Raw genomic sequence first — 57,671 nt, forward strand, 5'->3', positions numbered from 1 at the left:
ATAGGTTCGAGGTGGAAGCATGGTGACATGTGGAGCTGACGAATACTAATAGATCGAGGACTTAACCATATAATATGTAGCAAATGTTATCTAGTTTTGAAGGAATATATGCCTTCATAGTTTGGTGATGATGGCAGAGAGGTCACACCCGTTCCCATACCGAACACGGAAGTTAAGCTCTCTAGCGCCGATGGTAGTTGGGACCTTGTCCCTGTGAGAGTAGGACGTCGCCAAGCAAAAACCTAAGTCGATTCGACTTAGGTTTTTTTGTGTTTATTTTTACTTATTAAATGTCATAATCCATACATTTAATAATCGTAAAGAGGAAAAAAGAGTAAAAATGAGGCTATTCAAAGTAATAGTAATGATTTTTTGTTTTCTAGGTTTTCCGATTGCTCCTAAAATAATGCCTATGTTAGGAAACGTTATTTCTACCATAAGTATATATTTTAAATAATGAGAAAAAAAGTAGGATGATAGAAATAAGTATTCAATCATTATAGCAATGACTACGATACAAAGGAATAAATATGAAAAGAGTGTAGTTGTTTTTTCATTATTGTCCTTCGTATAAATCAAATAAATATAAACGATATGCTTTATCCCGCTATTTGCCGGACAGTAAGACCCTCACCTCAAAATTTAGCGACAGCAAAGAAGTTAGGTAGGGTTCAGGCTGTCCGTAAAAGCTCGATTGGTGTGAGCTAATAATCAGTGGGGTTGATAGATCTCTAGAAATATATATTCTAATTTCTTATCCTTCTTGCATATAGTTACAATTATTCTTTTGAATATAACTAAAACACGAACGTTATGAGTGACTAATAAAAAAACATTCGATTATTTATTGACATTGTTTATGAAATATTGTTAATATAGCCATAGAAAGAATAATATATAAGACCTCATATAATCGCGGGGATATGGCCTGCAAGTCTCTACCTAACGACCGTTATTCGTTAGACTATGAGGGAAAGTCACTCGGTATTTTTCTATTCACAAGGGATACGTATGCCTGAGTAGAGCACTTTCTCTCATAGTAAAAGAGAAACTGTTCTATTTCAGGCTTTTTTTATTTGAATCGGGGGGATTCTAATATGAAATCACTAGTTGGAGTCATAATGGGAAGCACGTCAGACTGGGAAACAATGAAATATGCTTGTGACATTTTAGATGAATTAAATATACCGTATGAGAAAAAAGTTGTATCCGCTCATCGGACTCCGGATTATATGTTTGAATATGCAGAGACGGCTCGTGAACGTGGATTGAAAGTTATTATTGCTGGAGCTGGTGGAGCAGCGCATTTACCAGGAATGGTTGCTGCGAAGACGAATCTTCCTGTGATCGGAGTTCCAGTTCAATCAAAAGCGTTAAACGGCTTAGATTCATTATTATCTATCGTCCAAATGCCAGGAGGGGTTCCAGTTGCAACTGTTGCAATTGGTAAGGCTGGTTCAACAAATGCTGGTTTACTTGCTGCACAAATACTTGGATCATTCCATGATGACATACATGATGCATTAGAATTGAGAAGAGAAGCAATTGAAAAAGATGTGCGCGAAGGTAGTGAGCTAGTATGACGAGAATCATTTTACCTGGAAAAACAATCGGTATTATTGGAGGCGGCCAGCTAGGAAGAATGATGGCATTGGCAGCTAAGGAGATGGGATATAAAATTGCTGTTTTAGATCCTACAAAACATTCACCATGTGCACAAGTTGCTGATATTGAAATTGTTGCATCATATGACGATTTAAAAGCAATTCAGCATTTAGCAGAGATCAGTGATGTTGTCACATATGAATTTGAGAATATTGATTATAGATGTTTACAATGGCTTGAAAAACATGCTTACTTACCGCAAGGCAGTCAGTTGTTAAGTAAAACGCAAAATCGTTTTACCGAAAAGAATGCAATTGAAAACGCGGGACTACCAGTAGCAACGTATAGATTGGTCCAAACTCAAGAGCAGCTTACTGAAGCAATCACCGAGTTATCATATCCTTCCGTCTTAAAAACAACGACAGGTGGATATGACGGGAAAGGGCAAGTTGTTTTAAGAAGTGAAGCTGACGTTGATAAAGCACGAAAGCTTGCGAATGCAGCAGAATGTATTTTAGAGAAATGGGTGCCTTTTGAAAAAGAAGTATCAGTTATTGTAATTCGTAGTGTAAGTGGTGAAACGAAAGTATTTCCGGTAGCAGAAAATATTCATGTAAATAACATTTTGCATGAATCTATCGTTCCAGCTCGCATTACAGAAGAACTTTCTCAAAAAGCAATTGCTTATGCAAGGGTGCTTGCGGATGAACTAGAACTTGTGGGAACACTAGCGGTAGAGATGTTTGCTACAGCTGATGGTGAGATTTATATTAATGAATTAGCACCAAGACCTCACAATTCAGGACACTATACACAGGATGCATGTGAAACGAGTCAATTTGGTCAACATATTCGAGCGATCTGTAATTTACCTCTTGGAGAAACAAATTTGTTAAAACCAGTTGTCATGGTAAACATTTTAGGCGAACATATAGAAGGGGTCCTAAGACAAGTGAATAGATTAACCGGGTGCTATTTACACTTGTATGGAAAAGAAGAAGCAAAAGCGCAGCGGAAAATGGGGCATGTTAATATTTTAAATGATAATATTGAAGTCGCTCTAGAAAAAGCGAAGAGTTTGCATATTTGGGACCATCAAGAACAACTGTTGGAGGGAAAAAGATGATTAGTCGTTATACACGCCCAGAAATGGGTGCAATTTGGACGGAAGAGAACAAATTTAAAGCGTGGTTAGAGGTTGAGATTTTAGCTTGTGAAGCATGGGCTGAGCTTGGCGATATTCCAAAAGAAGATGTTAAAAAAATTCGTGAGCATGCATCATTTGATATTGATCGTATTTATGAAATTGAAAAAGAGACACGTCATGACGTAGTTGCATTTACTCGTGCTGTATCAGAAACACCAGCATTAGGTGAAGAACGTAAATGGGTTCATTACGGTTTAACATCTACAGACGTAGTAGATACAGCGTTATCTTACATCTTAAAACAAGCGAATGAAATCATATTAAAAGACTTAGAAAACTTTGTAAGCATTTTAGCTAACAAAGCGAAAGAGCATAAATACACGATCATGATGGGAAGAACACATGGTGTTCATGCAGAACCAACAACATTTGGTTTAAAACTTGGTCTTTGGTATGAAGAAATGAAACGTAACGTAGAGCGTTTCAAACAAGCTGCAGATACTGTTCGCGTTGGTAAACTATCTGGTGCGGTTGGTACATACGCGAATATTGATCCATTCGTAGAAAAATTTGTTTGCGAAAACTTAGGATTAGAAGCAGCGCCAATTTCAACACAAACATTGCAACGTGATCGCCATGCTCATTACATGTCAACACTTGCATTAATCGCAACATCTATCGAAAAGATGGCAGTTGAGATTCGTGGTTTACAAAAGAGTGAAACACGCGAAGTGGAAGAAGCTTTCGCAAAAGGTCAAAAAGGTTCTTCTGCAATGCCACATAAACGTAATCCAATTGGATCTGAAAATATGACTGGTTTAGCTCGTGTTATCCGCGGTTATATGATGACAGCTTATGAGAATGTTCCATTATGGCATGAGCGTGATATTTCGCACTCTTCGGCAGAACGCGTAATTTTACCAGATGCTACAATCGCGTTAAATTACATGTTAAATCGCTTTGGTAATATCGTTAAAAACTTAACTGTATACCCAGAGAATATGAAACGCAATATGACAAGAACATACGGCTTAATTTATTCTCAACGAGTAATGCTTACGTTAATCGACAAAGGTATGGTACGTGAAGAAGCTTACGATATCGTACAGCCTAAAGCGATGGAAGCTTGGGAAACACAAGTACAATTTAAAGAACTTGTAGAAGCTGATGAGCGTATCACAAGCAAATTAACACAAGAAGAAATTAATGAATGCTTCAACTATGAGCATCATATGCAACACGTTGATACAATCTTTGAACGCCTTGGATTAAACGAAGCGTAAAATTTCATATGGCACAGAATAGAGTCATTCTGTGCCATTCTTTATAAAAACATTATTCACATTTTTCAAACTACAGGGGGCTTGCGAAATGCAAAAGCTAGAATTGCTGTATGAAGGTAAGGCAAAAAGAATTTATCGTACAGAATCAGCAGATATGGTTTGGGTAGAGTACAAAGATAGTGCGACTGCTTTCAATGGGGAGAAAAAAGAGACGATTACAGGAAAAGGTCGTTTGAACAATGAGATTACAACTTTATTGTTCAGAAAGTTACAAGAAGTAGGAATTAAAACACACTTTGTTGAGAAGTTATCTGATACAGAACAACTTGTTAAAAAAGTGAGTATTATTCCTTTAGAAGTTGTCACTAGAAATGTAATTGCAGGAAGTCTTTCAAAACGATTAGGAATGGAAGAGGGAACTGTACTTGCAGAACCAATCGTAGAATTTTACTTCAAAGATGATGATTTAGGAGATCCGCTTGTAACGGAAGATCATATTCGTGTATTAAACGTTGCATCGCCAGAGCAAGTAAGCGTATTACGAGATATGGCTCTACAAATCAATCAAGTGTTGATTGATCATTTCGCAAGCTGTCGTGTAAGGTTAGTAGATTTTAAATTAGAGTTTGGTGTAACCGATGAAGGAGAAATCATTTTAGCAGATGAAATTTCACCAGATACTTGCCGTTTATGGGATGAAACGAGCAATGAAAAGTTTGATAAAGACGTATTCCGTCGCGGTCTTGGAAATTTAACAGATGCTTATGAAGAGATTTTAAAACGTTTAGGGGGAATTTCACATGTATAAAGTTAAGGTATATGTAACATTAAGAGAAAGCGTATTAGATCCACAAGGAACAGCGGTAAAAGGCGCACTTCATAGTCTTTCATTTACAGAAGTACAAGACGTTCGAATCGGAAAGTACATGGAACTAACAATTGATAAATCAGTATCTGATCTTGATACAAAGGTAAAGGAAATGTGTGAAAAACTATTAGCAAACGTTGTAATGGAAGACTTCCGTTATGAAGTTGAGGAGGTTGTCGCACAGTGAAATTTGCAGTAATAGTATTTCCGGGTTCGAACTGTGATGTCGATATGTTCCATGCAATTAAAGATGAGCTTGGCGAAGAAGTAGATTACGTTTGGCACGATACAGAGAATTTAGATGAATATGATGCAATTTTACTACCAGGTGGATTCTCTTACGGTGACTACTTACGCTGCGGTGCTATTTCTCGCTTTGCGAATGCAATGAAAGCAGTGCAAAAAGCTGCTGAACAAGGAAAGCCGATTTTAGGCGTATGTAATGGATTCCAGATTCTTGTTGAATCAGGATTACTACCAGGAGCATTAATGAGAAACGAAAACTTAAAATTTATGTGCCGCACTGTTCAGTTGCGTGTTGAAAATAATGAAACGATGTTTACATCACAATATGAAAAAGATGAAGTAATCAACATTCCAATCGCACATGGTGAGGGGAATTACTATTGTGATGAAGAAACTCTTAAAAGATTAGAAGAGAATAATCAGATTGCATTCCGTTACGTAGAAAATCCGAACGGTAGCGTATCAGATATTGCTGGTATCGTAAATGAAAAAGGAAACGTACTTGGTATGATGCCGCACCCAGAGCGTGCTGTAGATGAATTACTTGGCGGTGCTGAAGGGTTAAAAGTCTTTCAATCTATCTTAAAACAGTGGAGGGAAACATATGTCGTTAATGCTTGAACCAAATCCAACACAAATTAAAGAAGAGCGTATATATGCGGAAATGGGGCTAACAGACGAAGAGTTTGCCATGGTTGAAAAGATTTTAGGTCGTCTGCCAAATTATACAGAAACAGGATTATTCTCTGTTATGTGGTCTGAACATTGTAGTTATAAAAATTCAAAACCAGTGCTTCGAAAATTCCCAACAACAGGTGAGCGTGTTCTGCAAGGGCCTGGGGAAGGTGCTGGAATTGTAGACATCGGTGATAATCAAGCGGTTGTATTTAAAATGGAAAGCCATAACCATCCTTCAGCTATTGAACCATATCAAGGAGCAGCAACAGGCGTGGGTGGTATTATCCGTGACGTATTCTCTATGGGAGCGCGTCCAGTAGCTCTATTAAACTCACTTCGATTTGGGGAGTTACAATCACCACGTGTGAAATATTTATTCGAAGAAGTAGTAGCAGGGATTGCAGGATACGGTAACTGTATCGGTATTCCGACTGTTGGCGGCGAAGTACAATTTGATCCATGTTATGAAGGAAATCCACTTGTAAATGCAATGTGTGTAGGCTTAATTAACCACGAAGACATTAAAAAAGGGCAGGCACACGGAGCTGGAAATACGGTAATGTACGTAGGAGCATCTACTGGTCGTGACGGTATTCACGGTGCAACATTTGCATCTGAAGAACTATCTGAAAGCTCGGAAGCGAAGCGTCCAGCAGTTCAAGTAGGGGATCCATTTATGGAGAAACTTCTTATTGAAGCTTGCTTAGAACTTATTCAGTCGGACGCACTTGTTGGAATTCAAGATATGGGAGCTGCCGGTTTAACTTCATCTTCTGCAGAAATGGCGAGTAAAGCAGGTATGGGTATTGAAATGTACTTAGATGATGTACCACAGCGTGAAACAGGAATGACTCCATATGAAATGATGCTATCTGAATCACAAGAGCGTATGCTAATCGTTGTGAAAAAAGGTAGAGAACAAGAAATAGTAGATTTATTTGAGAAGTATGGCCTTGCAGCAGTTACGATGGGGAAAGTAACAGAAGATAAAATGCTTCGTTTATTCCATAAAGGTGAAAAGGTAGCGGAAGTGCCAGCAGATGCTTTAGCAGAAGAAGCACCAATTTATTATAAGCCATCAAAAGAAGCGGCATACTTTGCTGAATTCCAAGCAATGAAAATGGAAACGCCAAAAGTAGAAGATTATAAAGAAACGTTATTTGCTTTATTACAGCAACCAACCATTGCAAGTAAAGAGTGGGTTTATGATCAATATGATTATCAAGTACGCACAAGCACAGTTGTTGCACCAGGTTCAGATGCAGCAGTTGTACGTGTACGCGGTACAGAAAAAGGATTAGCGATGACGACAGATTGTAACTCTCGCTATATTTACTTAGATCCAGAAATGGGCGGTAAAATTGCAGTAGCAGAGGCAGCTCGTAATATCGTATGTTCTGGCGGAGAGCCACTTGCAATTACAGATTGCTTAAACTTTGGTAACCCAGAAAAACCAGAGATCTTCTGGCAAATTGAGAAATCAGTAGATGGTATGAGTGAAGCTTGTCGTACATTACAAACGCCAGTTATCGGCGGAAACGTATCGATGTATAACGAGCGTAGTGGGGAAGCGGTATATCCAACACCGACTGTTGGGATGGTCGGTCTTGTACATGACTTAAAACACGTAACAACACAAGAGTTTAAGCAAGCTGGTGATTTAGTTTATGTAATCGGTGAGACGAAAGCTGAGTTTGGTGGAAGTGAATTACAGAAAATGATTCACGGCAAAATTTTCGGTCAATCACCAAGCATCGATTTAGATGTAGAATTAAAACGCCAAAAACAAGTATTAGAAGCAATTCAAGCTGGCCTTATTCAATCAGCACATGATGTTGCTGAAGGTGGTTTAGCAGTTGCAATTTCTGAAAGTGCAATTGGTGCTAACGGCTTAGGTGCTACTGTGAAATTAGTTGGAGAAGCAACAGCTGCATTATTTGCTGAATCACAATCTCGCTTCGTTTTAACTGTAAAACGTGAAAATAAAGAAGCATTCGAGAAAGCGGTAGAAGCAATTCAAGTTGGAGAAGTGACAAATACAAATGAAGTAACAATTCATAATGAAGAGAATGAAGTATTGCTTACAGCAAATGTAGATGAAATGAGAAAGGCTTGGAAAGGGGCAATCCCATGCTTGCTGAAATAAAGGGGTTAAATGAAGAATGTGGCGTCTTTGGAATTTGGGGGCATGAAAATGCGGCACAAGTTTCATACTACGGATTGCACAGTTTACAGCACCGTGGGCAAGAAGGCGCAGGCATTGTCGTAAATAATGGGGAAAAAATCGTCGGTCACAAGGGGTTAGGTTTAATATCGGAAGTGTTTTCAAGAGGTGAGCTAGAAGGATTGAACGGAAAATCAGCAATCGGACACGTACGATACGCGACGGCTGGTGGAAGTGAAGTAGCTAACGTTCAACCATTATTATTCCGTTTTTCTGATCATAGTATGGCATTAGCTCATAACGGAAATTTAATTAATGCAAAAATGCTTCGCCGCGAATTAGAGGCAGAGGGAAGTATTTTTCAAACGAGTTCAGATACAGAAGTACTTTTACATCTTATTAAGCGTAGTACGAAAGATTCTTTAATTGAAAGTGTAAAAGAGGCACTAAATAAAGTGAAAGGTGCGTTTGCATACCTTTTACTAACTGGAAATGAAATGATTGTTGCGCTAGATCCAAATGGGTTCCGTCCTCTTTCAATTGGAAAGATGGGTGATGCTTACGTTGTAGCATCAGAAACATGTGCTTTCGATGTAGTAGGTGCAACATACATTCGTGATGTAGAACCGGGTGAATTACTTATCATCAATGATGAAGGAATTCACGTAGATCGTTTTACAAATGAAGTAGATCATGCAATTTGTAGTATGGAGTACATTTACTTTGCACGTCCGGATTCTAATATTGCAGGTATTAACGTCCATGCAGCACGTAAAAACATGGGGAAACGTTTGGCGGCAGAAGCTCCTATTGAAGCTGATGTTGTTACTGGTGTGCCAGACTCTAGTATTTCAGCAGCAATTGGTTATGCGGAGGCGACAGGTATTCCGTATGAGTTAGGACTAATTAAAAATCGTTACGTTGGACGTACGTTTATTCAACCTTCTCAAGAACTGCGAGAGCAAGGGGTTAAGATGAAACTTTCAGCAGTAAGAGGTGTAGTTGAAGGAAAACGAGTTGTTATGATTGACGATTCTATCGTAAGAGGAACAACAAGTAAACGAATTGTTCGTATGCTTCGCGAGGCTGGAGCGACAGAAGTCCACGTAAGAATTGCGTCACCACCTCTGAAATATCCATGCTTCTATGGCATTGATATTCAAACGAGAAAAGAATTAATTGCAGCAAATCATACAGTAGAAGAAATTCGTGAAATAATCGGTGCAGATTCATTAACATTTTTAAGCGAAGATGGATTAGTAGATGCAATTGGACGTCCATATGAAGGGAAATATGGCGGTCTATGTATGGCTTACTTCAATGGAGACTATCCAACAGCACTTTATGATTATGAGCAAGAGCTTTTAGAAAGTATGAAATAAGAAGAAAAAAGCTTCTACTTCTTTTGAGGTAGAAGCTAGCTTCTTTCTTAAAACGGCCAGCCCTAGATAGGGAGAAATTAAAAGACGAGGTGTAGATAACGATGGCGAATGCATATAAGCAAGCGGGAGTAGATATTGAAGCTGGATATGAAGCGGTATCTCGCATGAAAAAACACGTACAAACAACTATGAGAAAAGAAGTACTAGGCGGTTTAGGCGGTTTTGGAGGTATGTTTGATCTATCAAAATTTGCATTAGAAGAACCTGTATTAGTATCTGGAACAGATGGTGTGGGAACGAAATTGATGCTCGCTTTTATGGCAGATAAACATGACACAATTGGTATTGATGCAGTAGCAATGTGTGTAAATGATATTGTTGTCCAAGGAGCAGAGCCGCTTTTCTTCCTTGATTATATTGCTTGTGGTAAAGCTGAACCTAGTAAAATTGAAAACATCGTCAAAGGTATATCAGAGGGCTGTCGCCAAGCAGGTTGTGCATTAATTGGTGGAGAAACAGCTGAAATGCCAGGAATGTATTCTACAGAAGAGTATGATTTAGCTGGCTTTACAGTTGGAATTGTTGATAAAAAGAAAATTGTAACAGGTGAAAAGATTGAAGCTGGTCACGTATTAATCGGCTTAGCATCTAGTGGTATTCATAGTAACGGTTATTCTTTAGTAAGAAAAGTATTGCTAGAAGATGGAGAACTATCTTTAGATCGTATTTACGGACGCTTAGAACTACCTCTCGGTGAAGAATTATTAAAACCAACGAAAATTTATGTCAAACCTATTTTAGAACTATTGAAGAAATATGAAGTATACGGTATGGCGCATATTACAGGTGGCGGATTCATTGAGAATATTCCACGTATGTTACCAGAAGGAATCGGTGCAGAAATTGAATTAGGATCTTGGCAAATTCAACCGATCTTCAGTTTACTTCAAGAAGTGGGAAAACTAGAAGAGAAAGAAATGTTCAATATTTTTAACATGGGTATTGGTATGGTAGTAGCAGTGAAGGAAGAAGAAGCAAAAGATATTGTTCGTCTTCTTGAAGAGCAAGGGGAAACAGCTCGTATTATTGGACGTACTGTACAAGGGGCTGGCGTTACCTTTAACGGGGGCACAGAACTATGAGTAGATTAGCAGTTTTTGCTTCTGGAAGCGGATCTAACTTTCAATCTCTCGTTAATGCAGTAGAAGAGAAAAGATTGGATGCAGAAATTAGTTTATTAGTATGTGATAAACCAGAAGCACGTGCTGTTGGTCGGGCGCATTATCATCATATTCCATGCTTCGCCTTTTCAGCGAAAGCATATGAGTCAAAAGAAGTGTTTGAAACAGAGATATTAAAGAAGCTAGAAGAATATAAAATTGATTATGTTATTTTAGCTGGATATATGCGTTTAATTGGGCCAACGTTACTAGAAGCATACGGCGGGAAGATTATTAATATTCATCCATCACTACTACCGAGTTTTCCAGGTAAAGATGCTGTTGGTCAAGCGTTAGAAGCAGGTGTGAAAATAACTGGAGTAACAATTCATTATGTAGATGCAGGTATGGATACAGGACCAATTATTGCGCAAGAAGCAGTAGTTGTTTCTGAAGGGGATACGAGAGAAAGCTTACAAAAGAAAATTCAACAAGTTGAACATAAATTATACGTAAATACAGTGAATCAAATTGTTCAATCTGTGAAAGAACCAACTGTTAACTAACATACAACCAGGGGTGAAGGATCAATGAAAAAGCGTGCATTAGTAAGTGTTTCAGATAAAACAGGAGTAGTAGAATTTGTTAAAGGTTTACTAGAACAAGGGATCGAAGTTATATCAACAGGTGGTACGAAAAAATTACTAGAAGAAAATGGCTTACAAGTAATCGGTATTTCTGAAGTAACTGGGTTCCCAGAAATTATGGACGGTCGTGTGAAAACATTACATCCAAATATCCATGGTGGTCTATTAGCAGTTCGCGATAATGAAACACATGTAGCGCAAATGAATGAATTAGGTATTCAACCAATTGACTTTGTTGTTGTTAACTTATACCCATTTAAAGAAACAATCGCTAAGCCTGATGTAACATTTGCTGATGCAATTGAAAATATTGATATCGGTGGCCCGACAATGATTCGCTCTGCAGCGAAAAATCATAAGTTTGTGTCTGTAATTGTAGATCCAGTAGATTATGATGTTGTATTAGTAGAACTGAAAGAGAACGGTGAAGTAACAGATGAAACGAAACGTAAATTAGCAGCGAAGGTATTCCGTCATACAGCAGCATATGATGCGCTAATTTCTAATTACTTAACAGAGCAAATGGGTGAAGAAAGTCCTGAAACATTAACTGTGACATTTGAGAAAAAACAAGACTTACGCTATGGAGAAAATCCACATCAAAAAGCGACTTTCTATAAAGCACCATTCGCAGCAACTTCTTCTGTTGCATATGCGGAACAATTACATGGTAAAGAATTATCTTATAACAATATCAATGATGCAGACGCAGCGCTTAGTATCGTAAAAGAATTTACAGAGCCAGCAGTAGTAGCGGTAAAACATATGAATCCATGTGGTGTTGGAGTAGGTACTGATATTCATGAAGCATATACACGCGCTTATGAAGCGGATCCAGTATCAATCTTTGGAGGAATTATTGCAGCGAATCGTGAAATCGACAAAGCTACAGCTGAAAAGTTACATGAAATTTTCTTAGAAATTATTATTGCACCTTCTTTCTCAAAAGAAGCTTTAGAAGTGTTGCAAGGTAAGAAAAACTTACGTTTACTAACTGTAAATATTGAAAAAGCGACAAGTGCAAGCAAAAAACTAACTTCTGTACAAGGTGGTCTTCTTGTTCAAGAGGAAGATACGTTATCATTAGATGAAAGTACAATTTCAATTCCGACGAAACGTGAACCGTCAGAGCAAGAGTGGAAAGATTTAAAACTAGCTTGGAAAGTTGTAAAACATGTGAAATCAAACGCAATTGTTTTAGCGAATGATAACATGACAGTTGGTGTAGGTGCAGGACAGATGAACCGCGTAGGTTCTGCAAAAATCGCAATTACACAAGCTGGCGAAAAAGCACAAGGTAGCGCACTTGCATCTGATGCTTTCTTCCCAATGCCAGATACAGTAGAAGAAGCAGCAAAAGCTGGTATTACAGCAATTATCCAACCAGGTGGATCAATTCGTGATGAGGATTCTATTAAAGTGGCAGATAAGTATGGGATTGCGATGGTGTTCACTGGCGTACGTCATTTCAAACATTAATAGAGTAATTTTAGAAGAAACAAACTAGGAGCATAGCTTCTAGTTTGTACTTATTTAAATATTGGGGGATGAAATATGAATGTTTTAGTAATCGGCCGCGGTGGGCGTGAGCATGCTTTAGCTTGGAAATTTGCACAGTCTGAAAAGGTAGAAAAAGTGTATGTAGCACCAGGTAATGAAGGTATGCGAGATGTTGCAACACCTGTTGATATTGATGAAAATGATTTTGATACATTGGTCTTATTTGCAAAAGAGAATAATGTTGAGTTAACTTTCGTTGGACCAGAAATTCCGCTTATGAATGGAATTGTTGATCGTTTTAAAGAAGAGGGACTTCGCGTATTTGGTCCGAATAAAGCGGCTGCTGTTATTGAAGGTAGTAAAGCTTTTACTAAAGAATTGATGAAAAAATATAATATTCCAACTGCGGCGTACGAAACTTTTACAGACTATGAAGAAGCAGTACAGTACATTGAAAAAGTTGGTGCACCAATTGTTATTAAGGCAGACGGCTTAGCGGCTGGTAAAGGTGTAACGGTAGCGATGACGCTTGAAGAAGCATTACAGGCTGTGAAAGAAATGCTACAAGATGTAAAGTTCGGTGAAGCAAGTAAGAAGGTCGTTATTGAAGAGTTTTTAGATGGACAAGAATTTTCATTAATGGCATTTGTGAATGGAACAACTGTGCATCCGATGGTAATTGCGCAAGATCATAAACGAGCTTTTGATGGTGATAAAGGTCCGAATACAGGCGGAATGGGTGCGTATTCCCCAGTACCACAAATTCCGGAATCAGCAGTTCAAGAGGCGATAAAAACGGTATTACATCCAACTGCTAAGGCGATGATTGCAGAAAACCGTTCGTTTACAGGTATTTTATACGCAGGTCTTATTTTAACAAATGATGGTCCAAAGGTAATTGAGTTTAATGCTCGCTTTGGTGATCCTGAAACGGAAGTTGTATTACCTCGCTTAGAAAATGATTTAGTTGATGTATGTAACGCTGTATTAGATGAGAGTGAACTAACGTTACAATGGTCAGAAGAAGCAGTTATTGGTGTTGTACTTGCTTCGAAAGGATACCCAGAAGCATATAAAAAAGGTGATATTATTAGCGGACTAGATGCATTGCAAGATGTGATTGTTTTCCATGCGGGTACAGCGATGAAGCATGGGGACTTTGTAACAAACGGTGGCCGTGTACTATTTGTTGCTTGTAAGGCGAATAGTTTACAAGAAGCGAAAGATAAGGTGTATAAAGAAATTGGTAAAATTGAGAGTGATGGTCTATTTTACCGAGGTGATATAGGGTATCGCGCCATTGGGCATGAGATGACGAGAAATTAATATGTGAAAAATCCCGCTGAGAAATCAGCGGGATTTTTATGCATCTTTATCCTTTTTCAATTTACCTTTTTGCTTTGCCATTTCTCGAAGTAAATACTCGATGTGTGCATTGACGCTACGAAACTCATCATTCGCCCATTTTTCGATGACTGCATGTAATTCAGGATCAATACGTAATGGAAAGCTTTTCTTTTTAGCCATAATGATTTAGAGCCTTTTAGTATAGGCTTCCTGTATTAATAACTGGTTGCGCACCTTTATCTGAAACGATGGCAACTAATAAGTTGTTCACCATACTCGCTTTACGCTCGTCATCGAGTTCCAGTACGCCTTCCTCATCTAACATATGGATTGAATCTTTCGCCATCTTCACAGCACCTTCAACAATTTCTTTTCTAGCAGCTAATACTGCTTTTGCTTGTTGACGTTGTAGCATTGCATGGGCAATTTCTGTTGCATAAGCTAAATGTGTTAAACGAGTTTCTAATACTTCTACGCCAGCGATTTCAAGGCGCGCCTCTAACTCGCGTTTTAATTCTTCGGAGATTTCTTCAGTATTTCCGCGTAACGTGATGCAAGTTTCATCTTGGAAATTGTCATAAGGATATTTTGTTGCGACGTGGCGGATTGCTGTTTCACTTTGAATTTCTACAAATCGATCGTAATGTTCAACACCGAACATTGCTTTTGCAGAATCCACAACTTTATATACGATGACGGCTGCAATTTCAATCGGATTTCCCTCAACATCGTTTACTTTTAATTTCTTACTATTAAAATTTTCAACACGTAACGATACAGTTTGACGGAATGCGAATGGAATCGTTAAAAATAAACCGTTTTGACGAATTGTTCCTAAATAATTACCGAAAAACGTAATGACTTTCGCTTGATTTGGTTGAACAATACCAATACCTGTAGCGATAACTACTGCTAAAAGAAGTGTGACTGCTGCTACTATGAAAATTTCTTGTACAAGGAAAAATACACCGATAGCGGCTAAAATTAAAATCCCGATAATACCGAGAAAACCATTTACATAAAAAACTTGTTTTTCTTTCATATGATCGCCTCCTGATATAAAAATGATATCACTTTTATATCATTTTAAGCAAGGGGTTTACACCTAATTTTCTGAATTTTATTGATTAGGTATCTCTTATGTACATTTTAAGATTAAAAACAAGAATGTACGTTCTGTTTTATGGTAAAATAAAGAAGACTTAACCGCCCACTGCAGCAGCTAAGTCCCTTTGAGAGCATCTTGCATCGTGACAAATGATTCAAAGCGGTTTTGCCAGGATTATATCTTCAATCGCTGACTCAATCTCTTTGTCAGAAGCGTCATAACTTCCATTTGACTTTGGTTTGTCGTGACTGGAAGTTTGATTCACTTCTTCTTTAGTATGTCCCTTTTCGGCAAAATTCATGCTAGGCATTTTAAATGCCCCCATATTCATGTATTTTCCGAATTTCCACATTTCAACAACAGGGCAGAAACGAACAATTCCCTCTGCAACTTTCATTGCACCAATCCATAGCAAGACGTTAGACCAAGTGCACCAAGGTTTGCGTACGAGTTTAGTTGCACTACAACCGAAGAGGACAAGTCCGAGTGTAATTCGAATTAGGGCATTTATTGTACCGATATTTTGCTTCATTAGAAAAACACTCCTTTTTATGAAAGTTGAAATAGATAATACTATTTCTTTTATTAGTATCCCGTTTGATTTTTGGGATATGTAATCCAACATTTGACGTGGAAAAAGATGTTGGAATGTGCGTGTGTGTAAGTAGCTTTTTTTGTTATAATGAAAGAATGCATAAAAGGAACTTCAAAATTAAATCCTCTCGTTTAAAAAATATGGAAGAGGTAATTCCAAACTTAATTCTCCGTCTTAAAACAATAATGATGAAAATAAACTGTTATTTTGAACAGAAATATATAACTCGAGAAAAGAAAGGGTGTTTTCATGTACGATATTTCCGGGTGGAAACATGTATTTAAGCTTGATCCAAATAAGGAGTTAAGTGATGAACATTTAGAGATGATTTGTGAGTCTGGAACAGATGCTGTTATTGTAGGCGGAAGTGATGGAGTGACAATTGATAATGTACTACACATGCTAGTTAGCATTCGTAGATATGCAGTTCCTTGTGTATTAGAGGTTTCTGATGTGGAAGCAATTACACCAGGATTTGATTTTTATTATATCCCAAGCGTTTTAAATAGCCGAAAGGTGGAATGGGTAACAGGTGTTCATCATGAGGCTTTGAAAGAATTTGGGGATATTATGGACTGGGACGAAATTTTCATGGAAGGATATTGTGTTTTAAATCCTGAAGCGAAAGTAGCCCAGCTTACAGATGCGAAATGTGATGTAACAGAGGATGATGTGATTGCATACGCGCGTTTAGCAGATAAGCTATTACGTTTACCGATATTTTATTTAGAATATAGCGGTACGTATGGCGACATTGAACTTGTTAAAAATGTAAAAGCAGAATTAAAACAAGCGAAGTTGTATTATGGCGGCGGTATTTCTAATGCAGAGCAAGCGAAAGAAATGGCGCAGTATGCTGATACAGTAGTTGTTGGAAATATTATTTATGATGATATAAAAGCAGCGTTAAAAACAGTTAAAGCAGTAAAAGGAGAGTAGGTGCAGGCGTATATGAGTACAACAGATAGGTTATTAAATGGTTTAAATCCGCAACAACAAAAAGCAGTACAAACAACAAATGGACCACTTCTATTAATGGCAGGTGCAGGTAGTGGTAAAACACGTGTGTTAACACATCGTATTGCGTATTTACTTGGTGAAAAAGGTGTAGCACCATGGAATGTACTAGCTATTACCTTTACAAATAAAGCAGCTCGTGAAATGCGCGAGCGTATTGATACACTTGTCGGACCAGAAGCAGAAGATATTTGGATTTCGACGTTCCACTCTATGTGTGTACGTATTTTACGACGTGATATCGATCGTATTGGTATTAATCGTAACTTTACAATCTTAGATTCAGGCGATCAGTTAACTGTAGTCAAAAAAATTATGAAAGAGCGTAATATTGATCCGAAGAAATTTGAGCCGCGCTCTATTTTAGCGGGTATTAGTAATGCGAAAAATGAATTGTTATCTGCAGATAAATATGCGAAAAAAATTACAATCGCTGATCCATATGAAAAATTAACGAGCGATGTATATACAGAATATCAAAAACGTCTTTTGAAAAATAATTCATTAGACTTTGATGATTTAATTATGACAACGATTCAGCTATTTGAACGTGTTCCAGAAGTACTAGAGTTTTATCAGCGTAAGTTCCAATATATTCACGTGGATGAGTATCAAGATACGAACAAAGCGCAGTACCTTCTTGTTAAACATTTAGCAGCACGTTTTAAAAATTTATGCGTTGTAGGTGACTCAGATCAATCTATTTACCGCTGGCGTGGTGCGGACATTTCCAACATTTTGTCATTCGAAAAAGACTATGAGAATGCGCAAGTTATTCTGTTAGAACAAAACTATCGTTCGTCACAAAATATTTTAAATGCAGCGAATGCTGTTATCGAAAAAAATACGAATCGTAAACCGAAGAAATTATGGACAGATAATCAAGTTGGAAGCAAAATCTCGTATTATCGTGCTGCAACGGAAAAAGACGAAGCATATTTTGTTGCGAAAAAAATTCGTGATGATATTCAAATGGGAAAACGAAAATATACTGATTTTGCAGTGTTATATCGTACAAATGCTCAGTCTCGTATGGTCGAGGAGATTTTCCTGAAATCTAATATTCCTTACAAAATCGTCGGCGGTACTAAGTTCTACGACCGTAAAGAGATTAAAGATATTTTGGCGTATTTACGTTTAATTGGGAATCCAGATGATGAGATTAGTTTCGCACGTATTATTAACATGCCAAAGCGCGGAATTGGTGCGACTTCTATCGATAAAATTATTAATTACGGTGTACAAAATGGAATTTCATTAACTGCTGTATTCGATGAGATTGAGCATGTTGGAGTAAGTGCAAAAATTACAAAGGCAGTAAAAGAATTCGCAGGTTTATTACACAACTGGGTAAATATGCAAGAGTATTTATCTGTTACAGAATTGGTAGAGGAAGTTATTGAAAAAACAGGCTATCGCGATATGTTGAAAAACGAGCGTACTTTAGAAGCAGAAGGTCGTTTAGAGAACTTAGATGAGTTTTTATCTGTTACGCAAACATTTGAATCTCAAAGCGAAGATAAGAGTCTTGTTGCATTCTTAACAGACTTAGCGCTTGTTGCTGACATTGATCGTGTAGATGAAGATCCAACTGCTGGTGAGGAAGTTATTTTAATGACGATGCACTCAGCAAAAGGATTAGAATTCCCAGTTGTCTTTATTGTAGGTTTAGAGGAAGGAATATTCCCTCATACACGTTCTCTAATGGAAGAAGATGAAATGCAAGAAGAGCGTCGTCTCGCTTATGTAGGTATTACTCGTGCAGAAGAAGAGTTATATTTATCCAATGCACAAATGCGTACTTTATTTGGTAGAACAAGTATGAATGCCGCATCTCGATTTATTACAGAAATCCCGGCAGAATTAGTGGAATCATTAAATGAAACAGCGCCGAAGCGTGAAACTTCGTTTGGGGCAAAAGGAAGAACGACAAGTACAAGTAAAACGACAACTACCACACGTTCTCGTTCAGCTTTCGCGCGTCCTGCAGCTAAGACAACAGGTGGCGAACAAATCGGCTGGGCAGTAGGCGATAAAGCTTCCCACCAAAAATGGGGAGTCGGTACAGTTGTAAGTGTAAAAGGTGAAGGTGATGCAAAAGAATTAGATATTGCGTTCCCAAGCCCAATTGGTGTTAAACGTTTGTTAGCAAAATTTGCACCTGTGACGAAACAATAGGAAAGGAATGAGGATATGTCAAAAGAGATAGCAAAAAAACGTATAGAAGAACTGCGTGATTTGTTAAATACATTTAACTATCAGTATCACGTATTAGACAATCCTTCTGTTTCTGATGCGGAGTATGACCGTAATATGCAGGAGCTTATAAAATTAGAAGCAGAGAACCCAGAATTTATGAGTGAAGACTCTCCCTCCGTTCGCGTTGGGGGAGCTATTCTTGATATATTTGAAAAAGTAACACATAAGTCACCAATGTTAAGTTTAGGGAATGCATTTAACGAAGGAGATTTACGCGATTTTGACCGCAGAGTACGTCAAGGAATTGATGGTGCGAATGTAAGATATATATGCGAATTAAAAATTGACGGGCTTGCTGTTTCACTTCATTATGAAAAAGGACGCTTTATTCAAGGAGCGACACGTGGTGATGGTGTAACAGGGGAAGATATTACTCAAAATTTAAAAACGATTAAAGCGATCCCGCTTCGTTTAAATGAAGAAGTAACGTTAGAAGCACGAGGCGAAGCTTATATGCCGAAGCGTTCATTCGTTAAGTTAAATGAAGAAAAAGAACAAAATGGTGAAGATGTATTTGCGAATCCGCGTAATGCGGCAGCAGGTTCAATACGCCAACTTGATCCAAAAATTGCAGCGAAGCGTAATTTATCTATGTTTGTATACGGTCTTGCGAATGTAGAAGAAAAAACAATTCCATCACATAGTGAATCGCTTGATTTCTTAGGTGAACTTGGATTCAAAACAAATCCAAATCGTCGTACATGTGAAACAATTGAAGAAGTTATAGCTTATGTTGAAGAATGGCAAGAAAAACGTCCGCATCTTGATTATGAGATTGATGGAATCGTGATAAAAGTAGACGATGTTGCTCTTCAAGAAAGCTTAGGAACTACAGCAAAGAGTCCAAGATGGGCAATCGCTTATAAATTCCCAGCTGAAGAAGTTGTAACAAGATTAACAGGTATTGAATTAAGTGTTGGCCGTACAGGTGTTGTAACACCAACTGCAGAGCTAGAGCCAGTGCGAGTGGCTGGTACTATCGTTCGTCGTGCTTCTTTACATAACGAGGATTTAATTCGCGAAAAAGATATTCGAATTGGTGACTACGTTGTTGTGAAGAAGGCCGGAGATATTATTCCTGAAGTTGTGAACGTTATTTTTGATAAGCGTACTGGTGAGGAAGAAGAATATCATATGCCAACGCATTGTCCAGCATGTGAGAGTGAACTAGTTCGTTTAGAAGAAGAGGTAGCACTTCGTTGTATAAATCCAACTTGTCCAGCTCAAATTCGAGAAGGGCTAATCCATTTCGTTTCAAGAAATGCAATGAATATTGATGGACTTGGAGAACGTGTCATTACACAACTCTTTGATGCTGATTATATTCGTACATTTGCTGATTTATATTCGTTGACGAAAGAGCAATTATTGGAACTAGAACGATTCGGTGAAAAATCAGCAACGAATTTAGTACAAGCAATTGAGAATTCTAAAGAGAACTCATTAGAGCGATTATTATTTGGTCTTGGAATTCGCCATGTTGGAGCGAAAGCAGCACGTACATTTGCTGAGCATTTCGAAACGATGGATGCGCTTGTGAAGGCAACGGAAGAAGAATTAAAAGCAATTAATGAAATTGGCGAAAAAATGGCTCAATCCGTCGTAACGTATTTCGATAATGAAGACGTATTAGAGTTATTACAACAATTTAAAGAATACGGAGTGAACATGACATACAAAGGCATAAAAATTGCTGATTTACAAAACGTTGAGTCGTACTTCGCTGGAAAAACTGTCGTTTTAACGGGGAAATTAGAAATTATGGGACGTAGTGAAGCGAAGAAAAAAATTGAGGCATTAGGTGGAAAAGTAACCGGAAGTGTTAGTAAAAGTACGGATTTGGTTGTTGCAGGTGAAGCGGCAGGTTCGAAATTAGCACAAGCGGAGAAGCATAATGTTGAGGTTTGGAATGAAGAGAGGTTCTTACAAGAGCTAAATAAGTAAGAGGTGCAAACTTACCATGAAAAAAATAGCATTAGCGGTATTAAGCCTTGGTCTACTTGTAAGTGGGTGTAGCGCAGGTGCCGACAAAGATGAAAAAGTGGTTGAGAAATCGGGGAAAGCAAAAGAGCAATCAGTTGTTCCAAAATACGCTATTTCAGATGAATATTATAAGACGACTGTTCCATTTGATGGTGGAGAAGCACGCGGGTTAGTTGTGCAAGGATTAAATAGTCGCCTTGATATAGATGAGTTTGAAACAGGATTAATGCGAATTGCGAAAGAATCATTTAGTACGAAAGATAATGTTTTAAAAGGCGGAAAGTTCCTAAATACTCAGGATATACAGATGCTTGTTAAAAGAAAACGTACAGATGCAGAACAAAAGGAACTAGAAGATAAATTAAAAAAAGATGCGGTTAACTTCCCGAATATAGGGTTAAATCCCGCATTAGGTGCAGGATCCGAATCACTAGAAGTGAAAAATAACAAAAGTCCAATATATATTTCAAATATTTTAGAGCATGATTATTATGTGAACAAAAATGAGCGTAGTGGCATTGTAGTTGGATTAGCGATGAATTCGGTTCATTATTACGAGGAAGAGCATGGTTATCCACGTGAGGCTAAAATCGAGCAAGAAAAAATGTTAGCTGAAGGGAAAAAAATGGCGCAAGAAATCTTGAAAGTTATGCATCAAAAGGACGCTGAGACAAAAACTGTTCCGATTACATTTGCAATTTATCGTCAATCTCCAAAATCTTCGCTCGTACCAGGTAATTTTGTTTCTTATGCAAATGTAGAAAAAGGTAGTGAAACGGTTGAGGATTGGAAACAAATTAATGAGAAATATTATTTGTTCCCATCTGAACAAGCGAAAACAGATAATAAACGTGAAGATCTGGCGAGAGTATCAAACTTTAAAGCAAAACTAAGCGATTATTTCCAAGGCGACTATACAGCTGTTATCGGTACTGGTATGTATAGAGACGATGAATTAAGAGAAATAAAGCTTGATATTCCTGTCCAATTTAATGGGAAAGCAGAAATAATTGGCTTTACACAATATGTAGCCGGGCTTGTTATGGAATACTTCCCGAATTATATGAGGGTGCAAGTAACGATTAAATCTGTAGAACGCCCAGAAGCGATTATTATACGTGAAGCGAAGCAAGATGAACCGTTTGTGAAAATTTTAGATTAAATAGGAGGGCCGTTCCTTTATGGAACGGCTTTTTTTCTCGATAAATTTTGTTATAATTTAAAATGTTATAAAAAATGGGGGTAAGGGGTAAAGCGCATGGACGAACTAAGTTTTCAAGTCATTATTTTATTAATTGCATTCGGATTTTTAGCAGCGTTTATTGATTCAGTTGTTGGCGGTGGAGGATTAATTTCACTTCCGGCACTTATGTTTGTTGGTTTACCACCAGCTTCGGCCATTGCAACGAATAAATTAGCTGCAACGATGGGGACGTTTACGAGTGCAATTTATTTTATTCGATCGGGAAAGGTCGATTTTAAAATTGTAGGAAAGTTAATCCCGTTAACTGTTATAGGAGCAGTCGCAGGTGCTTTAGTAGTAAAGTTTATTCCGCCGGATATTTTACGTCCGTTAGTGCTTGTTATGTTGGTATTCATTGCCATTTATATTATTGCGAAAAAGGATTGGGGAAGTGTATCTACCTATAAGAAGATGACGAAAAGAAAAACATTAATATTTTTCTTTGTTATTTTAATGATAGGGTTTTACGATGGATTTTTTGGACCAGGGACAGGATCCTTTTTAATTTTTGCATTTTTATTAATTGGTTTGGATTTTATTCAAGCGGCAGCATCTGGAAAACTTTTGAACTTTGTTAGTAATATCGTATCGTTAATTACTTTTTTATTTTTAGATGTAATTCATTTTGAATACGGTATTATTATGGGATTATCGATGATTTTGGGTGCTTATTTTGGATCGAAGTTTGCAGTTCAAAAAGGTGTTGGATATGTAAGGACTTTATTTTTATTAGTTACTATATTATTGATCGGAAAAAATGTTTTGGAATATACTCATATTTTGTAGATTCATACGCATGTATGAATCTCTTTTTTTTATTATATTTTAAAAATTTATTAATTTTTAAAATATAAGTCTAGGAATATTTGAATAAATCTAAATTATCGTGTAGAATAATGTTGTAAAATGTAAACGTTTTTCTAAGGGGAGGCTAAAAATAATGGTAGTAGCATACAAACATGAGCCATTTACAGATTTTTCAGTGGAGGCTAACAAATTAGCGTTTGAAGAAGGTTTAAAGAAAGTAGAATCTTATCTTGGACAAGACTATCCATTAATTATTGGGGGAGAAAAAATCACTACAGAAGACAAAATTGTTTCTGTAAACCCTGCAAATAAAGAGGAACTTGTTGGTCGTGTTTCAAAAGCAAGCCGTGAGTTAGCTGAAAAAGCAATGCAAGTAGCGGATGAAACATTCCAAACTTGGAGAAAATCAAAGCCAGAAATGCGTGCAGACATTTTATTCCGTGCTGCAGCAATCGTTCGTCGCAGAAAACATGAATTCTCTGCTATTCTTGTAAAAGAAGCAGGTAAACCATGGAATGAGGCAGATGCTGATACAGCAGAAGCAATCGACTTTATGGAATATTATGGTCGTCAAATGTTAAAATTAAAAGACGGTATTCCAGTAGAAAGCCGTCCAATTGAATATAATCGTTTCTCTTACATTCCATTAGGAGTAGGTGTTATCATTTCTCCTTGGAACTTCCCATTCGCAATTATGGCAGGTATGACAACAGCTGCTTTAGTTTCTGGTAACACAGTATTACTAAAACCAGCTAGTACAACTCCTGTAGTAGCAGCGAAATTCATGGAAGTATTAGAAGAAGCTGGCTTACCTGCTGGCGTAGTAAACTTCGTTCCAGGTAATGGTTCTGAAGTTGGTGACTACTTAGTAGATCACCCTCGTACACGCTTCGTGAGTTTCACTGGATCTCGCGATGTAGGTATCCGTATTTATGAGCGTGCAGCGAAAGTAAACCCAGGCCAAATTTGGTTAAAACGTGTTATCGCTGAAATGGGTGGTAAAGATACAATCGTTGTTGATAAAGAAGCAGATCTTGAATTAGCAGCTAAATCTATCGTTGCATCAGCATTCGGATTCTCAGGACAAAAATGTTCTGCATGTTCACGTGCAGTAATCCATGAAGATGTATACGATCACGTATTAAATCGTGCTGTTGAATTAACGAAAGAATTAACAGTTGCTAACCCAGCTGTATTAGGTACAAACATGGGTCCTGTTAATGACCAAGCTGCATTCGATAAAGTAATGAGCTATGTTGCAATTGGTAAAGAAGAAGGTAGAATCTTAGCTGGTGGCGAAGGAGACGATTCTAAAGGCTGGTTTATCCAACCAACAATCGTTGCTGACGTTGCAGAAGATGCTCGCTTAATGAAAGAAGAAATCTTCGGACCAGTAGTAGCATTCTGTAAAGCAAAAGACTTTGATCATGCACTTGCAATTGCAAACAATACAGAATACGGTTTAACAGGTGCTGTTGTTACTAACAACCGTGACCATATTGAAAAAGCACGTGAAGACTTCCACGTAGGTAACTTATACTTCAACCGTGGATGTACTGGTGCAATCGTAGGTTACCAACCATTCGGTGGCTTTAACATGTCTGGTACAGACTCTAAAGCTGGTGGCCCTGACTACTTAGCACTTCACATGCAAGCAAAAACTACTTCTGAAACTTTATAAGAAATAGTAGAAGAGATCTTCGCAGTTTGCGAAGATCTCTTTTTTTTGAAAAACTTTCTATATGTGTATTAAGATAGATATCGGTAGAAAAACTAATAAAGTAATAAGGTTTAATTCAGTAAAATAAGGTATATTTATATTTGTTGAATAGGTTGTCTTTAAAGAAAAGAGAAGTAGGTGAACAAAATGGGAAAATATCAATTAGATTACAAAGGCCAGGTAGCTGTCGCAAAGTTTCATGAAAAGCAGACGCCTGCCAAATTTGATAAAAAGCAGCAAATTGAAAAATTGCGTGCGGAGTATTTGAAAAAGAAACAGAAACAAACAGATAAATAATAGGGGAAAGTAGTTAATTTGAATTCGAATTAGAGCTACCATATATTACTATTTGGTAAGTGGAACTTGCTAAACCCTATTAATATCGGGATAAACATGTAAATAGAAATAAAACAACGAGAAAAGTTGACTTATTAGTCATATTTTTTAGTATTCATTTTGAAAATTTCCTGTATAATACAATTTGAAAGAAAATCTATGGTTTGACAAGAAACACTCTTTTCGGTTTTGCTCACTGAAGAGAGTGTTTTTTTGTGGCTAAAAACTCCTCTGTACTCATTACATTTGCATATACTCCATTTAAACTAGCCAAAATTGTGTTATGAATATAAACGGCTGGTATAGTAGCATTCTTAAAAGAAAGATCTTTTGTAGCGCAAGCATCATGTATAACAGTACATTGAAAGCCGAAATCAAAAGCAGCTCTTACGGTAGCGTCAATACACATATGAGTCATCATCCCGCATATGACGACGTGCTCAATGTCTAAACGTTGTAATTGTTCTAGAAGATCAGTTTCGCGGAAACTATTTGGGTAATGTTTGAGTATAACGGTTTCTTCTCTAAGTGGACGTACGCTTTCATGAATATGCACACCTTCTGTATTGGGCAGGAAAAAAGTAGCATCATCTTTTATTGCTACATGTTGGATATGAAAAATAGGTTCATTTTTCTTTCTAAAGAGTTGTAGTAGCTGACGGGCATATGCGCTTGCTTCTACTGGATTACGCAATTCCATCTTTCCGTGTGGAAAATAATCATTTTGAATATCAACGAGTAAAAGGGCTGTTTTCATATATTTATCTTCCTCCGATTTCATATTCAAATAATGGTATTCAATTAGTAGAGAAGATTATCCTTTTAAAAAATATGCAGGAGGAGAATTTTACATAACTTTAAAGGTTACTATTTTATTATGAAATTTCATCTGAAAATTTTAATAAAGGGATAATTAATATTTTTCTAAAAAATGTATTGACTCTTATTATTCTGAGTTCTATAATGAGAATTAATTAAACGACAATTAAATCGATACATTCTTATCCAGAGAGGTGGAGGGACTGGCCCTACGATACCTCAGCAACGGGTTTTTTAATACCGTGCTAACTCCAGCAAGTCTATGAAAGGCTTGGAAGATGAGAAGATGTGACCGAGTACATATAAGTGCTCTCCTTCTTATCTTTATGGTTGATAAGAAGGAGAGCACTTTTTATTTTACCTCGAAAGCTCTACTTCAAGTTTTTACAGCAAATAGGAGGGGGAAAAATGATTTCTTTTAACAATGTAAGTAAAGTGTATGAATCAGGTGAGCAATCTGTTCATGCTGTGGAGGATGTAACGTTATCCGTTGAGAAAGGTGAAATTTTTGGCATTATCGGTTTTAGTGGAGCTGGAAAGAGTACGTTATTACGTCTAGTAAACATGTTAGAGAGACCAACGGCAGGAACGATTTCAATAGATAATAAAGATATTACATCATTATCGACGAAAGAATTACGGAAGCTAAGACAAAGAATCGGGATGATTTTTCAAAGCTTTAATTTATTTAATTCAAGAACAGTGTTTGGGAATATTGCTTATCCATTAAAGTTAGCGAAAGTACCAAAGAATGAGATAAAAGAAAGAGTAAATGAACTGCTGAAGTTTGTAGGGTTAGAAGATAAGGCAAACAATTACCCAGAGCAGCTATCAGGCGGACAAAAGCAGCGTGTAGGTATTGCTAGAGCACTTGCAACATCACCAGATATTCTTATATGTGATGAGGCAACATCAGCTTTAGATCCAGAAACAACAACAGAGATATTAAACCTATTAAAAAAAGTAAATCGAGAATATAATTTAACAATTCTTCTTATTACACATGAAATGCATGTTGTGAAAGAAATTTGTCACCGTGTAGCTGTGATGGAAAAAGGAAAAGTAATTGAAGAAGGAAAATTGTTTGACGTGTTCACACAACCAAAAACAAAAACGACTCAAAACTTTGTACGTTCTGTTATTAATGATCATTTACCAGAAAGTGTTCTAGCGAAAATTCAAAATGGTGGTCAGATTTATCGTCTAACATTTACTGGTGAGGAGACAGGTCAACCAGTACTATCGTATATCGCAAAAAACTATAACGTCGATGTAAACGTACTGTACGGAAATATTATTGAACTTCAAAATGTGCTATTTGGAAATCTTCTTGTAGAATTGCAAGGTGAACAGAGGGAGATTCAAAAAGCATTACAACATCTAAGACTGCAAGTGCAGCTGAAGGAGGTAGAAGCTCATGCGAGTTGATTGGAGTATATTTTGGCCTCGCATAGTAGATGCGACGGGAGATACCCTCTTAATGGTAATCGTAACCCTTATATTTGCTATAATTCTTGGTATACCCCTAGGTTTACTATTATATGTAACGAGAAAAGGAAACTTTTTAGAAAATAAATGGGTCTTTTCTATTCTTAATATCATTATTAATACAATTCGTCCGGTTCCATTCATCATCTTCTTAGTAGCTTTAAGCCCACTAACAAGAAGTGTTATCGGAACGACGATTGGAACAGCAGCAGCAATTTTCCCAATGACGTTAGTGGCTTCGATTGGTATTGCTCGAATGGTTGAAACAAATCTTGTTTCAGTTCCAAAGGGAGTTATTGAAGCAGCTCAAGCAATGGGTGCTTCACCATTTAGAATTGTTTTTGAAATTCTTGTGCCAGAAGCGTTAGCGCCATTGATTTTAGGTGTTACGTTTATGACAGTTGGTTTAATTGAATTCTCTGCAGTTGCTGGACTTGTCGGTGGTGGCGGTCTTGGTGACTTAGCGATGACATATGGTTATCAACGTTTTGATACATCAGTTATGTTCGTAACGGTCGTTTTACTTATTATTCTCGTACAGGTAGCTCAAAACTTAGGAAACTACTTTGCGAAAGTCTTTTTACGCAGATCATAAACAGGAAGAGGGGAAAAGAAAATGAAGAAAATTTTAGCATTTGCATTATCAGCGATTGTAGGTGTTTCAGCATTAAGCGGCTGCTCAAGTGGAGACACGGGGGCAGGAGCGAAAGAAAAAGTAGTTCGCGTCGGTGTAACTGGAACGGATGGAGACGCTTGGGAAATTTTAAAGAAAAAAGCTGAAAAAGAAGGAATTAAAATTAAACTGGTTGAGTTCTCTGATTACACAACGCCAAATAAAGCGTTAGCTGATGGAGATATTGAATTAAACTCATTCCAGCACGTTGCTTTCTTAGAGCAATTTAAAAAAGAGCATAAGTTAGATATTACAGCTGTTGGTACAACGCAAATTGCACCGATGGGCTTATACTCTGAGAAACATAAGAAGGCAAACGAAATTCCAGATGGTTCAGAAATTGCGATTCCAAATGATCCAACGAACCAAGCCCGTGCATTAAAACTTCTTGATGCAGCCGGATTATTAAAGCTTAAGAAAGACTTTGGCTTATTTGGAGATCCAAGTGGTATCGCTGAAAATCCGAAGAAGTTAAAAATCACACCGGTTATCGCACAGCAAACACCTCGTGTATTAAAAGATGTAGCAGCTTCAGTTATTAATAACGGTGTTGCTGGTCAAGCTGGATTAGACCCAGCGAAGGATCCCATTTTCTTAGAAGATCCAAAGAATGAAAATGCGAAGCCATATATTAATATTTTCGCAGCTCGTACGAAAGATAAGGATGATCCAACACTGAAAAAAGTAATTGAACTATATCATTCAAAAGAAGTAACAGATGCAATTAAGAAAGAAACAAATGATGGTTCCATTTCAGTAGATCTTTCACTTGATGAGATTGAAAAAATTGTAAAATAATCATTGGGTTTAATGAACTAACAGAAGGAACCCCTCCGCTGTTAGTTCGTTCAACATATAATCTACTTAACAAACAAACCCTAATTCTGTACCTTCCAATTCTGTATAACGTAGAATCCAACGTTTGTTAAGTAGAGTAATGGACCAGGAGTTTTCCGGGTCTTTTTTTTGTTACTGAAAGTAGCTAGCGAGTAGTAAGGTAATCCAAATTATAATGGGATAAGAAAATAAGCTGAAAATGAGTGTAATTACGAATTGCTTTTTATGAATTAAGTATTTTTGGGATGAAAAAAAGGAAATAGAAAAAATAGCAATGAAAACTGCAGATATTACGCCAGGATTATAAGAACGATAAATAAAAAACAAAATAATATGTTGAATAGAGTTGAAGAAGATAGCCCCTTGTATAAAAATAATCCAGTATATAGAAGACAAGAAGTTCAGTTGGTATAGAAAGACGATAAGTAAGACAAAGAGAGTCAATACAGAAATCGCAATGAAAAATTGCTGGTTAGTTATAAAAGTAATTGAAAATTGATTAGCAAGATATTGTGGCATTTGGAAAGATTCTTCAAGGTTATGAATAAAAAATAATAAGGGAATAGTCCAAAGCATAATAGTGGAATTTTTTTTCGACAACTTACATCACTCCAATATGGAGATAGAAAGCCTAGAAAGGCCCTCTATCCAGAGATGTTCATTCAATTATAATACTTTTTAAATTATCTTCAGGATGCTCTTGTTCTTGCGGATAAGCAGCTAGCTCCTCTTGTAAAATATTTAGCATTTGCTTAGCTGATTGTTGGATTGGGGCGGGTAACTCTTCTAATATATGCATACCGACTTTTATTTTTGTACGAATTACCTTCCTTAGTAGTTCCTCACGCATGCACTACACCTCCAAATCGAATGTTTAGTACATCATCTTCAAACTTAGCCCCTTGAATAGAAAGGTGCGTTAATATTTTTGGTAATGTGATGTTCCGTTTAACAGAACCAGCTCGAATGATAAGCTCATCACCTTTTTGATTTAATACTAGCTCACTTTTGTTTGAGAAGGGAATGGACAGAACGAAAATATATTCATCGCCATCTTTTTTTACATATTGTGTGCGGCCGTTAAATTTCACTTCAGTAGGACAATGATCAGTTTTAAATAGAGCATCTCCTACACGCTCTAACATGGGCAAACCAACAACTTCTTGTTCAAACATTGGAGCTTCGTAAATAGGAAGTGGATTAAAACTATCTTGAATTAATGTTTTATATTTCTTTTGGGTATCTTTCCATGCTTGGAAATAAGGATCGGTGACAGTGTTAGGAATGACGCGGTTAACCATAATGGCATCTACGTTATAATCGTATAAGTTTAAATAAGTAAAGCTACGCTGGGCCTCTTTAATGACCATTTTTTCAGGATTTACAACGATGCGGATACTTGTTACTTCTCGGTTTGATAAAATATCTCTCATTTCTCCAAGCTGTTCAAGTGTATTTGTTAATTCGTCCATAATATCATCGGTTGGAAGGGGAACACCAAGAAGTGGTTGGGCTACAGGGCGAACAACTTTTAAAACTTTTCTTTTAATAGGAAAGAGTTTTTCCATCCACCAGCCGAGCATGTCTGGAAAGCTGAGCATTGCTAATGTTTCTCCTGTTGGAGCACAATCAATGATAATGACATCATATGTTTTTTGTTTATAATAATCGAGTACGCGAAGTAAGCTAATTAAATCTTCCATACCAGGAAACATCGTTAACTCTTCTGTTGTAATATCATCAGCTGCTTTGGAAGTGAATAGCAAGGTAATGTATTTCTGTAACTTTCCCCAGCCTTTTTCCATTTCATAAATCGTATTAATCTCTTGTGCCCATAAATTTTCGCGGATTTCTAATGGCTCAGAAGATAGCTTTATACCAAATGAATCTCCTAAACTATGAGCAGGATCTGTACTCATTACTAAAGTTTTTAATCCTTGTTTTGCGCTTTGAAGTGCTGTTGCTGCTGAAATGCTAGTTTTTCCTACGCCGCCTTTACCTGTATACAAAATAATTCTCATCATTCATGTCCCCTTTGTTTCGAATATCGAATATTACGAGTGTCGAAATAAATGATTGAATAAAAACCCAGCTAGGGCTTTATTCAATCGGAATGTTTTTTATTTTAGGTGTAGAAACCTTTTCTTCTGTTTTTTGCTGTGACGTAGCAATGTGATTCATGATCTTTTGGAAGATTTGTAGTAAGAATGCTTTTTCTTCTTCTGATAATGCTTCTGTTACTAAGCTAAAGTAATGGGCCGCATTTTGTTTTACTTCTTGAACGAGCATTACGCCGTTTTCTGTTAACCGAATTAATACAATACGTCGGTCGTTCTCATCACGGTAGCGTTCAATATATCCCTTTTTTACAAGGCGATTTACAACGCCCGTCGTTGTACTCATCGGTATATCAAGAAGGTCAGCAATTTTCGTCATTGTAATATCTGTATTTCGTTCCATCCAAAGTAAACAAAATACTTCTGTTTTAGAAAGTGTTAAATCTAGGCTTACCCATTCTTCAGGATAAAAAAGTTTCTTGGCGTTATCTAGCAGTAAGTCTAAAAAATGTTCATATTGCAACAATTAATTCCACTCCCGTATATTTCGAGGTTCGTAATATTTATTTTTATTTTATGTAGAATAGAAATAATTGTCAATTATTTTAATTGTTTTTTCAGATTAGGCAGAAAACTACCTTTAAAATAGTATTCTTTTATGATAGATTTATAAATATAAAACTAGAATTTACATAAAAATCCATCATGGTAAATATACTTATCTATAATGGGTATACAGCTAACGAGGGGGAGAACGATGAGAAGACGTAATACGCAAGCGTTCACGTTTTTAGCATGGACTTCATTTGTTTGTGCGCTTTCAGGTATGCTAATTGGGATTTATACGTTAGATGAAACGCTTAGTGTAAAAGGATACTATTTAATTGGAACATTATTTTTAACGATGTCTTGTTTTGTATTACAAAAAACAATTCGTGATAATGAAGAAGATAACGAGAGATTTCCGAAAAATAAACCGTTAGATAAAGAGTAAATTGTAAAGAAAGGCGTTTGCCTTTCTTTTTTTATGTAAAAATGGCGTAAGTGCTGTGTGTTGACTTGCTTGAAGTACTGAAAATTTGGTATCATCAATAGTATTGTAGATTGAACGATATATTATGGAGGTGGCCTAGCCGTGTCAAGAATTTCCGTTGAGAATGTAAAGCACGTAGCACATTTAGCACGTCTTGCAATTACTGATCAAGAAGCAGAAAAATTTCAAAAACAACTAGATGCAATTGTTACATTTGCAGAACAGTTAAATGAATTAGATACAACAGACGTAAAACCAACAACTCATGTATTAACTATGAAAAATGTTATGCGTGAAGATGTACCAGAAAAAGGTTTACCAGTAGAAGAAGTATTAAAAAATGCACCGGATCACAAAGATAATCAAATCCGTGTTCCAGCAGTATTAGAATAGAGGAGGGGAATTTCGATGTCATTATTTGATCATTCAGTATCAGAGTTACATAAGAAATTAAACAACAAAGAAATTTCCGTTACGGATTTAGTAGAAGAATCTTACAAACGTATTGCGGATGTTGAAGATAACGTAAAAGCTTTTCTTACATTAGATGAAGAAAATGCACGCGCGAAAGCGAAAGAATTAGACGCGAAAATTGGCGCTGAAGATAATGGTTTATTATTCGGTATGCCAATTGGTGTAAAAGATAACATTGTAACTAACGGTCTTCGTACAACTTGTGCGAGCAAAATGTTAGCAAACTTCGATCCAATTTATGATGCGACAGTTGTGCAAAAGCTAAAAGCTGCTGACACAGTTACAATCGGTAAGTTAAATATGGACGAGTTCGCAATGGGTTCTTCAAATGAAAACTCAGGTTTCTATGCTACGAAAAATCCATGGAACTTAGACTACGTTCCAGGTGGATCTAGTGGTGGTTCTGCAGCAGCTGTAGCAGCAGGAGAAGTATTATTCTCTCTAGGTTCTGATACGGGTGGTTCTATCCGTCAACCAGCTGCATATTGCGGCGTTGTAGGTTTAAAACCAACTTACGGACGCGTATCTCGTTACGGATTAGTAGCATTCGCATCTTCACTTGACCAAATCGGACCGATTACACGTACAGTAGAAGATAATGCATACTTATTGCAAGCTATTTCAGGTATTGACCGCATGGATGCAACTTCTGCAAACGTTGAAGTAGGAAACTACTTAGCTGGTTTAACAGGAGACGTTAAAGGTTTACGTATTGCTGTACCGAAAGAATACTTAGGCGAAGGTGTTGGCGAGGAAGCTCGTGAGTCAGTACTAGCTGCACTAAAAGTATTAGAAGGTATGGGCGCAACTTGGGAGGAAGTATCTCTTCCGCACTCTAAATACGCTCTAGCAACGTATTACTTACTATCTTCTTCTGAAGCATCTGCTAACCTTTCACGCTTCGATGGCGTACGTTACGGTGTTCGTTCTGATAATGTAAATAATTTATTAGACCTTTACAAAAACACACGTAGCGAAGGTTTCGGTGATGAAGTAAAACGTCGTATTATGCTTGGGACATTTGCACTTAGCTCTGGTTACTATGATGCATATTACAAAAAAGCACAACAAGTACGTACATTAATTAAAAACGACTTTGAAAATGTATTTGCTAACTACGATGTTATTATTGGACCAACAACGCCAACTCCGGCATTTAAAGTAGGCGAAAAAGTTGATGATCCAATGACAATGTATGCAAACGACATTTTAACAATCCCAGTAAACTTAGCGGGTGTTCCAGCGATTTCTGTTCCATGTGGATTCGGTGCTAACAACATGCCACTTGGTTTACAAATCATTGGTAAACACTTCGATGAAGCGACAATTTACCGCGTTGCACATGCATTTGAGCAAGCAACAGACTATCATACAAAAAAAGCAAGTCTGTAAGGAGGCGAGCATAGATGAATTTAGAAACAATTATTGGTTTAGAGGTTCACGTTGAGTTAAAAACAAATTCGAAAATTTTCTCTGCGAGTCCAACAGAATTCGGTGCGGAGCCAAATACACAAACAAGTGTAATTGACTTAGGATACCCAGGGGTACTTCCTACTTTAAATAAAGAAGCAGTTAACTTTGCAATGAAAGCTGCAATGGCATTAAACTGTGAAATCGCAACGGAAACGAAGTTCGACCGTAAAAACTATTTCTACCCAGATAATCCGAAAGCTTACCAAATTTCTCAATTCGATAAGCCAATTGGTGAAAATGGTTGGATTGAAATTGAAGTAGACGGTAAAAAGAAACGTATCGGTATTACACGTCTTCATTTAGAAGAAGATGCTGGTAAATCAACGCATACAGCTGATGGTTCATTAGTAGACTACAACCGTCAAGGTATGCCTTTAATCGAGATCGTATCTGAGCCAGATATGCGTACGCCAGAAGAAGCATATGCATACTTAGAGAAGTTAAAATCAATCATTCAATACACTGGCGTATCTGATTGTAAGATGGAAGAAGGTTCTCTACGTTGTGATGCGAACATTTCCCTTCGTCCAGTTGGGCAAGAGAAGTTCGGTACAAAAGCGGAACTGAAAAACTTAAACTCATTTACTTATGTACAAAAAGGTCTTGAGCACGAGCAAGTGCGCCAAGAGAAAGAATTGTTATCTGGTGGTATCATCCAACAAGAAACACGTCGTTACGATGAAGCAACGAAGAAAACAATCTTAATGCGTGTGAAAGAGGGGTCTGACGATTACCGTTACTTCCCAGAGCCAGACTTAGTTGAACTTTACATCGACGATGAGTGGAAAGAAGCAGTTCGTGCCTCTATTCCAGAACTTCCAGATGCACGTAAAGCTCGCTACGTTGCAGAAATTGGCTTACCAGCTTATGATGCACACGTATTAACATTAACGAAAGAGATGTCTGATTTCTTTGAAGCAACTGTTGCAGACGGTGCTGATGCGAAATTAACATCAAACTGGTTAATGGGTGAAGTGCTTGCATACTTAAATAAACAACAAAAAGAATTAAAAGACGTTGCATTAACGCCTGCTGGTTTATCTAAAATGGTTCAATTAATTGAAAAAGGTACAATTTCTTCTAAAATCGCGAAGAAAGTATTTAACGAATTAATTGAAAAAGGTGGAGACCCAGAGGAAATCGTTAAAGCGAAGGGTCTTGTTCAAATTTCTGATGAGGGTACACTTCGTAAAGTTGTAACAGAAATTCTTGATAATAATGAGCAATCTATCGAAGACTTTAAAAACGGTAAAGACCGTGCAATTGGCTTCTTAGTTGGTCAAATTATGAAAGCTACAAAAGGACAAGCAAATCCACCGCTTGTTAACAAAATCTTACTTGAAGAGATTAATAAGCGATAATAGTAGTAGCTTTTAAAGATTAAGCAGAAAAACACCCGTACATGGGTGTTTTTCTAGGTTAATCAAACGTTTGTTTAAATGAGAGAAAATCGTTTAAACAAACGTTTGATTAACTGTCAAAAGTGGAAAAATATTTGTATAGCAACTATGGTATGATAGTTGCAAAAAGGTGGGAATAATGATAAATCTAAACATAGAGGTTTTTTTCATCTCATGAAATAATAGATAGTTATTATTCGTTATATGTAAATTTTTATGGAAGAATGGATAGAAATAAAGTGAAACTTTAATCAGTAGGAGATTCATCCACCACTGATTATTAGCCCTCACCAATTGGGCATTTACTGCCCGCAAATAGCGGGATAAATTTTTGAGTCAAATAAAAAAACCATTGAAATGAATATTTACTTTTGATGGACTACACGAATCGGGTTCTTACTGCCTGTTTGAGCGGGATAAAAGAAGGATAGGAAGATGAGAGGAGGTAGGCATGGGAATACTGAATAGAAGTTCGGTATGTTCTTTTTCAATATATAAAGAAATTTCCTGTGCTAATAAATGATGAAGCGAGCAAGAATTATTTATAATCCTACTTCTGGGCGTGAGCTATTTAAGAAGAGCTTACCAGAAGTATTACAAAAATTAGAACAAGCTGGATATGAAGCGTCTTGTCATGCAACAACCGGTCCTGGAGATGCAACCGTGGCGGCGAGGCAAGCTGCGGATCGTAAATTTGATGTTGTTATTGCGGCTGGTGGCGACGGTACGTTAAATGAAGTGGTCAATGGTTTAGTAGGACATGAGCATCGTCCGAAGTTTGGAATTATTCCAGTTGGAACGACAAATGACTTTGCACGAGCAATCGGTGTACCTCGTTCTATTGAAGAGGCAGCGGATATTATTTGCGAAGGAAAAACAGTACCATTAGACCTTGGTAGAGCGAACGATACATATTTCATTAACATCGCTGGTGGTGGCCGTATTACCGAATTAACATATGAAGTACCGAGTAAGCTAAAAACGGTATTAGGCCAACTTGCTTACTATTTAAAAGGAATCGAAATGTTACCGTCATTACATCCAACATATGTTGAAATTGAGTATGATGGAAAATTACTACAAGAAGAAATTACGATGTTTTTAATTACGAATACTCGTTCAGTGGGCGGTTTTGAAAAGGTAGCACCATATGCATCAATTAATGATGGATTATTTGATTTATTAGTGCTGAAAAAAGGTTCTATCGCTGACTTAATTAAAGCAGCAACACAAGCGCAGCGTGGTGAACATATTAACAATCCAAAAGTGCTGTACACACAAGCAAATCGAATTAAAGTACATTCACCAGATAAACTAATGATTAATTTAGATGGTGAATACGGTGGAGATGCACCGATGGAATTCGAAAATATATATCATTGTCTTGAACTATTTGTTCCTGAACATCAAGAGGATGCCCTGTAAAGGCATCCTTTTTATTATATAGAGGAATTGTAAATTGGAAGTTAGTTTGATTTTTATGGTATTTTTACAATTCGTTTATTTTATATCCATACTTTATTGATACACTGGAGGAGATAAGAAACGAGAGGTAGGATGCTATGGAGAAGGTAAAGGCAATACTATTTGATAAAGATGGAACATTAATGGATTTTCACTCAATTTGGATAAAAGTAGCTGAAGAACTTGTGGCTGAATGTATAAAATTATATCAACTTCCACAGTCAATGCAGCCTACTTTATTAAAGGAAATCGGCGTGGAGGGGGTGGTTGTGAACCCTCGTAGCGCAATAGCGGCAGGAACAAGCCTTGATGTTGCAAAGGGGCTTTGTAAGTATATTCCGTCATCTAAAGAAGAGGAGATGCACCATTGGGTAAGTGAGAAGTTATTTTCCCTTATGTACGAACATCGTTCCTATATGAGAATGACGGCGGATTTACCGAGAATTTTACAAAGTTTAAAGGATAGAGGATTTATTTTAGGTGTTGTTACAGCTGATGATTTCGCACTGACAGAATTATTTTTAAAACAGTATCAATTAGAGTCTTATTTTGATTATGTTGTAGCTTCGGATACGTTTCCAGCACAAAAACCAGATAAAAGAATTGTAGAATCGTTTTGTGAAAGGTTTCATCTAGAGGCATGTGAAGTGGCAGTCGTTGGAGATACACCAACTGATTTATATTTAGCTAAAAATGGCGGCGATTGCTATGCGATTGGAGTACTGTCTGGCACAGGAGATCGTCAAACATTAGAACCACTTGCAGATTTAGTAGTACAATCTGTTGGGGATTTTATTTCTTATTCAGGTGAGTTTATTTGGGAACAAGGAAAGTCTAATGTGTAAGAAAAATAAGTCTATAGGGACTCTTAATGAGTCTTTATAGACTTATTTTTTATATTGAAATAGAAGGCATGTAGGATGAATGTTGGAAAAGAATGTTGGCATACATTTTGCAATAAAAAGAGAAAACAATGTAAAGAAAAGGATGGGGTACGTAATGAACACAAAAAAATTTGCTAAAGTAAATGAACAAATTCCTGGACCGAAAGCGGCGTCTTTGTTAGAACGCCGCCAAAATATAGTACCAAAAGGAGTAAGTAACGGCATCCCAACGTTTGTACAATCTGCAAACGGTGCTCTTGTAACAGATGTTGATGGTAATCAGTATATTGACTTCGCAGGAGCAATAGGAACAATTAACGTTGGGCATTGTCATCCAGCTGTTAAAGAAGCGCTTCATAAACAAGTAGATCAATACATTCATACTGGATTTAATGTCATGATGTATGAGCCGTATATTGAATTAGCGGAAAAACTTGCGGCATTAGCGCCAGGAAGTTTTGATAAGCAAGTACTATTTTTAAATAGTGGTGCAGAAGCAGTTGAGAACGCGGTGAAAATCGCTCGTAAATATACAAAAAGACCTGGTATTATCGCATTTTCTAAAGGTTTCCACGGGCGTACATTAATGACAATGACGATGACAAGTAAAGTAAAACCATATAAATTTGGATTTGGCCCATTTGCTCCAGAAGTATATAAAGCACCATTCCCGTATGAATATCGTCGCCCAGAAGGACTAACGGAAGAGCAGTACGATGACTTTATGATTGAAGAGTTTAAGAATTTCTTCATATCAGAAGTAGCACCAGAAACAATTGCAGCTGTTGTAATGGAACCTGTTCAAGGGGAAGGCGGATTTATCGTCCCAAGTAAGAAGTTTGTGCAAGAAGTACGCAATATTTGTTCAGAACATGGCATTTTATTTGTAGCGGATGAAATTCAAACAGGATTTAGCCGTACAGGAAAGTATTTTGCTATTGATCATTATGATGTCGTTCCAGACCTAATTACGGTATCTAAATCGTTAGGTGCTGGTGTACCGATAAGTGGTGTGATTGGACGTAAAGAAATTATGAATGAGTCTGCACCGGGAGAGCTTGGCGGAACGTATGCAGGAAGCCCACTAGGATGTGCGGCAGCATTAGCAGTACTTGATGTAATAGAAAAAGAGAATTTAAATGATAGAGCGATAGAATTAGGAAAAGTCGTAATGAACCGATTCGAAGAGATGAAAAATAAATATAATTGCATCGGTGATGTGCGTGGCTTAGGAGCAATGTGTGCATTCGAGCTCGTTCAAGATCATAAGACGAAAACACCTGATAAAACGTTAACAGCTAATTTATGTACAGAAGCAAATAAACGCGGATTACTTCTATTATCAGCAGGAACATACGGTAATGTTATTCGTGTGTTAATGCCGTTAGTTATTACAGATGAGCAACTCGAGGAAGGTTTAACAATAATTGAAGAATCATTACAAGCTTGTTATGAGCAAGCAGACATCGCTCGCGTTTAAAAATTGAATGATAAATCACAAACATTCTAGCTACCTCTATATTAAATGCAGAAAATTCACTTTATAATGAAGGTAGTGAAGTGAATCGATGGATTGGAAGTTAGGGGTGGCTAGGATGGTTGCAGAAAAGGAACGAGTGTTAATGGATTTACAAGATGTATTTGAATATGCGTTTGACGAAATTTTTGTGACTGATGAAAAGGGAATCGTTGTGCGTGTAAATAGTACATGTGAAAGGCACTATCAACTAGCTGCTAAAGAGTTAGTAGGTAAACATGTAAAAGAACTACAAAAGGATGGTATCTTTTATCCATCGGCAACGTTAGAAGTAATTGAAAAAAAGAGACCGATTGAACTCGTTCAAACGACAAAATCAGGAGAGTATTTACACGTTCGTACAAGGCCTGTTTTTGATGATGAGGGAAATTTACGAAGAGTGATTAGTTACTCTCGTGATCTTACAGAACTCTACCAACTACGTCAAAAGGTAGAAGAAATGGATAATCAGTTAAAAACATATAAAAAAGAATTAAGAGAAACGTATGAGCATGAAGGACTTATTTTTAAAAGTATCGCTATGCAAAAAATAGTCGAAACAATTAAGAAGGTATCTGTAGTAGATAGTACAGTTCTCGTTTTAGGTGAGACAGGAGTAGGGAAGAGTCGATTGGTGCGTCATTTACATGAAGTGAGTAATCGGAAGAATGAAAGTTTCTATGAGATTAACTGTGCGGCTTTGCCAACGAATTTAATTGAATCAGAGCTTTTTGGATACTCAGGTGGATCTTTTACAGGTGCGAATCGTGAAGGGAAAAAAGGACTATTAGAATCGGCGCATAAGGGAACCCTTTTCTTAGATGAAATTGGCGAAATGCCGCTTGAAATTCAAGCGAAGCTTTTGCAAGTGTTACAAGAAAAAACGTTTCGCCCTATAGGCGGAAGAGAATTAAAAAAGGTGGACGTTAGAATTGTAGCGGCAACAAATAGAGATTTAAGTATGATGGTGAAACAAGGAACATTCCGGAAAGATTTATATTATCGTCTGAATGTCATTCCAATTTTAATTCCTCCACTCCGGGAAAGAACAGAAGACATCTTGCCACTCATTTATCATTATTTACAGTACTTTAACGAGAAATATGGGCGGAATGTAAAATTAGCGCCTAGCACATTGCAAATATTTGTTGGATACCCGTGGGAAGGAAATAATAGAGAAATTGAAAATGTGATTGAGCGAATTGTTATAACTGCTGACGATATTGTTACGATAGAAGATTTGCCAATAGCGATGCAAGAATCAACGGTTGAACAGTCCGGTCAAAGTCTCTATAAAATGTTAGAAGAAGTAGAACGGAATATTATTTTGAAAGCATATAAAACATATGGATCGAGTTATAAAGTAGCGGAGTTTTTAAAAATAAGCCAATCTGCTGCCACTAGGAAGATAAAGAAACTTATAGAGGAGGAAGAAAACATTGGATAAAAAAGCGACGTTTGTAAATGTAGAGAAAAAGGCGATGTATATAAATGGTGAGTGGATTACATTACAGGAGCAAATTGAAGTAAATAATCCAGCAACGAAAGAAATATTTGCGACTGTACCAAAGGGCGGGGTAACGGAGGCAAAGCAAGCTGTTGATGCTGCGCATGAAGCTTTTAAATCATGGTCAAAATTAACGGCAGCAGACCGTGCAGTGAAGTTAAAAAAATGGTTTACACTTATCGATGAAAATAAAGAAGAGATTGCAGCAATTATGACGAAAGAGCAAGGAAAGCCGTTTCTAGAAGCACTTGGTGAAGTGAATTATGCAAATAGCTTTGTTGAATGGTATGCAGAAGAAGGAAAGCGCGTATATGGTGAAATGATTCCTGCTTCGCATCCGAATAAACGTATTTTAGTTATGAAGCAACCAGTTGGGGTTATGGCAGCTATTACACCTTGGAACTTCCCAGCTGCTATGATTACGAGAAAGGTAGCTCCGGCACTTGCAGCAGGCTGTACGGCGGTTGTAAAACCAGCAAGTCAAACGCCATTGACTGCACTGAAATTAGCCGAATTAGCTCATGAAGCAGACATTCCAAAAGGGGTAATCAATATTGTAACAGGTAGTGCGAAAGCAATTGCTGATACGTGGATGGAAGATGGACGCGTTCGAAAGGTGTCCTTTACAGGATCAACGGAAATCGGGAAAGAATTAATGGCTAGTGCTGCACAAACGATGAAAAAAGTTTCGCTTGAGTTAGGTGGCCATGCTCCATTTATCGTAATGAATGATGCGGATTTAGATAAAGCAGTAGAAGCGGTAATTGGTTCGAAATTCCGTAACGCAGGACAAACGTGTATATGTACAAATCGAGTATTCGTTCAAGAAGACGTATACGAAGTATTTGTAGGGAAGTTCCAAAAGGCAGTAGAGCAGCTGAAAGTAGGAGATGGCTTCGGTGACGGAACGACTGTAGGACCGCTTATTGATGAGAATGCAGTTTCGAAAGTACAAGAACATATCGAAGATGCAGTTCGAAAAGGTGGAGAACTCTTATATGGAGGCCAACAGATTGCAGAGTTAGATGGTCACTTTATGCAACCGACTGTAATTGGGTTGGCAAATGATACGATGCTTTGTATGACTGAAGAAACATTTGGACCAGTTGCACCAGTTGCGAAATTTAAAACAGTTGAAGAAGTGATCGAAAGAGCAAATAATACACCATACGGCTTGGCTGCGTATATTTTCACGAAAGATATTAGTCAAGCATTCCAAATTAGTGAAGCGTTAGAATACGGTATTATCGGATTAAATGATGGACTTCCATCAGTTGCACAAGCACCGTTCGGTGGCTTCAAAGAGAGTGGCATTGGCCGTGAAGGAGGCCATTTCGGTATCGAAGAATATTTAGAAATTAAATATATTTCATTAGGACTATAAGTAGTATACTAGAATTTCTATAAGGTAACAGAGAAGGAGATTCTAGTATGGTATATTGGCTATTATTACTTGTTACAATTATTTTTGAAGTAGCTGGAACAATTGCGATGAAATTATCAAATGGTTTAACAAAGCTCGTTCCAAGTGTACTTATTTTCGTATTTTATGGAATTTGTTTCAGCGTGTTCGCCATTGTTGTGAAAAAGATTCATTTAAGTATTGCTTATGCTATTTGGTCTGGTGTTGGGACATTACTTATTACAATTATTAGTGTGTACTTTTTTAAAGAGCACATTAGCTTATTCCAAGCATTTTGTATTCTTTTTATTGTGTTAGGGGTAATTGGGCTTAAGGTTTCATCGGCATCATAAAAGGCTATCTTCCGCTGCGGGAGATAGCCTTTTGCTTTTGTTAAAACGCCCAGTTACCTTTACGGAAGATTGGTTCATGTCTGCCATCAGTTGTAATACCGTCGATATCAAGCTCAGCTGATCCAATCATGAAGTCGTTGTGTGTAATACTAGTGTTTGCACCATTTTCAGCGAGTTCTTCTTTAGACATTGTTTTTCCGCCAACTAAGTTAAATGCATAAGCACTTCCGATTGCAAGGTGGCAAGATGCATTTTCATCAAATAGCGTATTGTAGAATAAAATATTTGTGTTTGAAATTGGTGAATCATGAGGTACTAAAGCAACCTCGCCTAAGAAGTGAGAACCTTCATCTGTTTCTACTAAATGTTTTAAAGCTTCTTCACCAGTTTCCGCTTTATAATCTACGATACGTCCGTTTTCAAATGTTAACGTGAAGTTATCAATAATGTTACCTGCAAATGCTAACGGTTTTGTGCTAGATACTTGGCCGTTTACACCTGTTTTAAGTGGCATTGTAAATACTTCTTCAGTTGGAATGTTTGCCATAAATGGTACGTTCTTCTCATTTAAGCTACCAGCACCAGCCCATACATGTTTTTCAGGAAGTTCGATTGTTAAATCTGTTCCAGGACCCGTATAGTGAAGAGCTTTATAATGTTTTTCATTTAAGTAATCAACTCTTGTATGTAATGTTTCATCGTGTTCTTTCCATGCTTCTACAGGGTTTTCTAAATCAGCGCGAGTCGCTTTGAAGATAGCATCCCATAGTTTTGCTTCTTGTTCTTCCGGTGCAACGTCAGGGAATACCTTCGCAGCCCATTCTTTCGTAGGAACAGAAATGACACACCAGCTTACTTTATCAGCTTGTACGTAATCACGGTATACTTTCATTGCTTCACCAGCTACTTTATGAGCAGCTGCAATACGCGTTGAATCTACACCTTTTAATAAATCAGGGTTTTCTGCATAAATAGACATAAATGCAGCGCCTTCTTTTGCTAACTCTTCACGAGCGTGTGCTTTCCAAGAAGGGAATTCAGAGAAAGCTTCCTCAGGAGCTAGATCAAACTTTAGACGTGTTAACGTTTCATCATTCCAATCCACATATACGTGTTTTGCACCAGATTTATATGCCTTTTCTGTAACGAGGCGTACAAATTGTACAGCTTCAAGAGGTGCACTAATGGATAAAGTTTGTCCTGGTTGAATATTAACACCAACATTGACTGCAAGGGCAGCATATTTCTCTAACGTTTTTTCAAATGACATATGTATAATCTCCTTTAATGTGAAAGATTTCTTACTATATATAATACAAGAAAATTCAAAAAATATATATAAATATAGCATAAAAAGAGAGCTCAAAATATATTGAGCTCTCATCGTTATTTAATCGAAGAAGCAAATTGTTCTACGGTTGTGGTATGGTGTATGCGAACACGCTTCATTTTTAACAACTCATCGGGTTCACCTTTTGTAATGAACTTTCCGGGTTTTGTTGTCGTTGCAAATTGATAATATTTCTTCGTTTCTGCAACGACTTTATCATCTACATGACCGAATGGATAAGCAACTGCGATAACGGGCTTACCTGTTATTTTTTCTAGTTTTTCTTTCGATCCCTTTAATTCTTCTTCGTAGTTTGTAATCTTCGGCAAGTCGGCATGTGTTGCAGTATGAGATTGCATGGAGAAAATGCCCGAATCAACCATTTCTTTTATTTCAGGTGTAGAAAGGGATCCTTCAGTATCGACATTAGTAGCAATCATATATTCTGTTGCTGTTGGTTTAAACGTATCATCTTTTAACTTTTGTAAAATATGAAAGGCATTCATATTATTTTGCATACCGTCATCAAACGTAACAAAGATAGGTTTATTCACTTTATTAATATCGCCCCAGCGTTCAAAGGTTAGTAAGGTATAGCCGTTGTCTTTTAAATATTTCATTTGGGCTTCAAAGTTAGCAGGTGATACGAATAAATCTTTAATGCCTTGTCCGGGATAATCATCGATTGCATGGTACATAAGAACGGGAACCTTTTGCTCGAAAGTAATAGCAGATTTTGTGAGTGGAATGGTCTTCCCATCTTCTTTCATTCCTATTGCTTCAATTTGAAACTCACCGCGTTTTCCCTCAAATTCTTTTATATCAAAAGGAAGTGAAAATTGTGTTTCCTTTTCTTTAGAAAACAAAGATTTAGTGTGTTCCTTTCCATCAGCTGTGCGCCAAATCTTATATTGTACTTCGGTTAAAGTATCTTTTATATCTGTCATATGAATAGTAGTATTTGTAGATTCGTGTGTAATTGGACTATAAGAAATTTTACCTCGTTCTTGCACAGTTTCTGCTTGTTTCTTAACTTCTTGAACCTTTTTCTCTTTTTTAGGTTCCTGGCTTACATTGCTAGTATTACAACCTGCTAGAATAGCAGATATACATAAAGCAATTGCTGCATATTTTCTCATAAAATCACCTTCTATTGTGTATTATATTGCATACTTATATTTAAAATCCCCACCGCTGTAAGAGCGGTGGGGATATACCCTTGTTCATCATATCATTTTTAATTATGAGATAGGTTAGTGGCTTTCGATAGAAATATTCTTTCGTCTTTTAGTAAAGCTTACTTTATAAGAGATATGAATTTTTCCATAGATGTATTAGGCCCTACAAAATGGCGTTTAATTAAGTACTGTTCGTTTGGCATCCCTTTTGTAATGTGATTACCATGATCAGTAGTTACTGCGAATTCATAATGTTTTTTTGTTTCTTCAACAGCTGGATCATTATAAGAACCTACTGGATAGGCGAGAGCGATGACCTTTTTACCAGTAAGAGCTTCAATTTTTTCTTTCGAACCACGTAATTCCTCATCATAATTGCTTGAATGAGCCATCATCGTATGATTAGCAGTATGAGATTGAATAGAAAAAATGCCTGAATCCATCATTTGTTTTATATCATCTGTTGATAGACGATTTGGTTTGTCTATCTCATTTGCAGTAAGAAATTCAGTAGCTGTAGGTTGAAATGTATCATCCTTTAGTTTTTGTAAGATATAAAGAGCGTTCATATTATTTTTTCGACCATCATCCATGGTTACAAAAACAGGTTTATTTACACGGTTTATATCATTCCAACGTTCAAAAGTTAGCATCGTATAACCGTTATCTTTCAAATATTGCATATGCTTTTCGAATTGCTCAGGTGGTACATATAAGCCATAATCCCCATCACTTGGCCCAGGGTATTTCTCAATCGCATGGTACATTAAAACGGGTACACGTTGCTGGAATGTAATTTTAGATGTTACTAGATTTGTTTCAGTATTATCTTCTTTGATTCCTACTGTTTCAATTTGAAATTCGCCACGTTTTAAATGAAATGATTTTAAATGTAGTGGGAGGGCAAAGTCACGATCTTTTTCTTGTGAAGTAAAAGTTTGTTTGCTTTCAGGACCATCAGCAGTACGCCAAATATTGTAACGTACTTGTTTGAATGAATCTCTTAAATCTTTGGTATAAAGCGTGGTGTTTTGTGCGTTATATTCATACGGATCCCATGTAATAACTCCTTGTGCTAAAGGAATTTCAACTGCTTTCGCTTTTTTCTGTTCAACTGTTTGTTTCGCCGTTGCTTCTTTTATTTGTTTATCACTAGAGCTACTAGTGTTACAACCTACGAGAATAGCAGAAGAAAGTAAAGCGATATATGTATACTTTTTCATTCTATCATCCTTCTATTGTGTTTTAATTATCATCACTTATATCATGAAACAATCGCTCTTATAAGTGAAACTAATTCAAATTTTTGGTTTTAAAAATTTGAATTATACCCTTGTCCATCATATCACTATAGAATATATAGGGGAATACACTTTTGGAATATTTCGGAAAAAATACCTTATTTTTTTCTGGTGAGATTTACATAAAAATACATTTGGAAGATAAAAAAACTCCACCTAAACTTCCTTTAGAAAAAGGAGAAGTAAGGTGGAGTTTTTTATTAAATAAACAATCCAGCGATTGTTGCAGATAAAATAGAAGCAAGTGTTGATGCAAATAACATTTTCCAGCCGAATTTAGAAACGATGCTTCCTTGTTTTTCAGAAAGGGCACGGATTGTACCGACAATCGCACCAATTTGGCTAATACTTGCGAAGCTAATTAAGAATACTGTAACGATTCCAACTGTACGTGGAGATAATGTTGATGCAACATCTTTTAAATCAAGGATTGCTACAAATTCGTTTAATACAATCTTCGTACCCATAATACCACCAGCTGGGATAATATCTTGAGTTGGAATACCCATTAAGAATGCGAATGGAGCAAGTATATAACCGAAGATTTGTTGTAACGTAACAGCATATCCCATTGCACCTGAAGCGGCGCTAATTACGTAGTTGACAACTTCCATCACACCGATGAAGGCGATCATTAATGCAGCAACGATACCAGCTACTTTTAAGCCGTCAAGCGCACCGTTAATCATTGCGCCGATAAAACTGTCTCCGAATAAAGTTCTATCAAATTTTTGAATCACTTCATCTTCTTTCTTCGTATCAACAGGTGTTAATAGCGAACAAACAATTAAGCTTGAGAATAAGTTTAGTGGAAGAGCTGCTAGTACATATTTTGCATCTAACATCATTACGTATGATGCTGTAACAGAAGCAGAAACTGAACTCATTGCAGAACAACAAATGATAAACATACGGTTTTTGTTAAAATGCTGTAAATCATTTTTAATAACGATTAACGCTTCACTTGAACCGAAGAATACAGAGTTTACTGCGTGGAATGATTCAACGCGTGGTAAACCAGTAATTTTTGAAATTGCACCGCCGACAACGCGAACGATGAATGGTAAAACACCTAAATAACTAAAGATAGAAAGTAGTGCTGAGAAAAATACGATAATTAATAGTACGTTTAAGAAAAAGACAAAATCTCTTTGAATTCCATTAAAGAGAAAATCGACACCTGTCGTACCAAGTTTAATTAGTTTGTTGAAAACTTTACCAATGAAAATAATGATTTGTTGACCAATCTTTGTGCCAAACATAAACCAACCGATTAAAATTTGGAAACCAATCATAATAGCAATTGCACGGAAGTTGATTTTACTTTTGTTGTTTGACAAAGCAAAACATAAACCTAAAACGACAAGAATACCGATAATGCTCATTACATATTGCATGTAGTTGCCCCTTTCAGAAGTTCGTATAAAGTTTGTACATAAAACCCCCGTTATATTACTAAAAATAAAACAAAGAGGTTTTATGTCATACGTAAGATGTCTGACCTTTTAGAAAAATAAAAATAAAAAAAGACCCATATGGATTCACTTTCATCTATGAGAGAAAGCTAATCAATATGAGTCCTTTTTTGCACATAGGCTAATATTCATTAGTTTTCCCCATAGTCCAGCAATTTAAGGTTGCCGGGTAGAAACTCTCGATCCATATTATCGAGTATATATGAGGTAACATCGTCCGTATTAAATTAGTAGTAGCGTAACATTAACAGAGAACTATCGTCAATAGCTTTTTTTCTTCCGATAGAAATAGACCATATAAGTATGATAAAATGTAACGCAGTGTTATGAAAAAGAGAGGTCGGAAAATGAGTACAAAAATGACGCCACCAGTTGAGAAAAACGAGTTTATAGATGTAGTATTTGAAGATTTAACACATGATGGTGCCGGTGTTGCGAAAGTAAAAGGATATCCTATTTTCGTTAAAAACGGATTACCAGGTGAAGAAGCCCAAATTAAAATTATTAAAGTGAAGAAAAACTTCGCGTTTGGTCGTTTAATGAAGCTTCATACAGAGAGCCCATATCGTAAAGATGCAGAATGCCCAGTGTACAATCAGTGCGGTGGTTGCCAGCTTCAGCACTTAACATATGAAGGGCAATTACAAGCGAAAGGAAAACAAGTACGTGACGTTATGCAGCGCATTGGCGGACTAAGCGATGTTCCTGTGCATCCTGTACTTGGCATGAAGAACCCATGGGTATACCGTAATAAAGCACAAGTACCAATCGGAGAACGTGAAGGCGGACTTGTAGCTGGTTTCTATCGTCAAGGAACGCATGACATCATTAATATGGAATCATGTTTAATTCAAGCAGAAGAGAACGATACATTAATTCAAGAAGTAAAACGTATTTGTGAAAAACACGGTATTTCGGCGTACAACGAAGAGCGTAACAAAGGAATACTTCGCCACGTAATGGCTCGTTACGGACAAGTAACGGGGGAAATCATGCTTGTCTTTATTACTCGTACAGCAGAATTGCCAAACAAAAAAGCAATCATTGAAGAAATTGCTGGGAAATTCCCAGAAGTAAAATCAATTGTTCAAAACGTAAACCCGAAACGTACAAATGTAATCTTCGGAGACACAACGACAGTACTGTACGGATCAGAATATATTTATGACTTTATCGGTGACATCAAATTTGCGATTTCAGCACGTTCATTCTATCAAGTAAATCCAGAACAAACGAAAGTGTTATACGATAAAACGTTAGAGTACGCAAAATTAGATGGTAACGAAACAGTAATTGATGCCTATTGTGGAATTGGATCAATCTCCTTATTCCTAGCACAAAAAGCGAAAAAAGTGTACGGCGTTGAAATCGTCCCAGAAGCAATCGAAGACGCAAATCGTAACGCAGCACTAAACAACATGACAAACGCTGAATTTGGCGTAGGAGAAGCAGAAGTAGTCATTCCAAAATGGTACAAAGAAGGCGTAATCGCTGACACAATGGTCGTAGATCCACCGCGTAAAGGCTGTGATGAAGCATTACTAAACACAATCATCGATATGAAACCAAAACGCGTCGTATACGTATCGTGTAACCCAGCAACGTTAGCACGTGATTTAAAAGTACTAGAAGAAGGCGGATATAAAACACAGGAAGTACAACCTGTTGATATGTTCCCGCATACGACTCATGTGGAGTGTGTGGCTTGGCTTAAGTTGGTATAATAGGAAAGCAGTTGATATAGGAAAATCTATACCATCTGCTTTTTGGTTTATCAAAATGCCATTTAGTAATGATTTTAGTTAAAATAAATATTGCTGATTTTCGTAAATTATAAATTCTAAATGTACTATTGTTATTTGGCTTTATATTTTTAAATTGTATTCATAGTGAGAGGATTTGAATTTGAAATGATAGATAATTTTTGGCGTGATTTACCACGACCATTTTTCGTACTTGCACCAATGGAAGATGTGACAGACGTTGTTTTCCGTCACGTAGTAAGTGAGGCTGGTCGTCCAGATGTATTCTTTACAGAGTTCACAAACTCGGATAGCTATTGTCATCCAGAAGGTATGAAAAGTGTACGTGGCCGTTTAATTTTTACAGAAGATGAACAACCGATGGTAGCACATATTTGGGGAGATAACCCTGAATATTTCCGTCAAATGAGTATTGGTATGGCGGAACTAGGATTTAAAGGCATCGATATTAACATGGGCTGCCCTGTACCGAACGTAGCATCAAGAGGGAAAGGTAGTGGCCTTATTCTACGTCCAGACGTTGCGGCAGAACTGATTCAAGCTGCAAAAGCGGGAGGACTACCTGTCAGCGTAAAAACAAGACTTGGCTTTAAAGAGTTAAGCGAATGGGAAGATTGGTTAACGCATATTTTCAAACAAGATATTGCGAACCTTTCTATTCATTTACGCACAAGAGAAGAAATGAGCCAAGTAGATGCACACTGGGAGCTAATTCCGGAGATTAAAAAATTACGTGATCGTATTGCACCAAATACGTTAATAACAATCAATGGAGACATCCTTGATCGTAAAATGGGGCTGGAACTTGCTGAAAAATACGGTATTGATGGCGTTATGATTGGACGAGGCATCTTTAAAAATCCATTTGCTTTTGAAAAAGAACCAAGGGAGCATAGTAGTAAAGAACATTTAGATCTTTTAAGACTACAGCTTGATCTTCAAGATCAATATGCAGAAGTATTACCACGCTCAATTACAGGATTACATCGCTTCTTCAAAATTTATGTAAAAGGCTTCCCTGGAGCTGCTGAATTGAGAAATCAATTGATGAGTACGAAGTCGACTGATGAAGTGCGTACATTGCTTGATAAGTTTGAGGGGAATGTTAATGTGGTAGAAGGTAGTGAAACGGTGTAACTTTTGAAAGTTAGAGGGGATGGAGTGTAGCAATTTTATTAGTGTTTGTTTCATTTTAATTAAGGTGAACCGTATCATAAGTAAGCGAGGTATTCTATATAAAACAAGGGTAAGAAAAGAATACAGGAGAAAATGGTAGGTGGATCTTGATTTTCACTGATATTAGCATGTTTATTTTATCCCGCTATTTGCGGGCAGTAAAACTCCCACCTCAAAATGCTGCTAGTGCAAAGAGGTTAGGTTGGATTCAGTTTGATAATAAGTGGGGGATAAATCAACCCCCACTTATTAAAGTTTCACTTTATTACGCCTATAATTGGAGGCTATGCAAATGTTAAGTGATCAGACGAGATATTCTAGGCTCGCAAATATAACAAAAATAATAAATACAAAATTAGAACTACGTGAAGTTTTGCAGCGTGTAACAATGGCGATATCAGAGGAGATTGTTAGGTGTGACGCTGTTGGGATTTATTTACCTGAGGACGATGGAACATTTAGAGGGTTTGCAGGAAAACCAGAGACCATAAATGGCGTAACGCTCGATACTCAGGTAATTGATCCTGAAATAGACTTACTGGCAAAAGAAGTTATTGAAACTAAAAAAACCATCTATATCCCTGATACCTCAAAGGATCATCGGCCGGATCCGAGACCAGTTGATGCGTTCAAAATTAAGTCCTTATTAGCTCTGCCTATCTCATTTGGGCAAGAGTTATTTGGTCTCGTTTTTTTATTTGATTATGGAGTTCCAATGAACTTAACAGATTCAGAAATTCAAAGTGTTGAAGCTTATGTAAATATGGCGGCGGTCGCCATTCAAAACGCAAAAAATTTAACCCAAAAAGAAAATCTTATTGCCGAGAAGCAGCTGTTACTAAATGTTACCCGTGATTTATCAATGTGTTCCTCAATACAAGAGAGTTTTGATAAATGCTTTCTTTATTTAGGGCAGATTTTAGAGAGTAAAAACATGGCTGCCCACCTTTTAGACCGGCTAGACAAAACAAAGATTAAAACAACGAAGTTAAGCAGGGACTGTAATTGGGCAGAAGCGGATTGGATGGAGAAAATCTATGAAGTCAAGATTCAAAAGGTTATTCAAACAAAAAATATAGATAGTAAGGGCCTACTGATACTTCCATTAGTTTCAATGGGAGAAGTATTAGGGGTAATCGTCGTTGGCAAAGAGGAAAAAACTCACAATTACGGTGATTCCCGAATTCAACTGGCAAAATCTATCGTTGATGCTACAGCTTCTACGTTTTCAAACTTGTTATATATGGATCAACTTGAAAGCATGGTGGAAGAACGAACGAGAGAACTAGCTGCTGCTAATGAAAAAGTCACAAGTGTGATTGAAAGTATTACGGATGGATTCTTGACTTTGAATAATAAATGGGAATTTATGTACGTAAATAAGCATCAACATTTCCCACAAAGAAAAACAGCGAAAGATGTATTAGGTAAGAATATATGGGAGGTCTTCCCAAGTAGCATCGATACAGTTATATATAAGGAGCTTCATCGTGTGATGTCAGAGCGAACTACAGTTCATTTCGAATTTTTTTCTACCTCTGATGAATATTGGCATGAAGTTATTGCGTATCCGTATGATGATGGTATTTGTTGTATTTGTAAAAACATAACGGAAAAAAAGCAATATGAGCAGGAATTGAAAAGGTTATCCAACATAGATTTAATAGGGCAAATGGCAGCAGGTATCAGCCATGAGATTAGAAATCCAATGACAACAGTACGAGGATTTTTGCAGTTATTAAAAGAAGAGAACAACTATGAGAAACATAATAAGTACTTTAATTTAATGGTTGAAGAACTTGACCGTGCCAATTCTATTATTACTGAATTTCTCTCAATAGGTAATACAAAGAAATCAGATTTGCAGATGTTAGATTTAAATTCAATTATCCACGATATTATTCCTTTAATAAAGATAGATACGCATAATCAAAATAAATATATTCAAGTCGATACAAATGATGTTCCAGAATTACTTTTAAATCGTAATGAGATACGGCAATTATTAATGAACCTATACCGTAATGGCTTAGAAGCGATGAGCACAGGGAAAACTCTAACAATTAGCACCTATAAGGAAGGGCGAAATTGTGTGGTGCTTGCAGTGCGGGATGAAGGAAAAGGTATCAGGCCTGAAGTACTAGAGAAACTGGGTACTCCATTTTACACGACCAAAGATAATGGAACTGGATTGGGGTTAGGCATATGTTATGCCATTGCTGCCCGTCATAATGCAAAAATAGAAATTCAAACAGGATCGGAAGGCACTACCTTTTTTGTTAAATTTAATTATGGAAATAATTAAAACTAATCTTATTTAGATTAGTTACGGTAAATTGTATTACAATTAAAAAGTTAAAAATAATCAACATTTCAGGAGGCAAAACAATGGCAATGAGCAACAACGATATATTAAAAAGAGTAAGATACGCTTTAGATATAAAAGATATAGATATGGTAGAAATCTTTGAACTTGGCGGGATGGAAGTAACGAAAGAAGACGTAGTTGATATGCTTACAAAAATAAAAAGAGCGCCTCAGCATGAAGCTGACAATGATGATGTAATCGAAGATGAGTACGTATTAACATGCGACATGATGATGTTAGAGGCATTTTTAAATGGATTTATTACTTTAAAAAGAGGGAAGCAAGATCCGAAACCAGGACAACCGGCACCTGTACAGAGCAAGGAGAGTGCCAATAACCTTCTTCTAAAGAAAATGAAAATCGCACTATCATTAACGAGTGAGGATGTACTTGATATATTAGATAGCGTAGGTGTTACGGTAACAAAAGGAGAGTTAGGCGCTCTATTAAGAAAAAAAGGCCATAAAAATTACAAAGAGTGCGGCGATAGATACGCAAGGAATTTCATTAAGGGATTAGGTGTAAAGTATAGAGGGTAATGAGTTTGTTAAAGCAGCAAATGATATAATAGGTAGAGTAGGACGTTTGTATCCTACTCTTTTTTACTTGTAAAAATAATACACTAGGTGATGAAATGGTACATACATATTTAGGTGAGACAATTCATTTTCATATAACTTATAAAAAGAAAAAGTCTGTGCGTCTTTTTGTAGATTCGTACGGAAATGTGGAAGTGCAAGCTCCAAAAGGGACACCTGTTGAATACTTAGTCCAGTTGCTAGAGGAGAAGTGGGATTGGATTCAGACAACCCGTAAGGAAATGCAGGAGCGAGCGCTTGGATCACAGGAAAAGGATTACGATCAAGGAGAGGGCTTTCTATATTTAGGAAATACGTATCCGATACAAATTTCTCAAGATGCAAGCATTACGCAAGATAATGCAGTGTTTGAGGGAGATAAGCTACATATTTATGTGAAAGAGCTTAAGGATGAGAAAGTACAGCAAGCTTTAAAACGATTTTACTATAAGCAGTGTAAGTCATTGGTAGAGAAGAGTATTAAAGCGCATCAAAGTAATTTCAAAACAAAACCACGCTCTATTCGTATTACAGATAGTAGTCGTACGTGGGGTACTTGTGATTCGAATTTACAACTAACATTCAATTGGAAGCTAGCGATGGCACCACAGCGAGTAATTGATTATGTAGTCGTTCACGAAATGTGCCATATGGTTCATTTAAATCATGATCGCTCTTTTTGGCGTCTTGTCGGGAAGATAATGCCTGATTATAAGGAAATGGAGAATTGGTTAGCGTTATCGAGTTGGAAGATGACGGTTTAGGAAGGGATATCGATTTTTGTTGGTAAATCGATATTCCTTGTCGAATCGTTGATATATTGTGAGTTATGATAGATATATTTGAAAAATCGTTGATATATTGTGAGTTATGATAGATATATTCGAAAAATCGTTGATATAATTTCATTTACCACAGAATTGTTCAAAGGATTGAAAAAAAGGAGATGTCACAAGGGACATCTCCTTTTTTCGAGCATATAGATCATCGCCCAAACTTCACAACAAAATCTCTGTCCACTTTCTCCAGTTCATACCCACGATACCCATCCGAAAGCAACGCCTGCTGTCCACCAGCATTGTTCATTGGAACGCTCTTAATATCCGTCCAATCCCTTTCATTGTCCTCATGCAATTCCTTCACAAAAACATACCGCAGACTACCACCATACTTCTCCTTCAGCGCAGCAATCTTCATCCCTTGTGCAAACTTATCTTTTAAACTTGGAATGTTAAAAGGTGCAACCGTGCAGCAAACATAGTCGTATTTTCCATCTTCTTTTTGTAATTCATCCATGATGACTGTCGCTAATATTTTTTGCATCCCATTTCCTCGACAGTTCGGATGAACGTTTGAGATTTCTTGATAGATGACGCGGTGTAGTTCACTTTCTGTTAAGCCAATATCAAGTCCTAAATGTTCATCGTCGATAGGAGGGACGAGTAGGGCCCGAAATGCGATAAGTTCATTTTCGATAAAAGCACCAATCATCATGCCGTTTCCTTCTAAAATGTATTGAAATTCTTCTTGTGAGAGCGGCTGTAAACGACTTTTATCTTCTAGTGCTTCAACTACGACGTTCTGCAGTAATAAAATTTGCTCGATGTGCTCTAGTGATAGTAATGTAACGTGAAATGGATCGTTATTTTGTTTTAATGATCCTTTGTATAGAACTGTCATGCGTTAGTCCTCCTTTAGCGTACAACGTCTTGAAAGACGGTTAGTTCTTGTAGGGTATCTTCATTTATTTCAATGCCGAGTCCTGGCTTTTCGTTTAAGCGAATAAATGGTACATCGTAATGTAAGTCTCCGATGTCTTTCGTGAACTTTAATGGACCTGTTAGCTCGACGCTCGTAATGATCTTTTTCGAGAAAGCGACATGGAATCCTGCGGAAGAGGCAATAGATGATTCGACCATGGATCCAACTTGGCATTCAATGCCTGCCATTTCAGCTTGATGAGAGAGTTTTACAGCTGGATATATGCCACCGCATTTCATTAGTTTTATATTTACTTTATCAGCCGCGTCTAATTTAATGATTTGGCGCATTTCACGAGAGCTCTTTAATCCCTCATCAATCATAAGTGGAAGGTCTGTTTTAGAACGAATGTGAGCCATTGCGTCAATATCATCCGCTATAACAGGCTGTTCAATCCAGTCGATGTTTAAATGACCTAATGAACGAAGTGCCGTTAATGTGTTTGCGCTATTTTTCCACCCTTGGTTTACATCAACGCGAATCGCGATATCATTTCCTACACGTTCACGTACTGCTTCAATTCGTTTTACATCTTCTTTTACATTTGTACCGACTTTCATTTTGAAAGATTGGTAACCTTTCTGAATCATAGAAGCAGCTTCTTCAGCCATATCTTCAGGATCGGCAATACTTAAAACGTGAGTGACAGGAAATTCTTTATGGTAGCGCCCGCCAATTAATTGATATACAGGTTGATTTAATTTTTTGCCCATTATATCAAAACAAGCAATATCTATTGCGGCCTTCGCAGTAGGCACACCGTAAATGGTATTGTCCATCATATCGTGTATTTTCTCGATATTCATTGGATTTTGCCCAATGAGCGCAGGAGCAAGTGTATGTTTTAAAGTATGGAAAGTACTTTCCCATGATTCGCCTGTAACGTGATCATCAGCAACGCCTTCACCGTAACCGATAATGCCTTCATCTGTTTCCATTTTTACGATAATAGAAGGCATATCAGAATAAGAACCATAACTAATAATAAACGGATCGCGAAGCGGTAAACGAATTGCATAAAGGTGAATAGCGGTAATTTTCATTGAATAAAGACCCCTTCCTGTTTACAATGGTTTTGTACATTTGATATAGTTGACGTTAAATAGTCGTTAATTAATGATAAGGAGTTAGAGAAAATGATGATAAAAATTGCAGTTGTCGGTTCAAAAGAGTTTATGGAGACACTTTTACCTGTTGCTCATAAACTAGAAGAAATAGAGATTGATCCATATATTTACCTTCATCCTGCAGAATCTTCTGAACTATTAAAGCGTTTAAAGCCTTGTGATGTCATCTTTTTTTCAGGTGCTTTACCTTATTATATGGCAAAAGAAATAAGAGAACAATTACGAATTCCAAGTACGTACTTACAGCAAGACGAGACAACTGTCGCATCTTCCATTCTTTCTGTCATGTATCACCAAGGAATTCAACCACATAAAATTTCAATTGATTTAGTAGACCGCTCATTTATTATAAATGTGTTCCAAGATATCGGTATAAAAGAAAGTCCACAAGTGTTTGATTATGAAAATATGCTGTGGAGTAAAGATGAAATAAATAGAGTTATTGATTTTCATGTAGCTAAATATCAATCTGGAGAAGCTCAGTTAGCTTTAACTAGTATTCATGCTGTCTATGATGAACTTCAAAAAATAGGTATCCCTTCAAAACGTATGATAGATCCAAAGCAATCCATTATACATGGGTTAAAAGATGCAAAAATAAAAGCTGAGTTAGCAAAAAGCCATTCAGCTACTGTTGGTGCTTGTATGATTTCTTCTTTAGAATTACGAGAAGGTTTCCTTGAGCAATTAGATGTCATTTCAAAAGAACTACGTGGCTCATTTAAAAAAATTGATGAAATGACGTTCATTTTGTATACGACTCGTGGTGATATTGAATCGATTATAAAAACAAATATGATAAATAATTTATTTGCGAGTATAGAAGGAACGATAGCTATTGGATTTGGTTACGGAAAAACTGTGAAGGAAGCAGAGCAAAATGCTAAAATCGCTCAAGGTTTCGCGAAGAATAATCCAATAGACCACTGTTTTTATATACTAACAAGTGATAAAGAACTATTTGGTCCGTTCCCGAAAGAACAGAGAGTACAAAGCTTGAAGAATGACAACCCGGTACTAATGAAAATAGCGAAGGAAACGAAGCTTAGTCCAGCAAATTTATCAAAAATTATTCAATTTAGTCAATCACATCCGTCATTGAAGTTTACGGCAGCAGATCTTTCTGAATACTTACAAGT

General features: G+C 37.0%; 53 protein-coding genes, 1 rRNA gene and 3 riboswitches (1 of these 57 running past the window's edge). Of the genes, 39 read left to right on the forward strand and 15 right to left on the reverse strand.

What is annotated here, in order from left to right:
• The first annotated feature begins 120 nt into the window (after positions 1 to 120).
• A 5S ribosomal RNA gene (rrf, locus tag V7S50_RS30485) occupies positions 121 to 236 on the forward strand.
• 43 nt (positions 237 to 279) lie between these two features.
• On the opposite strand, the gene V7S50_RS30490 is transcribed toward rrf, so the two are convergent.
• Complete coding sequence (locus tag V7S50_RS30490) at positions 280 to 498, reverse strand: hypothetical protein (protein ID WP_242256154.1); 219 nt, start codon at positions 496 to 498, stop codon at positions 280 to 282.
• Between the two features lie 387 nt (positions 499 to 885).
• Positions 886 to 987: riboswitch (purine riboswitch) on the forward strand.
• A 110-nt stretch (positions 988 to 1,097) separates the two neighbouring features.
• On the opposite strand from V7S50_RS30490, the gene purE reads away from it, so the two are divergent.
• The 12 genes from purE to purD all read left to right on the forward strand — a co-directional run bounded on the left by purE (position 1,098) and on the right by purD (position 14,006).
• Positions 1,098 to 1,583 (forward strand): 5-(carboxyamino)imidazole ribonucleotide mutase, encoded by a 486-nt coding sequence (gene purE / locus V7S50_RS30495; protein WP_000839367.1) that lies wholly within the window; start codon positions 1,098 to 1,100, stop codon positions 1,581 to 1,583.
• Positions 1,580 to 2,731 carry a 5-(carboxyamino)imidazole ribonucleotide synthase gene (purK, locus tag V7S50_RS30500; protein ID WP_063221556.1) on the forward strand — a complete coding sequence of 384 codons (1,152 nt, stop codon included), beginning with the start codon at positions 1,580 to 1,582 and terminating at the stop codon, positions 2,729 to 2,731. Before purE ends, purK begins: the two co-directional genes overlap by 4 nt.
• On the forward strand, positions 2,728 to 4,035 hold the full coding sequence (gene purB / locus V7S50_RS30505; protein ID WP_060629311.1) for an adenylosuccinate lyase: 1,308 nt from the start codon (positions 2,728 to 2,730) through the stop codon (positions 4,033 to 4,035). Before purK ends, purB begins: the two co-directional genes overlap by 4 nt.
• Before the next feature lie 88 nt (positions 4,036 to 4,123).
• Positions 4,124 to 4,843 (forward strand): phosphoribosylaminoimidazolesuccinocarboxamide synthase, encoded by a 720-nt coding sequence (gene purC / locus V7S50_RS30510; RefSeq protein ID WP_063221557.1) that lies wholly within the window; start codon positions 4,124 to 4,126, stop codon positions 4,841 to 4,843.
• Positions 4,836 to 5,090, forward strand: a complete 255-nt coding sequence (gene purS / locus V7S50_RS30515; RefSeq protein WP_063221558.1) for a phosphoribosylformylglycinamidine synthase subunit PurS — start codon at positions 4,836 to 4,838, stop codon at positions 5,088 to 5,090. The genes purC and purS overlap by 8 nt, the downstream gene beginning before the upstream one ends.
• Complete coding sequence (purQ, locus tag V7S50_RS30520; RefSeq protein WP_048375606.1) at positions 5,087 to 5,770, forward strand: phosphoribosylformylglycinamidine synthase subunit PurQ; 684 nt, start codon at positions 5,087 to 5,089, stop codon at positions 5,768 to 5,770. Before purS ends, purQ begins: the two co-directional genes overlap by 4 nt.
• A complete protein-coding gene (purL, locus tag V7S50_RS30525) occupies positions 5,754 to 7,973 on the forward strand; it encodes a phosphoribosylformylglycinamidine synthase II (RefSeq protein ID WP_242256149.1) in 2,220 nt (739 codons plus the stop codon). The genes purQ and purL overlap by 17 nt, the downstream gene beginning before the upstream one ends.
• Positions 7,958 to 9,373: an amidophosphoribosyltransferase gene (gene purF / locus V7S50_RS30530; RefSeq protein WP_000879028.1), complete on the forward strand. Its 1,416-nt coding sequence runs from the start codon at positions 7,958 to 7,960 to the stop codon at positions 9,371 to 9,373. Before purL ends, purF begins: the two co-directional genes overlap by 16 nt.
• Before the next feature lie 101 nt (positions 9,374 to 9,474).
• Entirely contained in the window at positions 9,475 to 10,515 is a 1,041-nt protein-coding gene (purM, locus tag V7S50_RS30535; protein WP_063221560.1) for a phosphoribosylformylglycinamidine cyclo-ligase, read from the forward strand.
• Positions 10,512 to 11,099, forward strand: a complete 588-nt coding sequence (purN, locus tag V7S50_RS30540; RefSeq protein ID WP_098557202.1) for a phosphoribosylglycinamide formyltransferase — start codon at positions 10,512 to 10,514, stop codon at positions 11,097 to 11,099. Before purM ends, purN begins: the two co-directional genes overlap by 4 nt.
• A 24-nt stretch (positions 11,100 to 11,123) precedes the next feature.
• Complete coding sequence (purH, locus tag V7S50_RS30545) at positions 11,124 to 12,659, forward strand: bifunctional phosphoribosylaminoimidazolecarboxamide formyltransferase/IMP cyclohydrolase (RefSeq protein WP_242256147.1); 1,536 nt, start codon at positions 11,124 to 11,126, stop codon at positions 12,657 to 12,659.
• A 75-nt stretch (positions 12,660 to 12,734) separates the two neighbouring features.
• A complete protein-coding gene (gene purD / locus V7S50_RS30550) occupies positions 12,735 to 14,006 on the forward strand; it encodes a phosphoribosylamine--glycine ligase (protein WP_242256145.1) in 1,272 nt (423 codons plus the stop codon).
• A gap of 36 nt (positions 14,007 to 14,042) precedes the next feature.
• On the opposite strand, the gene V7S50_RS30555 is transcribed toward purD, so the two are convergent.
• The 3 genes from V7S50_RS30555 to V7S50_RS30565 form a co-directional block, all read right to left on the reverse strand.
• Positions 14,043 to 14,207: a toxin-antitoxin system HicB family antitoxin gene (locus V7S50_RS30555; RefSeq protein ID WP_001085171.1), complete on the reverse strand. Its 165-nt coding sequence runs from the start codon at positions 14,205 to 14,207 to the stop codon at positions 14,043 to 14,045.
• 16 nt (positions 14,208 to 14,223) lie between these two features.
• The gene (locus V7S50_RS30560; RefSeq protein WP_242256143.1) at positions 14,224 to 15,069 is read right to left on the reverse strand and encodes an SPFH domain-containing protein; all 846 of its coding nucleotides are present in this window, start codon (positions 15,067 to 15,069) and stop codon (positions 14,224 to 14,226) included.
• Positions 15,070 to 15,289: 220 nt separating this feature from the next.
• The gene (locus V7S50_RS30565) at positions 15,290 to 15,667 is read right to left on the reverse strand and encodes a YgaP family membrane protein (RefSeq protein ID WP_063221565.1); all 378 of its coding nucleotides are present in this window, start codon (positions 15,665 to 15,667) and stop codon (positions 15,290 to 15,292) included.
• 312 nt (positions 15,668 to 15,979) lie between these two features.
• Here V7S50_RS30565 and V7S50_RS30570 point away from each other — a divergent pair, with 312 nt between their 5' ends.
• The 7 genes from V7S50_RS30570 to V7S50_RS30600 all read left to right on the forward strand — a co-directional run bounded on the left by V7S50_RS30570 (position 15,980) and on the right by V7S50_RS30600 (position 25,056).
• The gene (locus V7S50_RS30570) at positions 15,980 to 16,669 is read left to right on the forward strand and encodes a heptaprenylglyceryl phosphate synthase (RefSeq protein ID WP_063221566.1); all 690 of its coding nucleotides are present in this window, start codon (positions 15,980 to 15,982) and stop codon (positions 16,667 to 16,669) included.
• Positions 16,670 to 16,681: 12 nt separating this feature from the next.
• A complete protein-coding gene (gene pcrA, locus V7S50_RS30575) occupies positions 16,682 to 18,925 on the forward strand; it encodes a DNA helicase PcrA (protein WP_199677698.1) in 2,244 nt (747 codons plus the stop codon).
• 15 nt (positions 18,926 to 18,940) lie between these two features.
• Positions 18,941 to 20,950: an NAD-dependent DNA ligase LigA gene (gene ligA, locus V7S50_RS30580; protein WP_063221567.1), complete on the forward strand. Its 2,010-nt coding sequence runs from the start codon at positions 18,941 to 18,943 to the stop codon at positions 20,948 to 20,950.
• Between the two features lie 16 nt (positions 20,951 to 20,966).
• Positions 20,967 to 22,151 (forward strand): CamS family sex pheromone protein, encoded by a 1,185-nt coding sequence (locus V7S50_RS30585; protein ID WP_242256141.1) that lies wholly within the window; start codon positions 20,967 to 20,969, stop codon positions 22,149 to 22,151.
• Between the two features lie 96 nt (positions 22,152 to 22,247).
• Complete coding sequence (locus V7S50_RS30590; protein WP_000343967.1) at positions 22,248 to 23,018, forward strand: TSUP family transporter; 771 nt, start codon at positions 22,248 to 22,250, stop codon at positions 23,016 to 23,018.
• A gap of 154 nt (positions 23,019 to 23,172) precedes the next feature.
• A complete protein-coding gene (gene pruA / locus V7S50_RS30595) occupies positions 23,173 to 24,720 on the forward strand; it encodes an L-glutamate gamma-semialdehyde dehydrogenase (protein ID WP_060629323.1) in 1,548 nt (515 codons plus the stop codon).
• Positions 24,721 to 24,897: 177 nt separating this feature from the next.
• Positions 24,898 to 25,056, forward strand: a complete 159-nt coding sequence (locus V7S50_RS30600) for a hypothetical protein (protein WP_242256155.1) — start codon at positions 24,898 to 24,900, stop codon at positions 25,054 to 25,056.
• A 232-nt stretch (positions 25,057 to 25,288) separates the two neighbouring features.
• Here the strand turns inward: V7S50_RS30600 and V7S50_RS30605 are convergent, their stop codons facing one another.
• On the reverse strand, positions 25,289 to 25,852 hold the full coding sequence (locus V7S50_RS30605; RefSeq protein WP_199677701.1) for a cysteine hydrolase family protein: 564 nt from the start codon (positions 25,850 to 25,852) through the stop codon (positions 25,289 to 25,291).
• A 241-nt stretch (positions 25,853 to 26,093) separates the two neighbouring features.
• A riboswitch (SAM riboswitch) is annotated at positions 26,094 to 26,199 on the forward strand.
• A 123-nt stretch (positions 26,200 to 26,322) separates the two neighbouring features.
• On the opposite strand from V7S50_RS30605, the gene V7S50_RS30610 reads away from it, so the two are divergent.
• Genes V7S50_RS30610 through V7S50_RS30620 form a run of 3 tightly spaced genes read left to right on the forward strand, consistent with a single transcriptional unit; the run spans position 26,323 to position 28,873 of the window.
• Positions 26,323 to 27,342: a methionine ABC transporter ATP-binding protein gene (locus V7S50_RS30610; protein WP_199677702.1), complete on the forward strand. Its 1,020-nt coding sequence runs from the start codon at positions 26,323 to 26,325 to the stop codon at positions 27,340 to 27,342.
• Positions 27,332 to 27,997: a methionine ABC transporter permease gene (locus V7S50_RS30615; RefSeq protein WP_098147801.1), complete on the forward strand. Its 666-nt coding sequence runs from the start codon at positions 27,332 to 27,334 to the stop codon at positions 27,995 to 27,997. Before V7S50_RS30610 ends, V7S50_RS30615 begins: the two co-directional genes overlap by 11 nt.
• A gap of 21 nt (positions 27,998 to 28,018) precedes the next feature.
• Complete coding sequence (locus V7S50_RS30620) at positions 28,019 to 28,873, forward strand: MetQ/NlpA family ABC transporter substrate-binding protein (protein WP_199677703.1); 855 nt, start codon at positions 28,019 to 28,021, stop codon at positions 28,871 to 28,873.
• A gap of 171 nt (positions 28,874 to 29,044) precedes the next feature.
• On the opposite strand, the gene V7S50_RS30625 is transcribed toward V7S50_RS30620, so the two are convergent.
• The 4 genes from V7S50_RS30625 to V7S50_RS30640 all read right to left on the reverse strand — a co-directional run bounded on the left by V7S50_RS30625 (position 29,045) and on the right by V7S50_RS30640 (position 31,495).
• On the reverse strand, positions 29,045 to 29,512 hold the full coding sequence (locus V7S50_RS30625) for an HXXEE domain-containing protein (RefSeq protein WP_080468314.1): 468 nt from the start codon (positions 29,510 to 29,512) through the stop codon (positions 29,045 to 29,047).
• 58 nt (positions 29,513 to 29,570) lie between these two features.
• Complete coding sequence (locus V7S50_RS30630) at positions 29,571 to 29,762, reverse strand: DUF3926 domain-containing protein (RefSeq protein WP_199677704.1); 192 nt, start codon at positions 29,760 to 29,762, stop codon at positions 29,571 to 29,573.
• The gene (locus tag V7S50_RS30635; protein WP_199677705.1) at positions 29,755 to 30,936 is read right to left on the reverse strand and encodes an ArsA family ATPase; all 1,182 of its coding nucleotides are present in this window, start codon (positions 30,934 to 30,936) and stop codon (positions 29,755 to 29,757) included. The genes V7S50_RS30630 and V7S50_RS30635 overlap by 8 nt, the downstream gene beginning before the upstream one ends.
• A gap of 76 nt (positions 30,937 to 31,012) precedes the next feature.
• On the reverse strand, positions 31,013 to 31,495 hold the full coding sequence (locus V7S50_RS30640; RefSeq protein ID WP_063221576.1) for a MarR family winged helix-turn-helix transcriptional regulator: 483 nt from the start codon (positions 31,493 to 31,495) through the stop codon (positions 31,013 to 31,015).
• Between the two features lie 231 nt (positions 31,496 to 31,726).
• Here V7S50_RS30640 and V7S50_RS30645 point away from each other — a divergent pair, with 231 nt between their 5' ends.
• From V7S50_RS30645 to V7S50_RS30690, 10 genes are all read left to right on the forward strand, one after another.
• Positions 31,727 to 31,963 (forward strand): YiaA/YiaB family inner membrane protein, encoded by a 237-nt coding sequence (locus V7S50_RS30645; RefSeq protein WP_001254393.1) that lies wholly within the window; start codon positions 31,727 to 31,729, stop codon positions 31,961 to 31,963.
• A gap of 141 nt (positions 31,964 to 32,104) precedes the next feature.
• On the forward strand, positions 32,105 to 32,395 hold the full coding sequence (gene gatC, locus V7S50_RS30650; RefSeq protein ID WP_000086999.1) for an Asp-tRNA(Asn)/Glu-tRNA(Gln) amidotransferase subunit GatC: 291 nt from the start codon (positions 32,105 to 32,107) through the stop codon (positions 32,393 to 32,395).
• A 15-nt stretch (positions 32,396 to 32,410) separates the two neighbouring features.
• Entirely contained in the window at positions 32,411 to 33,868 is a 1,458-nt protein-coding gene (gatA, locus tag V7S50_RS30655) for an Asp-tRNA(Asn)/Glu-tRNA(Gln) amidotransferase subunit GatA (protein ID WP_000051449.1), read from the forward strand.
• A gap of 14 nt (positions 33,869 to 33,882) precedes the next feature.
• A complete protein-coding gene (gene gatB / locus V7S50_RS30660; protein WP_001047683.1) occupies positions 33,883 to 35,310 on the forward strand; it encodes an Asp-tRNA(Asn)/Glu-tRNA(Gln) amidotransferase subunit GatB in 1,428 nt (475 codons plus the stop codon).
• Between the two features lie 558 nt (positions 35,311 to 35,868).
• Positions 35,869 to 36,774: a diacylglycerol kinase gene (locus V7S50_RS30665; protein WP_000977671.1), complete on the forward strand. Its 906-nt coding sequence runs from the start codon at positions 35,869 to 35,871 to the stop codon at positions 36,772 to 36,774.
• A gap of 137 nt (positions 36,775 to 36,911) precedes the next feature.
• On the forward strand, positions 36,912 to 37,658 hold the full coding sequence (locus V7S50_RS30670; RefSeq protein ID WP_336376714.1) for an HAD family hydrolase: 747 nt from the start codon (positions 36,912 to 36,914) through the stop codon (positions 37,656 to 37,658).
• A 154-nt stretch (positions 37,659 to 37,812) separates the two neighbouring features.
• Complete coding sequence (gabT, locus tag V7S50_RS30675; protein WP_242256139.1) at positions 37,813 to 39,177, forward strand: 4-aminobutyrate--2-oxoglutarate transaminase; 1,365 nt, start codon at positions 37,813 to 37,815, stop codon at positions 39,175 to 39,177.
• A 115-nt stretch (positions 39,178 to 39,292) separates the two neighbouring features.
• On the forward strand, positions 39,293 to 40,660 hold the full coding sequence (locus V7S50_RS30680) for a sigma-54 interaction domain-containing protein (RefSeq protein ID WP_242256137.1): 1,368 nt from the start codon (positions 39,293 to 39,295) through the stop codon (positions 40,658 to 40,660).
• The gene (gene gabD / locus V7S50_RS30685; RefSeq protein ID WP_242256135.1) at positions 40,653 to 42,104 is read left to right on the forward strand and encodes an NADP-dependent succinate-semialdehyde dehydrogenase; all 1,452 of its coding nucleotides are present in this window, start codon (positions 40,653 to 40,655) and stop codon (positions 42,102 to 42,104) included. The genes V7S50_RS30680 and gabD overlap by 8 nt, the downstream gene beginning before the upstream one ends.
• Before the next feature lie 47 nt (positions 42,105 to 42,151).
• The gene (locus V7S50_RS30690; RefSeq protein ID WP_000263262.1) at positions 42,152 to 42,475 is read left to right on the forward strand and encodes a DMT family transporter; all 324 of its coding nucleotides are present in this window, start codon (positions 42,152 to 42,154) and stop codon (positions 42,473 to 42,475) included.
• 40 nt (positions 42,476 to 42,515) lie between these two features.
• Here the strand turns inward: V7S50_RS30690 and V7S50_RS30695 are convergent, their stop codons facing one another.
• The 4 genes from V7S50_RS30695 to V7S50_RS30710 form a co-directional block, all read right to left on the reverse strand.
• Positions 42,516 to 43,745 (reverse strand): aminopeptidase, encoded by a 1,230-nt coding sequence (locus tag V7S50_RS30695; protein WP_242256133.1) that lies wholly within the window; start codon positions 43,743 to 43,745, stop codon positions 42,516 to 42,518.
• Positions 43,746 to 43,861: 116 nt separating this feature from the next.
• Entirely contained in the window at positions 43,862 to 44,944 is a 1,083-nt protein-coding gene (locus tag V7S50_RS30700; RefSeq protein ID WP_242256131.1) for a polysaccharide deacetylase family protein, read from the reverse strand.
• 158 nt (positions 44,945 to 45,102) lie between these two features.
• Positions 45,103 to 46,206: a polysaccharide deacetylase family protein gene (locus tag V7S50_RS30705; RefSeq protein WP_242256129.1), complete on the reverse strand. Its 1,104-nt coding sequence runs from the start codon at positions 46,204 to 46,206 to the stop codon at positions 45,103 to 45,105.
• 278 nt (positions 46,207 to 46,484) lie between these two features.
• Positions 46,485 to 47,681, reverse strand: coding sequence for a NupC/NupG family nucleoside CNT transporter (locus V7S50_RS30710; RefSeq protein ID WP_060629340.1), 1,197 nt, complete (start codon positions 47,679 to 47,681; stop codon positions 46,485 to 46,487).
• A 202-nt stretch (positions 47,682 to 47,883) separates the two neighbouring features.
• Positions 47,884 to 47,985, reverse strand: a riboswitch (purine riboswitch).
• A 121-nt stretch (positions 47,986 to 48,106) separates the two neighbouring features.
• Between V7S50_RS30710 and rlmD the strand changes: the two genes are divergently transcribed.
• The 5 genes from rlmD (at position 48,107) to V7S50_RS30735 (ending at position 54,408) form a co-directional block, all read left to right on the forward strand.
• Positions 48,107 to 49,483 (forward strand): 23S rRNA (uracil(1939)-C(5))-methyltransferase RlmD, encoded by a 1,377-nt coding sequence (gene rlmD / locus V7S50_RS30715; protein ID WP_252209189.1) that lies wholly within the window; start codon positions 48,107 to 48,109, stop codon positions 49,481 to 49,483.
• Positions 49,484 to 49,669: 186 nt separating this feature from the next.
• Positions 49,670 to 50,659, forward strand: coding sequence for a tRNA dihydrouridine synthase (locus tag V7S50_RS30720; RefSeq protein WP_242256125.1), 990 nt, complete (start codon positions 49,670 to 49,672; stop codon positions 50,657 to 50,659).
• Positions 50,660 to 50,990: 331 nt separating this feature from the next.
• Positions 50,991 to 53,003, forward strand: a complete 2,013-nt coding sequence (locus V7S50_RS30725; protein WP_242256123.1) for a GAF domain-containing sensor histidine kinase — start codon at positions 50,991 to 50,993, stop codon at positions 53,001 to 53,003.
• Between the two features lie 83 nt (positions 53,004 to 53,086).
• Positions 53,087 to 53,605, forward strand: a complete 519-nt coding sequence (locus tag V7S50_RS30730; RefSeq protein WP_242256121.1) for a DUF1456 family protein — start codon at positions 53,087 to 53,089, stop codon at positions 53,603 to 53,605.
• 95 nt (positions 53,606 to 53,700) lie between these two features.
• Positions 53,701 to 54,408 (forward strand): M48 family metallopeptidase, encoded by a 708-nt coding sequence (locus tag V7S50_RS30735; RefSeq protein ID WP_063221586.1) that lies wholly within the window; start codon positions 53,701 to 53,703, stop codon positions 54,406 to 54,408.
• Positions 54,409 to 54,628: 220 nt separating this feature from the next.
• Here V7S50_RS30735 and V7S50_RS30740 read toward each other — a convergent pair whose 3' ends face one another.
• Together V7S50_RS30740 and V7S50_RS30745 are read right to left on the reverse strand one after the other, a co-directional pair.
• Positions 54,629 to 55,324, reverse strand: a complete 696-nt coding sequence (locus tag V7S50_RS30740; protein ID WP_242256119.1) for a GNAT family N-acetyltransferase — start codon at positions 55,322 to 55,324, stop codon at positions 54,629 to 54,631.
• A gap of 14 nt (positions 55,325 to 55,338) precedes the next feature.
• Entirely contained in the window at positions 55,339 to 56,448 is a 1,110-nt protein-coding gene (locus tag V7S50_RS30745; protein ID WP_242256117.1) for a mandelate racemase/muconate lactonizing enzyme family protein, read from the reverse strand.
• A 93-nt stretch (positions 56,449 to 56,541) separates the two neighbouring features.
• On the opposite strand from V7S50_RS30745, the gene V7S50_RS30750 reads away from it, so the two are divergent.
• Positions 56,542 to 57,671: the 5' portion of a transcriptional regulator gene (locus tag V7S50_RS30750; RefSeq protein WP_242256116.1), read on the forward strand. Its footprint extends 142 nt past the window's final position; the window shows 1,130 of its 1,272 coding nt (coding positions 1–1,130); its start codon is at positions 56,542 to 56,544; the stop codon falls past the right edge of the window.

Source organism: Bacillus sp. CCNWLW194, assembly GCF_037120585.1.
Classification (GTDB): Bacteria; Bacillota; Bacilli; order Bacillales; family Bacillaceae_G; genus Bacillus_A; species Bacillus_A basilensis.

Excerpts from the sequence above, each read along its gene's own strand:
- V7S50_RS30670 (WP_336376714.1), top strand. The coding sequence starts at position 36,912 with ATGGAGAAGGTAAAGGCAATACTATTTGATAAAGATGGAACATTAATG.
- purM (WP_063221560.1), top strand. The coding sequence starts at position 9,475 with ATGGCGAATGCATATAAGCAAGCGGGAGTAGATATTGAAGCTGGATAT.
- purD (WP_242256145.1), top strand. The coding sequence starts at position 12,735 with ATGAATGTTTTAGTAATCGGCCGCGGTGGGCGTGAGCATGCTTTAGCT.
- purH (WP_242256147.1), top strand. The coding sequence starts at position 11,124 with ATGAAAAAGCGTGCATTAGTAAGTGTTTCAGATAAAACAGGAGTAGTA.
- V7S50_RS30665 (WP_000977671.1), top strand. The coding sequence starts at position 35,869 with ATGATGAAGCGAGCAAGAATTATTTATAATCCTACTTCTGGGCGTGAG.
- V7S50_RS30735 (WP_063221586.1), top strand. The coding sequence starts at position 53,701 with ATGGTACATACATATTTAGGTGAGACAATTCATTTTCATATAACTTAT.
- gatB (WP_001047683.1), top strand. The coding sequence starts at position 33,883 with ATGAATTTAGAAACAATTATTGGTTTAGAGGTTCACGTTGAGTTAAAA.
- V7S50_RS30585 (WP_242256141.1), top strand. The coding sequence starts at position 20,967 with ATGAAAAAAATAGCATTAGCGGTATTAAGCCTTGGTCTACTTGTAAGT.
- V7S50_RS30645 (WP_001254393.1), top strand. The coding sequence starts at position 31,727 with ATGAGAAGACGTAATACGCAAGCGTTCACGTTTTTAGCATGGACTTCA.
- V7S50_RS30615 (WP_098147801.1), top strand. The coding sequence starts at position 27,332 with ATGCGAGTTGATTGGAGTATATTTTGGCCTCGCATAGTAGATGCGACG.
- V7S50_RS30565 (WP_063221565.1), bottom strand. The coding sequence starts at position 15,667 with ATGAAGCAAAATATCGGTACAATAAATGCCCTAATTCGAATTACACTC.
- V7S50_RS30610 (WP_199677702.1), top strand. The coding sequence starts at position 26,323 with ATGATTTCTTTTAACAATGTAAGTAAAGTGTATGAATCAGGTGAGCAA.
- gatA (WP_000051449.1), top strand. The coding sequence starts at position 32,411 with ATGTCATTATTTGATCATTCAGTATCAGAGTTACATAAGAAATTAAAC.
- V7S50_RS30590 (WP_000343967.1), top strand. The coding sequence starts at position 22,248 with ATGGACGAACTAAGTTTTCAAGTCATTATTTTATTAATTGCATTCGGA.
- V7S50_RS30605 (WP_199677701.1), bottom strand. The coding sequence starts at position 25,852 with ATGAAAACAGCCCTTTTACTCGTTGATATTCAAAATGATTATTTTCCA.
- V7S50_RS30560 (WP_242256143.1), bottom strand. The coding sequence starts at position 15,069 with ATGAAAGAAAAACAAGTTTTTTATGTAAATGGTTTTCTCGGTATTATC.
- V7S50_RS30635 (WP_199677705.1), bottom strand. The coding sequence starts at position 30,936 with ATGATGAGAATTATTTTGTATACAGGTAAAGGCGGCGTAGGAAAAACT.
- V7S50_RS30630 (WP_199677704.1), bottom strand. The coding sequence starts at position 29,762 with ATGCGTGAGGAACTACTAAGGAAGGTAATTCGTACAAAAATAAAAGTC.
- V7S50_RS30730 (WP_242256121.1), top strand. The coding sequence starts at position 53,087 with ATGGCAATGAGCAACAACGATATATTAAAAAGAGTAAGATACGCTTTA.
- purN (WP_098557202.1), top strand. The coding sequence starts at position 10,512 with ATGAGTAGATTAGCAGTTTTTGCTTCTGGAAGCGGATCTAACTTTCAA.
- purF (WP_000879028.1), top strand. The coding sequence starts at position 7,958 with ATGCTTGCTGAAATAAAGGGGTTAAATGAAGAATGTGGCGTCTTTGGA.
- purL (WP_242256149.1), top strand. The coding sequence starts at position 5,754 with ATGTCGTTAATGCTTGAACCAAATCCAACACAAATTAAAGAAGAGCGT.
- V7S50_RS30490 (WP_242256154.1), bottom strand. The coding sequence starts at position 498 with ATGATTGAATACTTATTTCTATCATCCTACTTTTTTTCTCATTATTTA.
- V7S50_RS30570 (WP_063221566.1), top strand. The coding sequence starts at position 15,980 with ATGTACGATATTTCCGGGTGGAAACATGTATTTAAGCTTGATCCAAAT.
- purE (WP_000839367.1), top strand. The coding sequence starts at position 1,098 with ATGAAATCACTAGTTGGAGTCATAATGGGAAGCACGTCAGACTGGGAA.
- V7S50_RS30695 (WP_242256133.1), bottom strand. The coding sequence starts at position 43,745 with ATGTCATTTGAAAAAACGTTAGAGAAATATGCTGCCCTTGCAGTCAAT.
- pcrA (WP_199677698.1), top strand. The coding sequence starts at position 16,682 with ATGAGTACAACAGATAGGTTATTAAATGGTTTAAATCCGCAACAACAA.
- V7S50_RS30680 (WP_242256137.1), top strand. The coding sequence starts at position 39,293 with ATGGTTGCAGAAAAGGAACGAGTGTTAATGGATTTACAAGATGTATTT.
- V7S50_RS30720 (WP_242256125.1), top strand. The coding sequence starts at position 49,670 with ATGATAGATAATTTTTGGCGTGATTTACCACGACCATTTTTCGTACTT.
- ligA (WP_063221567.1), top strand. The coding sequence starts at position 18,941 with ATGTCAAAAGAGATAGCAAAAAAACGTATAGAAGAACTGCGTGATTTG.
- V7S50_RS30555 (WP_001085171.1), bottom strand. The coding sequence starts at position 14,207 with ATGGCTAAAAAGAAAAGCTTTCCATTACGTATTGATCCTGAATTACAT.
- pruA (WP_060629323.1), top strand. The coding sequence starts at position 23,173 with ATGGTAGTAGCATACAAACATGAGCCATTTACAGATTTTTCAGTGGAG.
- purC (WP_063221557.1), top strand. The coding sequence starts at position 4,124 with ATGCAAAAGCTAGAATTGCTGTATGAAGGTAAGGCAAAAAGAATTTAT.
- V7S50_RS30620 (WP_199677703.1), top strand. The coding sequence starts at position 28,019 with ATGAAGAAAATTTTAGCATTTGCATTATCAGCGATTGTAGGTGTTTCA.
- purS (WP_063221558.1), top strand. The coding sequence starts at position 4,836 with ATGTATAAAGTTAAGGTATATGTAACATTAAGAGAAAGCGTATTAGAT.
- purB (WP_060629311.1), top strand. The coding sequence starts at position 2,728 with ATGATTAGTCGTTATACACGCCCAGAAATGGGTGCAATTTGGACGGAA.
- rlmD (WP_252209189.1), top strand. The coding sequence starts at position 48,107 with ATGAGTACAAAAATGACGCCACCAGTTGAGAAAAACGAGTTTATAGAT.
- V7S50_RS30740 (WP_242256119.1), bottom strand. The coding sequence starts at position 55,324 with ATGACAGTTCTATACAAAGGATCATTAAAACAAAATAACGATCCATTT.
- purK (WP_063221556.1), top strand. The coding sequence starts at position 1,580 with ATGACGAGAATCATTTTACCTGGAAAAACAATCGGTATTATTGGAGGC.
- V7S50_RS30725 (WP_242256123.1), top strand. The coding sequence starts at position 50,991 with ATGTTAAGTGATCAGACGAGATATTCTAGGCTCGCAAATATAACAAAA.
- gabT (WP_242256139.1), top strand. The coding sequence starts at position 37,813 with ATGAACACAAAAAAATTTGCTAAAGTAAATGAACAAATTCCTGGACCG.
- V7S50_RS30705 (WP_242256129.1), bottom strand. The coding sequence starts at position 46,206 with ATGAAAAAGTATACATATATCGCTTTACTTTCTTCTGCTATTCTCGTA.
- V7S50_RS30710 (WP_060629340.1), bottom strand. The coding sequence starts at position 47,681 with ATGCAATATGTAATGAGCATTATCGGTATTCTTGTCGTTTTAGGTTTA.
- V7S50_RS30745 (WP_242256117.1), bottom strand. The coding sequence starts at position 56,448 with ATGAAAATTACCGCTATTCACCTTTATGCAATTCGTTTACCGCTTCGC.
- V7S50_RS30690 (WP_000263262.1), top strand. The coding sequence starts at position 42,152 with ATGGTATATTGGCTATTATTACTTGTTACAATTATTTTTGAAGTAGCT.
- V7S50_RS30700 (WP_242256131.1), bottom strand. The coding sequence starts at position 44,944 with ATGAGAAAATATGCAGCAATTGCTTTATGTATATCTGCTATTCTAGCA.